Here is a 45,692-nt window from a genome sequence, read left to right as displayed (position 1 = left end):
CGCTGGATTTATGGATATACAGTAACTATAACGACACCTCTCCCGGGACGGCACAGTACGCCAATTTAGAAGTAGTAAAACTTTCTGAAACTGTTGCTGCAGCTAGAGAGACCCCAGTTGATGAAGAGGTAGTGCAAATAGATTATTCCACCCCATTAAATTCTGCTGTAAATAGCTTGGAGTTAATTCCAAACCCCGTATCCTCACAAGTAACGATAAAGATTGGAAATGATTTTAACATAAGGACTTTGGAGATTTTTGATAGTGCGGGAAGACGCTTGGAACTCTTGGAATTGCGGCCTAATGATAGCCAATTGTATGAGATGGACCTTAGCAGTTACACAACTGGCGTATATTATGTAATGATTACGGATGTTAGTGGTAACAGAATACAGCGACAGCTGTTAGTTGCGCGATAGTTTTAGTTTGGCCAAGGTTGTCTTATAAAAAAGCAGCCTTGGTATTTTCTATAAGCGCTATTACGTTCTTTTTGTTTCGTTGCTCCAAGGTTAGTTTGCTGAGCCCAAAAAGGTGTCGTTTTCCATGTGCATCGCTTCCGATAAAATCATAGAAACCATTTTTTAGAAGCGTTTGGGCTGTTTTTTGTACTTCCTTTCCGTAATATCCCCCAAGAGACAACATATTTAATTGAAATTTGATACCCTTGGCTTTTAAAGCGGAGTATTGCCCTTGGTTTTTATTCAAATATTGGTAGCGCTCAGGATGGGCAAAGACCGAGAAAAGCTGTTTTTCATTAATTAAATCCAAGGCACTGTCAAAATTGATGCTAGGTTGTAAATAAGACATTTCAATCAAAATATGATTGCTGTTTAGTGGGAGCGCATTTCCATTTTGCAGGATTTGCTCAAAGTTGTCATCAATCATATGCTCTGCCGCAAAGGAGATTTTGATACCGGTAAACCCCTCTTCTGTAATTACCTTTTTTACCTTTTTAAAAGCTTTTTTAATGGTTTTTGGCGTATTGTCATAGTAATTATGCATGATGTGAGGTGTGCAGATAAAGTCTGTAACCCCAAACTCCCTAAACATTTTTACGAGCTGTAAAGAGTCGTTCGCCGACTTTGCCCCATCATCAATACCAGGTAAAATATGATTGTGAATATCAATAAAACCCTCTAAATGGTCTACTAAAAAGTCTTTCTTGTTAAAAAATGAAAACATCTAAAGAAATTGAACTACAAATATACAGCACTAAGAAGTGGTAATCCTGTTTACTTCCCGATGCAATAGTATAAACATTGGGGTAGGGGTATTTGAGGGGGGAAATAGGTGAAAACTTTTGTTTTCTTTTGGCTGGATAATGGTTTCCGCGATTATTATTTTAAGTCCTCCATGGGATAATGAATACTCTCGTATTCTTCAATAATATCTGAGATTTAGAGAAATTCTTTGGTTAAAGGGTTGTCGGTTCCTGTATTATCATCAACTAGATTAATTAATTCTTCTAAGCGACGGGTTGCAGCTAGGTATTGTTTTCGAGAGATTGTTTTCCTAACAAATACTTTCAACTTGGTTATTTGATAAATTTAGGGATATCCCTTCTACCATGTAATACCCTTGCAATTAAGACATACTCTTCACGTATTTCATAAAAAATAATATGCTCTTGTTCCACAATACTATAAATGCTCTTTCTTATTTCCTTTCGCTCTTTTCCTAGATTAGGATTTTTGACCAATTGCTCAAACAAGTTATCCAAATCTGAAAAGTATTTCACAGCCTGATTAAAATCATGCTCAGCTTCTGTATAGTCAAAGATTTTATCTAAATCCGCATCTGCATCATTGGATAATAGAAAGGATTTAAGTTTGTTGTTTCCCATCAAGCGGTTTTCCTAGATTTGCGTTTGGCTTCGATAATGTCTTTAACTGACCTTTTACTAATGCCGCTATTTACGCCTTTTTCTATCTCAGCCCTTAAGTCTGCAATCACTTTATCGCGATAAATTTGATGTAATCGAAGTGCATCCCTTATGACCTCGCTATTGTTCTGGTACTCCCCAGATTTAACCTGTTTCGAGATATACTCTTCTTGTGTTTTTGTGAAACTAATGTTCATTTTATCTTTTTTTAGAAGATAAAGATATATTATTTATCCATATATAGCAATTATGGACATATAATATTGTTTTCATTTTTTTAGACGTTCGATTAGCACATAGGAATAATACAGGAAGCTCTATAAATCTTGGACTTGTTGCTGCATTGTTTTTTTCTTTGGTGATTTCCTACCACGGAATAGTTGCTTTATTTGAATTCTTTTAGATGACCGAATTAAAGGATGAAATTCTGAATTGAATATTGGGATAGGGGAGTGATACTCTTCGTTTTGGCCTTTGTATCTAAGTATCGTTTGAATCCCCTAACGAAATCTGTATGAATGTCCTTCAATTGCATGTGTGCATGAGAATATTTTCTTAAGTGTTTATAGGCTGCATCCCAATTCCCATAATTTCCTTTGGATTCGTAGCATTCTTCTTAAAGTGTTTTATAGCAATCAAAAAGAAGGATATTCCCTTTTTTATTATCCTTCATCTTATACTTCCCTTGAATATATTCTGCCTTCCGGATGGAAAGGATATTTTCAGCTAGTTCCCAAGTTTCTTTGTCCTTTCTTTTTTCGTCAGAGGTTGTGGGGTTTTCATGAACATAAAGCTTAAGGTACTCGAATTTTCGACGATGCTTTTTCACGCCGTCTTTATCAATGGTATACCCATCATAAAATTCAATAAACAAACTCAACTTTTTTTTAGCCGCTTGCTTTTTAATGTAATATTTATGACGTTCGAATTTTGAGGTATAATTTGTACACCTTTACACCTTTACACCTTTACACCTGTACACCTTTACACCTCATAATTTCATCGATGTGTAAAAGAGTGAAATAAATGTAGGAAAATTGGCTACTAAAAGAAATGACGAAAAGAAATGACGAAAAGAAATAGTTTTCAACAACTTATTGAAAATCAAAGAAATGAAGAAAACAAATGAATCTAAATCACATTTAAAAATCAACTTATTTATTTGCCAATACAAAAATTAGAAAAGATATTCCCCAATAAATCATCCGGTGATACAGCTCCGGTAATCTCCCCGAGGTGGAATAGGGCCTCCCTGATATCAATGGCCATTAAGTCACTTGCCAATTCCTCTTGCATGCCTTCCTTTACCCGTTGTATGGCTTCCAATGCTTTTAAGAGGGAATCATAATGTCTGTTGTTGGTGACAATGGTATCGTTTTTCCCAATATCCCCGGTATTTGAAATAGTGAGCAGTTGTTTTTTGAGGGCATCCAAGCCATCGCCCTGTTTTGCAGATAGTAGGTGGACCCCACGGATTTTGTCCTGTAGTTCTTGCAACCTATCGGCCTTTACCATATCCGTTTTATTGGCTACTGGCAGTATCTTTTTAAGCGGGTATTTGTCCTGTAGTGCGCTGATTTCTTTCTTTTTATTGGTATTGGCATCAAAAAGGTATAGCACCAATGCGGCCTCTTGAATTTTTTGATGGGATTTTTCTATCCCTATTTTTTCGACAGTATCCTCCGTTTGTCTTATACCCGCCGTATCTATAAATCTAAAATTTACACCACCAATACTGATTTGATCTTCAACTGTATCTCTGGTAGTCCCAGGGATATTGCTAACAATGGCCCTGTCTTCATTTAGCAGGGCATTAAGCAGGGTAGATTTTCCAACATTGGGGGCACCAACGATAGCTACTGGAATGCCGTTCTTAATCACATTGCCCAACGCGAATGAATCTATCAGGTTTTTTAAGACCCCAGTGATGGTTTGTAAGAGGGTGTTGAACTGGGTCCGGTCTGCAAACTCAACATCTTCCCCAGAAAAATCCAACTCTAACTCAATAAGAGAGGCAAAATTTAAGAGCTCTTGTCGTAATTCATTGATTTGTAAACTAAAACCGCCGCGCATCTGTTGCATGGCAACTTGATGCGAAGCCTCGCTATCACTTGCAATAAGGTCTGCAACGGCCTCTGCCTGACTTAAGTCCATTTTACCGTTTAAAAAGGCCCGAAGCGTAAATTCCCCCGCTTTTGCCATTTGGCAACCATTCCTAAGAAATAGCTGGATAAGCTGTTGTTGGATATAGACAGACCCGTGGCATGAGATTTCTACCACATGATCACCCGTGTAAGAGTTAGGGGCCTTAAAAAGGGTGACCAGTACCTTATCTAGAATTTTGGGACCGTCATAAATATGCCCTAAGTGCACCGTATGGCTTTTTTGTTCCTTAAGAATTTTCTTTCCAATAGACCTAAACTTGCTAGATACAATGGTGATGGCATCAGGACCGGAAATGCGAATAACGGCAATGGCCCCGGTGCCTGCGGGTGTCGCTAGAGCAATAATATTTTCGTTTACCATCATATAAAATTTTACTGGTATACACCCATTGTGCATTTTGATGAAAATTCGTCAGTTCGAGTGATTTTTTGATACGAAGTATCGTAAAATAGTATCGAGAATCAGAATTTTAGCAATGAAACCTTGTTCTCGATACTTTTTCTTCCAGAAAAAACTCGAGCTGACGGTTTTAAATCTAAAAAGCATTCAAAATGCACAACGGGTTATTATACCTTTTTTGTGACCTATTTCATATTTTCGTTTCCTATCAAAAAAAAACTCAGTAAATGATTCGAAATTTATGTTTTGCCTTGGTATTGGCCAGTTTTGGTCTTGCCAATGCACAGGAAACGGTGGTCAAAGATAGTACAGCTACAACTATTGTGGGCCAAGAAGCCTTTGAGGATGCCAAAAAGAGGGTGAAAGAGGAAGAGAAGGCCGCAAAGAAACAAGCCAAGAGAGAAAAGGAAGCCAAACAAAAAGCCAAAGCGGAGTCCAAATTGGATAAGGCGGCCGCAGCCTTAAAGAAAGACCAAAGCCAATTGGAAAAATTACAAAAGAAGTTGGACAAGGGCCTGGAGAAAAGAAAGCTTTCCCCAGTGGATGAAGAAAAGCTGAGGGCAAAAATTGAAAAGCAAAAACAGCGTATTATTTCTAGCGAAGAAAAACTCAAAAAGCTCAAAAAAAAACGTTGATGTTGTAACAAAGACTAGCAAAAGACTACCCATTAGAAGAACATCAAAATAACAATCAAAAAATGGAAGTAGTTAATCATCATGCCTTACGGAGGGATAACACCTTACTAGCAATAACCCATCTTAGCCAATTCTTGGACTATGTCACTGGCTTTGGGGGGTTGCTTGTGCCGCTTATCATCTGGTTTGCCTCAAAGGATAAAATACAGGGAATGGACCAACATGGCCGCTCCATCATTAATTTTCAATTAAGCTTATTGCTTTATATTGTAATTAGTATCCCCGCTATCTTACTATTAGGTCTTGGTTTGTTGGGGTTTTTAAGTGTGGCCTTAATAGGCTTTATTGTACCTATTGTAAATGCAGTAAAAGCCGTTAATGGGGAGCCACCGTCCTATTTCATGACCATTAGGTTTATTTAGGGCAAAAAAAAACCGGCAACTGCCGGCTTTTTTATGGTTGTTTTTCTTAACTATTGAGCATTACGGGCATGACCAACATGGTGACCAACTCTCCTTCATCAAGTCCGTCCGCTGGGGTTAAAATTCCCGCCCTGTTGGGCAAGCTCATTTCCAGAGAAACTTCATCTGATGAAAGATTGTTCAACATTTCGACCAAAAACCTTGAATTGAAACCAATTTGCATGTCATCTCCCTGATAGGAACAAGAAAGGCGTTCCTCCGCTTTATTGCTATAATCTACGTCCTCCGCGGATATGTTGAGTTCCGCACCTGCAATTTTTAGCCGTATCTGGTGTGTTGTTTTATTACTAAAAATGGAAACCCTCCTTACAGAACTTAAAATCTGACTTCTTGAGATAAGAAGCTGATTTGGATTTTCCTTGGGGATAACGGCTTCATAATTGGGATACTTTCCGTCAATTAAGCGACAAATAAGCTCTGTATTATCAAAAGAGAATTTTGCATTACTCTCGTTATATTCAATTTTCACCTCGGACTCAGAACCGGCAAGAATACCCTTTAATAGATTCAGGGGTTTTTTGGGCATAATGAATTCCGCCACTTCAGAGGCATGTACATCCGTTCTTTGGTATTTTACCAACTTATGGGCGTCCGTAGCCACAAAAGTTAAACTTTCCGGTGAAAACTGAAAAAAGACGCCGCTCATTACCGGTCTTAAATCATCATTGCCGGCGGCAAAAATAGTTTTGGTAATGGCACTGGCGAGAATATCCCCCATGATTGTTGTGGCACTGGGGTTGGCCAATTCCACCGCTTTTGGGAATTCTGCACCATCTGCATATGCTAGTGCGTACTTTCCATGGTTAGAGCTAATTTCAATGGTGTTGTTGTTTTCAACCACAAACGTTAAAGGCTGCTCCGGAAAGGTTTTTACGGTATCCAATAACAACCGTGCCGGGACTGCAATGGCACCCTCAGAGTCTGACTCTACTTCAAGGACACTGCTAATGGTAGTCTCCAAATCTGAAGCAGAAACCGTCAGTTGGTTTTTGTCAAGGTCAAAAAGAAAGTTATCTAGAATGGGGAGCGTATTGTTACTGTTGATGACACCTCCCAAAACCTGTAGTCTTTTAAGTAGATATGTACTGGATACGATAAATTTCATTGATGTTATTTAAAGTGTTCTTGTGCTTGCTTGTTATGCCAACAAAATCGACGTTAAGTAAAGCAAAGATATTTTAAAAGCCCTTGCCCCTGAAACATTTTTATCAACACTTATCTAGCCAGTTTACGTTTTCTTAATTGGTTAAAACCAAATATCAGAAAGAATACCAGAAGTGTAGGAATCACAATGTTTATAAGCTGCCATTTGGTTTTTTGCCCTGCTATTTTCTCTACGTCCAAGATTGGAATGGCTATTTTTTTATTGCGGATGTTTATAAGTCCAGTGTCGTCCAAAAGGTAATTCAGGCTATTTAATAAAAATTCTTTGTTACCATAGGTGTTGTTTGTCCATTTATCATACCCTAGGGGCAAGGGTTGGCCTTGGCGCAATTGGTTTTTGATAATATCCCCATCTGCCACCACCAACATTTTGTTATAACTGCCTTTTTCCTTATGCCCACTTAGTTTAAACGGCTTTACACGGTTGGTATAGGCAGATTTAAACTCCCCCTCTACCAAAACCCCTAACGGAAGGTTGCCTTGATTTGTATAAGCTCCTTTTTCAGGCGGGTTAGTTATAGCTTCGAGCGCTATTTGTTTGGGAACCCCTTCAAATTTTGATAAGGGGGAAGATTGTAGTAGAATGGTCTTGTCATACCCATTTTTAAGGGTATCAATAACATTGGCAAATTGTAATCGCAAGGCCTCTATATTGGTGTTTATGGGATGGTTGTTTTTGGAGAATACCATGGGGTGGTACACCCATGGAAGTGGATTGTATTGGGATTCTGTATGCTCACCACTGGCCAGTACAATGGGGGTATTGTAAAGGTCGTTCACCATTACGGGGTTAATGCGAATGCCATACCGGAACAGCACATCATCTATATTTAAGTCCCGCTGCAGGGCCACTGCGCTTCCGCTTGGATTGAACAAACTATCCAGTTCCATGGCCACTTTATCTAACAACCAAACAGATTTCCCCCCATTTACCAGATACTGGTCCAGCACGTATTTCTCTTTTTCTGAAAAAGCCTCGGTGGGCTTTGCGATTAAAGCAAGATCGTAAGTACTGAGTTGCTGTAGTGTTTTTTGTGGATTGTTTTCCACGGAATCTAAGGTGAACGCTCCAATATTGTAATACGCCTTAATAGTGCCCAGAAAATCCGCCAAATATTCATCTCCCAACTGCCCATTTCCCTTAAGAACAGCCACTTTCTTTTTTTCTTTGGTGGAAAGTTTGGTCAATGCATCTGCAAACCCATATTCCAGTTCTTGTACCGAGTTGTTGATGCGGTCTTCCGTGGTGCTGCCCAATTTATTTTTGAGCAATGGAACCCTAACCGTGTTATTGTTGTAATTTACCATGGCCCAGGGAAAGACGATTTCCTGTGACACCTTCCCATTCTCCTCAATAGTTACGTTGGCAGGGGTAAGTCCTATTTGTTGTAGCTCTGTAATGGTCTGGTTTCTGTTGGACGTTTCCTCAATGGGGTTTACAAAATCAAAATTAATGTTTGGGTTTTCTGCTGTGAGCGCACTAAGGAGTAATTTGGTTTCGTCTTGCAATTTGGCAAATTCAGACGGCATATCCCCGGATAACAATACATCAATAATCACAGGTTCCCGAAATTTGGCGACCAAAGCTTTGGTTGGTTGGCTAAGGGTGTATCGCTGATCTTCGGTTACATCAAATCGTTTAAAAAAAAGGTTTCCAATAATGTTCAGAAGGATAACTACCAACAATCCCTTTAGGAGGGGGAGTACATTGTGTTTTTTCATGCTACCAGATTCTTAATTTTAAGGTGGGCGAGAAAAATGAAAAACCCGGTCAAGGTGGTAAAATAAATCATATCCCGTGTATCCAATATGCCTTTGGCACTGCTGTCAAAATGCGCTTTGGCCCCTAGTTTACCAATGAGCAATTGGGTCTGCCCATTGGAAAAAAGCGTTGCTATAGCCTCAAAACCATAGAAAACAAAAAATGAGATGGCAATTGCGGTTATGAAGGAAACGATTTGGTTGCTGGTAAGTGAAGAGGCAAACGTGCCAATGGCGGTGTATGTGGCCATAAGAAAGAACAAGGCAAAGTAAGAACCAATGGCCACTCCCATATCAAAGTTGCCCTCCACAATCCCCAAATTATGGATTGCAAAAAGGTAGGTAAATGTTGGTATCACCGCTATGACCACCAAAGACAACGCACCAAGAAACTTTCCCAGAACAATTTGCAAGGGGGATATAGGCTTTATCAGCAACAATTCCAAAGTGCCCAATTTTTGTTCTTCTGCTAGGCTTTTCATGGTAATGGCAGGGATAAGTAAGAGAAAGACCCAAGGTGCCAAAAGAAAAAATTTGCTCAAATCGGAAAAACCGTAATCAAAAATATTGAAGGGATTTTTAAACACCCATAGAAAAAGCCCGGTAAGCACCAGAAAGAGGCTTATCATTAAAAAACCTAAGGAAGATGTGAAAAAAGAGGTTACCTCCTTTTTAAAAATAGCGAACATAAACTCAATTTAAAATAGCTTTTTTTTCAACGCTCCATGCTTCTGGTCTGTCCTTGAAAAGCAGTTTTGTTTTGGACCATACTTCTTTAAAAAATTTAGAATGACGGTACGCATTCAATGAGGCCTCATCTTCCCAGTAACTGTAGGTAAAAAAAATAGCGGCATCATTTTTATCTTGATAAAGTTCCAAAAATTGACATCCAGGCTGGTTTCTTATCGCTTCCGATGTTTCCTCAAAAATGCGTTCAAAGCTAGAAATATTTTCGGTCTTAAACTTCAATTTTACAATCCTAACCAGCATTTACAGAAAATTTATGGTAATAATGTCATCGGTTTTTAATCCCAACAATGTGGAAGCGCCACCAACAGTATTGACATTACTGCGGTAAATGGCCAATTCTATGTAACCAGCTGTATTGAATATTGCCAAAAGGTCTCCGGCGCCATTGCGTTGGCCAGCAGGAAGTTCATAGTTAATGATGCCGTTATAGGTATCGTGAATGGAGCTTATTTTTTGTCTTCTGGCAACAATTTCAAACGGCCTATTATTTCTGTAGGCATCAAACAAGACCTTGGTAATATTGGTAACCGCATTGCCATAGCCATCTATATGCACCACGTTCCCTATGATACTGTTGCCCTCGTTGCTTACCCGGGGCACAAGGCGTTTTACTTCCTTTAGGTTGTCAAAAGGCTTACTGATTACCGCCAACTGTCCCCCACGTGCCAAATGGCAGGCCGCCTTAACAAATACTTCCTGTACGGCAAAGGTGTTTTGGTCACAGTTGGGAATGGTAATTTCCGCAACCGCATCAATTTGCAAGCTTTTGGTGATAAGCGTAATAATACCATTGTTTGCGCCAATAAAATAGTGCCCGTCCGCAAAAACAATGATGTGCCGGTTTTCCAAAGAGTATTCGGAATCCACGCCAATAACATGGATACTTCCTTTTGGAAAGTAAGGGTAGGCATTGGAGAGCAAATAAGCGCACTGGGTAATATCAAAAGGTGCAATCTGGTGGGAAACATCAACAATGGTACTTTCTGGAAGTTCCCTAAGGATACTTCCTTTAACAGCAGCTACAAAATGGTCTTTGTATCCAAAATCAGTCGTCAAAGTGATGATTGCCATGGGTTGCTGTTGATATGTTTTTAGCCGCTCAAAGGCTTTTTTTGGTTATGTTTGTGGGGTTAAAATTACGTAAAAAGGCGTAACCAAAATTTAAATTATACTGCAACCACAAATACGGAAATTTCTTTGAACGAACTGGTACTAGAACTTACAGAAATTAGCCCAAGGGACTTTTTTGGGCAACAGAATGAAAACATAGATCTCATAAAAAAATACTTTCCCAAACTTAAGATTGTTGCCAGGGGCAGTAAAATTAAGGTATACGGAGATGATGGGCTACTGGAGGAGTTCGAAAAACGGTTTCACATGCTTACTGCCCATTTTTCCAAATACAATAAATTGGACGAAAACAGTATCGAAAGGGTACTGACCAGTAATGGAAATGAGCAAAGGTCATCCAAGTCCAGTAGTGAGGTTTTGGTACATGGGGTAAGTGGTAGGTTGATCAAGGCGCAGACCGCAAACCAGCGGTTGTTGGTCGATGCTAGCAAAAAGAACGATATGGTCTTTGCCATTGGCCCTGCGGGAACAGGAAAAACATATACAGGTGTTGCCTTGGCCGTTAAGGCATTGAAGGAAAAACAGGTGCGCCGTATAATTTTGACCAGGCCGGCGGTTGAAGCTGGGGAGAATCTTGGCTTTTTGCCGGGAGACCTAAAAGAAAAGTTGGATCCCTATATGCAGCCGTTGTATGATGCCTTGCGGGATATGATAGCGCCAGAAAAGCTGGACAAATATATTGAGGACGGGACCATACAAATTGCCCCAATGGCCTTTATGCGAGGTAGAACCTTGGATAATGCCTTTGTAATCTTGGATGAGGCCCAGAACACTACCCATGCCCAAATGAAAATGTTCCTGACCAGAATGGGAAAAAATGCCAAATTTTTAATCACCGGGGACCCCGGCCAGATAGATTTGCCGAGAAGGGTAATTTCTGGATTAAAGGAAGCATTGTTGATTTTAAAGAACACGGAGGGAATCAGTATTATTTATTTAGACGACAAAGATGTCATTCGCCATAAACTGGTGAAAAAAGTAATAGACGCTTATAAAAACATAGAGCACCAAAACTAAAAACGTATGGCAAACACCATAATGGAAACCAATTTCCGCTTTGCAGGGCAAAAAAAGGTGTACAAGGGCAAAGTGAGGGAAGTTTATACCTTGGAAAACGATATTTTGGTGATGGTGGCCACGGACCGTCTCTCTGCTTTTGATGTAGTGATGCCAAAGGGAATCCCTTTTAAAGGTCAAATTCTTAACCAGATTGCGACCAAAATGATGCGGGCCACGGAAGATATAGTGCCCAATTGGTTAATGGCCACACCAGACCCCAACGTGGCCGTAGGCAAAGCCTGTAAACCTTTTATGGTAGAAATGGTGATTCGTGGTTACCTGTCTGGACATGCAGCCCGGGAATATAAGGCTGGTAAAAGAACGCTCTGCGGCGTGGCAATGCCAGAAGGGATGACAGAGAACGATAAGTTCCCAGAGCCAATCATAACCCCAGCCACCAAAGCCGAAAAGGGAGATCACGATGAGGATATTTCCAAAGCGGATATTTTGAGTAGGGGCATAGTTTCAAAAGCCGATTATGAGATTTTGGAAAAATACACCAGAGCCTTGTTTCAGCGAGGAACGGAGTTGGCAGCAAAACGTGGGTTGATTCTCGTAGATACCAAATACGAGTTTGGGAAGACCAAAGACGGCCAAATTGTTTTGATCGATGAAATCCATACACCGGATTCCTCCCGGTATTTTTATGCCAAGGGCTATGAGGAAAGACAGGCTAGGGGAGAGGCCCAGAAACAACTGTCAAAAGAGTTCGTGCGGCAATGGTTGATTGCCAATGGATTTCAAGGACTCCAAGGCCAGACCGTTCCAGAAATGACTGACGCTTACATTGAAAGTGTATCGGAACGGTACATTGAACTTTATGAAAGTATCATGGGTGAGGCGTTTATAAAGGCTGATGTTTCCCATATTCAAGAACGGATAGGACAGAATGTTTCTAACTATTTAAAAAGCGTTTAGCTCTATGTTTAATGGCCTAATTTGGCCTTAACGCCTTGTATCAGCTAAGTACCACTATTTATTTTACGTTTTTCCCCTCTAGAAGTTTTTCCCAATTAGGATTAAGGGATATTGGTTTTGGCGGCGTATTGCTTGGCTTCCAAAAACGTCTAAACAACTAACTGCTCGGTAATATCGTACTCTCCTCAAACGGCGCAGCGCTCCTAGATTGTTAGAAATGACATTGATTGTTTAATTACTTTGGATGTTAAAAAGGGAGGTAGCTAAAATTTAGGTAAAGATATTTAAAATAATTGCCTTGATTTTTACCATTATTTTATTTCAAACTACCCGTTGTTATCAAATCACTAAAATTTTATTTAGTTCAATGTTTTTTACTTGAAATTAAACAATTATTGCTATTAATGCTAATTTAGTATATTTATGCAAAATAAATATATCTACAATGGATGCTTGTCCAAATTGTCAATCAACAACCTTTACAAAAGCCGGTATTATTAAAGAGCGACAGCGTTATAGGTGCAAAAAATGTAATTATTTTTTTACCGTGGGGAAGTTGGGCAAACAAATTGATCATTATTATGTAAATAAGGCACTTCAATTATATCTAGAGGGTTTAACCTATCGGGAAATTGAACGAATTCTTGGGGTTTCGCATGTTTCGGTCATGAATTGGGTCAAAAAATACGGCATCAAGCGCCCGTATAGCTCACAGTATCACCCAACGTACAAAATATTGAGTCAGCAAGAGCTTAGGGAGTACTTTAATGTTGCCGGGAATATCAAAGGGGCAGGGGTTTTGGTAACGGAGTTGGGGGATAAGTTTATGCTTATAAAATGGGAACGTTTCAAAGAATAAATATAGTAAATTAACGAAAAACTATAGTAGCTTTATTTTGGTACGTTTTTTTTTGGATGTTCGTACGGAGTTCAACCACAACAACCATCCAATACATGAAAAACCACTTCCTAGTTTTAACGCTTTGCCTACTCACGATACATTGTGCCTATTCCCAAGGGAATACGGAATACACGGGGGGGTATAAAGTGAAATTGAATGAAGATGGCACCAAATATATGCGGTTTATTGCATGGGGCCAATTTTGGGCGCAATACAACGAGAACGTACCAGATGATGCCAGTCAACTAAACTTTAGCATCCGTAGGGCACGTTTTTTAACATTTACCCAATTGAATGACAGGTTTTTGATATTGACCCATTTTGGGCTCAATAGTTTAAATGGTGGTAATACAAGCCCTATTGGTACCGGGGAGCGTTCCCAGCTGTTTTTTCACGATTTTTGGGGAGAGTGGAAGGTAGCCAAAAACCATAATGTTGGTGCCGGCCTGCATTACTGGAATGGAATATCCCGCTTAAATAATCAGAGTACCCTAAACATGATGACTTTGGACAATAATCGCCAGTCTTGGGCTACGATAGGACTTTCGGACCAGTTTGCTAGGCATGTAGGCGTTTATGCCAAGGGGAAGTTTGGTAAACTTCAATATCGGTTTGCCATTAATGAGGCAGGTAACAGTACCTTGGACACGAGGGACCCGTTGGCAGATGGTGTAACCGTTTATGCTGGACGCAGAATTTTAGGTTCCCGTGACGCGGGCAAGGTTATTCAGGGTTATTTTGATTACAACCTGTTAGACCAAGAATCTAATTTTTTACCCTACAAAGTGGGCACCTATTTAGGAAGCAAAAAAATACTGAATATTGGTGCTGGTTTTTTTAACCACCGCAATGGTGTGGTACAAACCAACGGGGAGGGCGCAGATGTAAATATTTGGGCCGTTGATGTTTTTTATGATGCACCACTTGCCCAAGATGGGTCTGCAGTAACTGCCTATGCGGTTTTCCAAGGTAATGACTATGGAACGGATTACAGTCTTGGGGCCTACGCAACTGGTAATATGGTTTATGGCCATTTTGGCTATTTGTTGGCCGGGCCTAAAGATAAGACGCGTTTTCAGCCTTACCTTTCTTACCAAACAAGATCTATTGACGCTATTGATGACCGTGCCAATAGGTTGGGAATCGGGGCCAATGTTTTTATGACAGGACACCATTCCAAACTTTCTTTGGAATACACCAACCAAAAAGTTGGCAGTAGTGGAACTACTGGGCTTTTAACTGTACAAGCAATGATTTATTTATAAAAACCAACACATTATGTCAGATAAACAAGTAAAGGCCTCGGCCTATTGGAAAGAGAACTTAAGGTATCTCGTGATTTTATTAAGCATTTGGTTTGCCGTTTCCTACGGGGCAGGCATTCTTTTTAAAGATGCCCTGGACCAAATTAAATTGGGGGGTTTTAAACTAGGGTTCTGGTTTGCACAACAAGGGGCAATTTATGTTTTTGTGATTTTGATATTCGTGTATGTACGATTAATGAACAAACTTGATAAGAAATACGGCTACGACGTAGATTAAACCAACTAAAGCAAACATTATGAATGAAGCACAAATTTGGACCTATGTCTTGGTCGCGTTGACTTTTGGACTATATATCGGTATTGCAATCTGGTCTCGGGCAGGTTCTACCAAAGAATTTTATGTTGCGGGAGGTGGCGTTTCACCTTTGGCAAATGGTATGGCCACAGCGGCAGATTGGATGTCCGCAGCCTCTTTTATTTCTATGGCCGGCATTATCTCTTTTGCCGGGTATGATGGTTCTGTTTACCTAATGGGGTGGACCGGTGGATACGTATTGTTGGCACTGCTATTGGCTCCATATCTCCGTAAATTTGGAAAATTTACGGTACCGGATTTTATTGGCGAGAGGTACTATTCAAAAACCGCCCGTATCGTGGCTGTAATCTGTGCCTTAATCGTTTCTTTCACCTATGTTGCAGGGCAAATGCGGGGTGTGGGCATTGTCTTTTCCCGTTATCTTGAGGTGGATATCGAGACTGGGGTTATTATTGGCATGGTCATCGTATTGTTTTATGCGGTCTTGGGGGGTATGAAAGGCATTACGTATACCCAGGTGGCGCAGTACTGCGTGCTCATTTTTGCCTTTATGGTTCCCGCAATATTCATATCTATTCAAATGACCGGTAATCCCATTCCCCAAATGGGCATGGGAGGTACGGTGACGGATGGCTCTGGAATGTACCTGTTGGACAAGTTGGACGGTCTATCTACCGAGCTTGGCTTTAACGAGTATACCAATGGTTCTAAAAGTTGGATAGATGTCTTCGCCATCACCTTTGCCTTAATGGTAGGTACGGCCGGGCTACCCCATGTCATTGTTAGGTTCTTTACCGTAAAGCGGGTAAAGGATGCCCGTAAATCTGCCGGATTGGCTTTGTTATTGATTGCCATTTTATATACCACTGCCCCTGCTGTAGCCGTTTTTGCGAGAACCAACCTCATTGAAACGGTAAGTAATAAAGAATACGCGAATATGCCAGAATGGTTTAAAAATTGGGAAACCACAGGACTTATAGGACATAATGATAAAAACGGTGATGGCATCATACAATATGTTGCAGATCCAAAAATCAATGAATTAACTGTTGATAGGGATATTATGGTATTGGCCAACCCTGAGATAGCCAACCTGCCTGCCTGGGTCATTGGTTTGATTGCCGCAGGTGGCTTGGCGGCAGCACTTTCAACAGCTGCCGGATTATTGTTGGTAATTTCCTCATCAGTCTCACATGACCTCATCAAAAACGTCATTAAACCGGATATTTCCGAAAAAGGGGAACTTTGGGCTGCAAGGGGAGCCGCTACCGTTGCGGTGGTAATTGCAGGTTTGTTTGGTATTTATCCACCGGGCTTTGTTGCGGCAGTGGTAGCGCTGGCCTTTGGACTAGCGGCAGCTTCATTCTTCCCAGCCATTATTTTGGGCATCTTTTATAAGAAAATGAACAGCAAAGGGGCTATTGCCGGTATGATCGTTGGTATCACGTTTATGCTGTTTTATATGTTGAAATTCAAATTTGGAATTTTTGATGGGGGCAAAGCTGCCGTAGAAGGTTTAAAGGCGTCTTGGTGGTTTGGAATCTCCCCTGAAGGATTTGGCACCATTGCGATGCTCGCCAACTTTATAGTGGCCTTGGCGGTCAACGCCGTGACGGAAGAACCGCCACAGGAAGTACAGGATATTGTAGAGAACATTAGAATCCCAAGTGGGGCTGGTGAAGCGGCATCACATTAAGCGTATGTTAGTTGGTTACCAAGAAAGCGGCGAGGTATGTATTGCTTCGCCGTTTTTTACCTTTCTTATGCAGAACAGGAAAACATGAAAAAACGTCATCAACAAAAATTGGTAATTTTAGCTGTGGTGCTTTTCTTTTTATGGAACGTGCCATTCGTTTCCATTTTTAACGGTTTCGGACATATTTTAGGTTTCCCGTCCGTTTATATTTTTATTTTTTGTAGCTGGTTCATCGCTATTGTCATCTCATATATCGTATTAAAAAGATTTTATGGGTAACATAGCACTCATAATGATCATTATTAGCTATTTGGCCCTATTGTTCCTCGTTGCCTTTTTGGCAGAAAAGAATAGGGAAAGCAAATGGGTAAACAACCCTTATGTATACACGCTATCCTTGGCTGTGTACTGTACCGCATGGACCTACTATGGAAGCGTGGGTATAGCATCTAAATCAGGGATACGTTTTCTGGCCATTTATTTGGGACCGGTTATCGCCATGCCCTTATGGATTATATTAATGCGGAAAATCATTCGTATTTCAAAGCAACAAAAAATCTCCAGTATTGCAGATTTTATTTCTATGCGCTACGGGAACAATAGGCTATTGGGAGCCTTGGTTACCATTACTTGTCTCATAGCCGTTATTCCCTACATCGCGTTGCAATTAAAAGCAGTTTCGGAAACCTTTGAATTATTGATAGGTGACAACGGTTTTTATACCAAGGGTATACTGTTTGATACCACTTTTTATATTGCCTTATTGATTGCCATTTTCGTGGCTTTTTTTGGAACCCGGAGCTCAGACGCCTCAAAACGTAAACAAGGGATTGCCACTGCCGTAGCCGTAGAATCCCTACTGAAACTTGTTTTTTTTCTGATAATTGGTATTTATGTTACGTTTTACCTGTTTGATGGCACATCGGATATCTATGAACATGCCGCAAAAACTGCTAATTTTAAACAACTGGCCTCTTTTGGTGGGTTACAAGAGGGTTTTAATTGGTTGTTTACCATATGTCTTTCATTCTTTGCCATATTTCTTCTGCCAAGACAATTTCATGTGGCGGTAGTTGAAAATCAGCATGAAACACATCTAAAAAAAGCTATTTGGTTATTTCCCTTATACCTACTGCTCTTCAACGTTTTTGTAATTTTTATCGCCTGGGCAGGGAACATTAATTTTAACGGTCCGGTAAATGCGGATTATTACTCGCTTCTATTACCGCTGCAAAAAGGTCATACTACCTTTGCGGTGATGGTTTTTATCGGTGGGTTTTCCGCGGTAATATCCATGATTGTGGTCTCTACCTTGGCACTTTCTACCATGGTGAGTAATAATTTGGTCATACCCTATGGATTCGTTAAGCGTATGGCCACGGCAACTCCGGAATCCAATTCGAGCAGTGTAAAAAATTTAAGGCGCATAGCCATTTTTATGTTGATTATTGTGGCCTACTTCTTTTATGTAAAATTTTCAAAGGAATTATCATTGTATGCCATAGGACTCATTTCTTTTGTGGTGATTTCGCAGTTGGCCCCCTCCTTTTTCTTGGGCTTATTTTGGCGGCGTGGCACAGCAAAGGCGGCAAAAATTGGAATTGCCGTTGGTTTGCTAATTGTGCTTTACACCTTAATCGGTCCCATGCTTGCCAATACTAACGCGCCACCGGGCACAATGCATGCAAGCGGTCTATTTAATTTACCTTACCTGACCCCGGAAAGCAATGCTTTTTTCTGGAGTATAACCGGTAACCTACTCTGTTTTTTGGTTGTTTCGGTACGTAGTAAGGGCAACTATAGGGAGCGTAACTATGCGGAAATGTTTGTTAACAACAGTAATTATGAAAATTTGCAAGAGAACGCCTTTGTATGGAAAGGGGAGGCTTATGTGGCAGATATAAGGCAATTGTTGAATAGGTTTTTGGGCGAATCACGAACCCTTAGGGCACTGGACATTTTCAATAGAAGATATGGTATTTCTGAAAAGGAGGAGAGAGCGGATGCAAGGCTCATCAATTTTTCCGAAAAATTGTTGACCGGCACTTTGGGAAGTGCATCCGCAAAAATGTTGCTCGCTTCCGTATCCAAAGAAAAACCTGTAAGTCTGCTGGAGGTGCTTACCATTTTGGAAGAGACCAAAGAAACTAAGGCCACCAATAAATTACTGCTGGAAAAATCCAAGGAGTTGGAACAACTTACCGCACTTTTGAAATCCGCAAACCAAGCGCTTTTAAGTCAGGATAAGTTAAAAGATGAGTTTTTGGACACAGTAGCACATGAGCTTAAGACACCAATAACATCCATTAAGGCCGCATCAGAGGTATTACAGGATGATGATATGCCCAAGGCCCTAAGAAAACGTTTCTTGACAAATATTGAAAACGACACCAAACGCCTCACCACTTTAATCCATAATATCTTGGATTTAGAAAAATTATCCAATAAACGGGCAGAACTTGAACTTAAACGTGGAAAACTGGACGCTACCATTAAACGTGCGGTTGATGGGGTAAGGCCTATTGCCAATCTAAAAGATATTGGTATTAAGTTGGAGTATACCCGCAGTGTGTATGCTCATTATGATGAAGATAGAATGCTTCAGGTATTAACCAATTTACTTTCCAACGCCTTAAAGTTTACGGATGCTGGCAAAGGTGCTATCAAAATCCAAATGTCCTCCTTTGGGGATGAGGTTAGGGTAGCCGTAGAGGACAATGGCAAAGGAATCCCTAAAGATGAGCATCGATATATTTTTCAAAAGTTCTATCAATCAAAAAATCAGAACATAAAAAAACAGCAGGGTAGCGGTTTTGGTCTGGCCATTTGCCAGAAAATCATTGAAGGTCACGCCGGCAGGATATGGTCCGATGAAACTATTAAAACAGGTGCCAGAATTGTATTTACAATACCATTGGAAAAATGAGCGAAAAAAAAATATTGATAGTTGATGACGAGCCAAATATTTTAATGTCTTTGGAGTACGCTTTTAAGAAAAAGGCTTTTCAGGTCTATGTTGCAAGGGACGGCACGGAAGCATTGGAAATAGCTGATGAATACTTCCCCGATGTGGTGTTATTGGATATAATGATGCCACATTTAGATGGTTACGAAACCTTAAAACGGTTACGAGCCAACAAAAAGCTCTCACATACTAAAGTTGTTTTCCTATCGGCAAAAAGTAAGGAGGCAGACCTTAAAAAAGGGCTGGAACTAGGAGTGGACAGTTACGAGACCAAGCCTTTCTCAATTAAAAGAATCATTGCAAAGGTTGAAGATTTAATAAGTTGATTTTTATGAAATACCGCCTATATCACCACATAAGCCTTGCCGGGACAGAGAATTTTTGGGAGCAAGAGACCTACTCATTTGATAGGCTGTTGTTACCCAAAGCAACCTTTAACCATAACCTTAATGTCAACTATGGTTGGAATGTTCATTACCATTGGGACACTGAATATCCCAATATGGACAAGTTGGTTAAAAACGGCCATGGAAATAAAACTACAATTTACCCAGACGCTACCGATACCTGCCCCAAAGAGCACAAGTGTTTTCTAGGGTTAGGGCGGCAAGCAACAGTACAAAGTAAGCTAAAATTCTTTGTAAATTACGTAGCCATATGGCAGAGGATAAACGGTTTTCCATTGCCTTAGACATTGGCAAAAAAGGAATCAAGAAGAGGAAATCAAAACAAATATCAAGCAACACATAAAAACCAAACAGTATGAGTAATTACCATATCAAGCATTTAGAAGAATACTACCAAGTATACAGAAAATCCGTAAGGCATCCAGAGAATTTTTGGGAAGAAATAGCAGAAGAACATTTTGTTTGGAGAAAGAAGTGGAATTCTGTTTTGGAGTGGGATTTTTCAAAACCTGAGGTGAAATGGTTTAATGGCGCCCAACTTAATATTACCGAAAATTGTATTGACCGCCATTTGCATATAAGGGGCCATAAAACCGCAATTTTGTTTGAGCCTAACAACCCTGGGGAAGAAGCACGGCATATTACGTACAAAGAGTTGCATGAACAGGTTTGCAAAATGGCCAACGTACTCAGTGAAAAGGGTATCAAAAAAGGGGATAGGGTGATCATATACCTCCCCATGATTCCAGAACTGGCCATCTCATTATTGGCATGTGCTAGAATTGGGGCGGTCCATTCCGTTGTGTTTGCGGGCTTTTCTTCCACTGCACTTTCTACCAGGGTCAATGATTGTGGCGCAAAAATGGTAATCACATCGGACGGCTCCTTCAGGGGTGCCAAAACTATAGATTTAAAAGGCATTGTAGATGAGGCCCTCAAAGAGTGCCCAGAAGTTAAAACCGTTTTGGTGGCCAAACGTATCCATTCTGACATCAGCATGAAGGCGGGTCGTGATGAGTGGTTGGCACCTTTGATGGATGCCGCTTACGGTGACTATCCTCCTGAAATTATGGAAGCGGAAGATCCTTTGTTTGTGCTGTACACCTCTGGTTCTACGGGTAAGCCCAAAGGTATGCTGCACACCACTGGCGGGTATATGGTTTATACCGCCTATACCTTTAAAAATGTTTTTCAGTACAGGGAGGATGATGTGTACTGGTGTACCGCCGATATCGGATGGATTACCGGCCATTCTTACATTGTGTATGGCCCTTTGGCCAATGGGGCCACCACGGTTATGTTCGAAGGTGTTCCGTCGTATCCTGATTTTGGAAGGTTCTGGGAAATTGTGGATAAGCACAAGGTTACCCAGTTCTATACCGCCCCAACGGCCATAAGGGCATTGGCAAAAGAAAATCTTGACTTTGTTACTACATACGACCTTTCTAGCCTTAAGGTCCTAGGAACCGTGGGCGAGCCCATCAATGAAGAGGCATGGCACTGGTACAACGATCATGTGGGTGAAAAAAAATGTCCTATTGTGGACACTTGGTGGCAAACAGAGACTGGAGGCATATTAATATCGCCGATTCCTTTTTCAACTCCCACCAAACCAACCTACGCCACCTTGCCACTACCTGGTGTACAGCCTGCACTGATGGATGAAAACGGTCAGGAGATAACGGGTAACCAGGTAGATGGTCGCCTGTGCATCAAATTTCCTTGGCCGTCCATGGCCCGTACCATTTGGGGGGATCACAAGAGGTATAAAGACACCTACTTCACGGCTTTTAAAAACATGTATTTTACTGGAGATGGTGCCTTACGGGACGAAGTGGGGTATTACCGCATCACTGGAAGGGTAGATGATGTTATCATAGTTTCTGGGCATAACTTGGGTACCGCACCTATTGAAGATGCCATTAATGAACATCCGGCAGTGGCGGAATCTGCTGTTGTTGGCTTTCCACATGATATCAAAGGAAATGCGCTTTATGGGTATGTCATGTTAAAAGAGACGGGCGAATCTAGGGACCGCGATAACCTGAAAAAGGAAATCAATCAAATGATTACCGAGCATATAGGGCCAATCGCTAAACTCAATAAGATTCAGTTTGTAAACGGGTTGCCCAAAACAAGGAGCGGTAAGATCATGAGGCGAATACTGAGAAAAATAGCCTCTAAGGACACCAGCAACCTTGGGGATACTTCTACTCTTTTAAATCCAGAGGTAGTAAGTGAAATTATTAAAGAGGTGCTTTAAAAGGATATAGGCCAGCTAAAAAACCTACCTTTTTTAAGCAGCTCTTTTGTTGAGGTAGGTTTTAATTTACCGATAATGTGCCAAAAAGCGATGGCGGTAATATAGGCATCGCCCAAGGCTGTGTGCCTATCGCTAGTAGAAATATTAAAGAATGCTGCCAGTTCGTCCAAGGTGTAATGGCTGTTGGCTTTCTGTTGCGACCGTGGTAGTGAACGGTGGAACAGTACAGAAGTATCCAGCGTTTTATTTTTTAATTTGGGCAAGCCGTGCCTTTTAAGCGAGGTGTTGAGCATACCGGTGTCAAAACCAACGTGGTGCGCCACCAAAATCGCATTTTCCAGTATGGTCAACACCTTTTTCAAACCTTCCAGTTCAGCTATTTTTTGTACCGCACTTGTTTTTCTTATCCCATGTATGGATACCGTTTGGGCGTTGAATTTTTCTTGTTCCAGAAATAGCTCAAACGCTTCCTTGGTTAATATCTGCCCGTTTTCAATACGAAGTGCCCCAATGCTCAGTATGCGATCTTTTTTAAGATTCAGGCCCGTTGTTTCCGTATCTAATACCACAAGACTGACCTTGCTAAGGTCTTGTGACAGCCCATTTTTAAACGAGGCCGCATAAGCCTTCCAAAAAGCTGGGAGTTCTTTTTTTGTCTTTGTCATCATTGCAGTCTTGAAACCATAAAACGGGTATTGATGAGTTCTTGAATCCCTTTGATGGACTTAAAGGTCCGCTTTAATTTAACTTTTTCCTCTTTGGTCAATTTATCTAAAGAAATAAAGCGTCCGGAGTCGTTATGGGCCAAACCTTGTTTTGTCCTAAATTTAAGAAGGGCTTTACTGGCATAGCTGCACGCCAAGAACAACTCGGCATTTTGGGGTTGTATTTCGGCCAATTTTTTAAATCGGTCCCAAGTATTGGATATCCCCGTAATGTGCTCCGATAAGGTGAGTACCCGAGCAGCATCTATTAGTGGCATGAGCGCCCTTTTTTTTAAGTCAAAATAGTCTCTGTGCTCCCCGTCTTGTTCTACTAAAAACTGCCGAAAAAAACCGGTAGGTGAAGGACTCATCAATGCATCTTTTGCCAAATGGGATAAAAAAATGGGAGAAGATCTTATGGTCTTTGTAATATGTTTGGACAGTTGTGAAATAAGTATAGCATCTCCATAGACCAAGGAATAATCAAAGAATATGGAGGAGAGCAGCACCTCATTGGGTCCTGGGTTGGTAATCCATGCAGAAATCGTTCTCCTATAACCATCCAGGCTTTGGCACCATTTGGGATTGGAGGCCATCATTCCGGCAGGGCAATAGTCATAACCAATGGCATGTAGGCCCGCTGTTATTTTTTTTCCCAGTTCTAAAAAGTAGGATTGGGTGGTTGGTAGTTGCCCATCTGGAACGTTGGCAAAAACCAAAGCGTTGTCCTGATCGGTATGTAACAGTTGTTCCTTGCGGCCTTGGCTTCCCAAAGCTAGCCATGCGAATGGCACCGGAGGCCCACTGGTCATTCGCTGTAAGGTTAAGGTTATGATTTGTTTGATGCAAACATCATTCAATTCGGCAATGATATTGGCGGTCAGTGCCATTGGGATATTTTGTTTTAAATAGCCGCGCAAAAGGTTCATTACCCCCATACGAAGCGACTTTATTTCCTCCACCGATTTGGAACGTTTAATAGCTTTGACCAAAACAGCGGGGTTATTGCCCAAGGAGAGCATAATATCGTGTTTTGAGAGTACACCTATGGCTTTGGTGTTGGTGGTGCCGTCTTCTGTAAGAACCAAATGGCTAATGTGGTTTTTCATCATGCCCATTTGTGCTTGTGCCACAGATAATTGTGCAGGATACGTAATTACCGGTGTGGACATTATGCTCGCTGCGTTCTCTGTAATGGAATGTAGGCCTGTAGCAATTTTATTGCGTAAGTCCTTGTCCGTGATTATGCCAAGCGGCAGTTGGTTTTCAGTAATAAGAATGGCCCCTATCCGGTGCATGGTCATTGCTTTTGCCAAGGTAGCGATACGTTCATTGGAAGTTGCAGTAACAAGGTCTTTGGTGTAGGTTACGGGCTGAAAGTCTAAAAAATCGGTACTATGGCGGTTGGCATCAAATTTTACGGTGTCTCCAAGTAATTGTCCTTTGGGCATGCTAGCATAAGGATTTCGGGTGTTGGATGCAAAACTCTCCACCAAAAAAGTGGTCACTGCGCTATTATTTTTGGCTAGGGGCCTAAATACGGCAATAGGTATGGCGTAGAGGATGCTCTCTTCCTCTGCAAGAGCGTCCAATCGGTAGCTATCATTCGCCATTAAAGGTCGAAGACCAAATATATCACCCTCATCACAAATATCAAGGCAAAGTTGCTCATGGGTGCTCCATAGGCTAATTGCGCCTTTGTGCACCACGTAATAATGAGGGTGGGTAGCTTCACCCTGTTTAAAAATTACGCTTCCTTTCTCTTTGTAAACGATGTTTACCTCTGTAGCAATCTCTTGCAACGTGGCCTCCGGTATGTTGGAAAATGGAGGGAACCGCTTTAAAAAGTCCGCAATCCGGTATGAGATAGAATTCTGCATACCTTAAAATAGTCAATAAATGCAAAAATTAGCTTAGTTGTGTAAAAAAACGAAGTATAATGACACAAAATCGGCTGCTGTACAGCTAACATCCAGGTTCTGTCCGGGGAAGTTAAAACCCGCGCCCGGCAAGTAAGCAGTATTTTAGAGATACATTTGGGTTAAAGAGCCTTATGAGTAAGCCAGCAAAAAAAAATCCGTTGCACAAACCTTGCACAGCGGATTTACATTCCTGAATTTTCCAAGGCTTTACAGGCCTATCAAGTAGCGAGAGAGGGACTTGAACCCTCGGCCTCCGGGTTATGAACTTTAACCGCTATTTTTTAGTTTTACAACCTATTGAAAAACAAGTAGTTATTAAATATATTTTTACTGTATTAGTGTAAACCGTATACGCTACCGTATACGGTTTACTTTATAAAAATATTGAACTTCTATAAATTTTCCTAATAATATTTGTAATGTGCACAATATTAAATAAGAGAAGATTAGTAATAGATAGGGGTTCGAATCCTGCTAACTCTATTTTAATATTTCTTAACATTTAAAACCTAATAATTAATTGATTTTAAAAGGTTTTATCTTTTGGTCTTTTCTTAAAAATGCTTTTTTGACCGGATAATTCTTTTAAGAGGTAAACAAATCGGTCAAAACAACATTCTCAAATTTTAATTCCATTGTAAGCGGGGGAATCCAGAAAAAGGTTTATCGCGTAAAAGGGATTAGAGGTAAAAAGAATCTGTAATGATAAATTGAAATTGTTCTTACACTAGGTGACCTTCATAAAAGATAGAATTTGTAGAAAAAGGAAGTTATAAAAAACAATAAGAATAAAATGAAACGGTACTTGGAATTACGTTATGTGAAAACCTTGAATTAATAGCTAAGCTTTTTAACGGATTATAGCAAGCCTTCTTCATCCAGAGATATTTTTAACTCGGCCTGATTTTTCCAAAATCTATCCTTAATTTTCTGCATAATTTCCTCAAAATCTGGATGGCTCTTTAATGGTTTTATCAATGGTTCATCTTCGATTAATAAAAACCAATACAGATAATTCTCTGTTTCGGAAAATATTCTAAGCTGTTCGATAGCCTCATTGATTTTTCCTTCATAAGCGTATTTCCAAACCAGATTCACACTTCTATAAATGGATTGATCTCCTTCGCAATATTCAGAGAAATCATTAAATAGTTTCTCAGCTTCCTTGTCCAATCCCATCTCTTTATAGACCAGTGCAATTTTGACATTTTCCTGTAAATAAATATCCAGACTATTTGCTTCCCTGGTTTCCACAAATTTTTTAAAATAGAAGTAGGCACTGTCATAATTTTCCTCGATGTAGTACAACTTCCCTATGTCCTGTAAAATATCAAGCCGAGTCGTATCTTTCTTCCATTCCTTTATCAACAAATTCCTTGTACGCTCAATATTACCGTCCTTGGCGAACAGTATAAATGCCTTTAAATGTGGAGCATAAAAATTTTCAGCATTATAATCCAACGAACTGTTAATATATTTTAAAGCTTCATCTGCAAATCCTGACGATACAAGCGCATTACTTAGTTGTAAATACGTATAGCTCTGAGTAATGGAATCACTAGCAACGGTTAGCTGAACCCCTTTTAATGCGTACTCTAGGTATTTATCAGTATTGGGCAGCATATGCGAATAAAATTCCGCAAGCATTTGTACTGCCAACGATGAATTAGGATTATACTCCAGTGCCTTATTAAGATGTGGTAAGGCTAATTTGTACTCCTTAGTTTGTATATAGTAGAAGGCCTTTGCGACCAAGCTTTCGGCGGATTTTGAATCGTAAAGCAAGGCCTTATCCGCAAAGCTGTTAATCTTTTCGGTGTACTGTTTCTCTATTTGCGACATTTCTAGAAGATAGTATGAGATAGCGATGTTGGCATAGGCGAGGGCAAATTCTGGATCCTGTTCTATAGCTTTTTCGAATAATGAAATGGCCTTTTCCAAGCCTTCTTCTGAGCGAGAATAATAAGGGTCCAATGCCTGTAGGTAGTAATCATAGGCCAATAGGTTTTCAGTTGGTTTTTTTTCAATTTGCTCCAGTTCTGTCGGTGTTACGACGGCTGCAATGGCATCTGCAATTTTCTTGGCCACGTCGTTTTGCAATTCAAAAATGTCCTCAACTTCCCGACTGTACTGTTCTACCCAAATAGGGGTGTCCGTAGAAGCGTTGATCAATTGTATGTTGAGCAACACCTGATCACCGACACGCTGACCGCTACCTTCTACCAAGTAGTTCACATGCAGCTCCTCGGCAATCTCTGGAATACCCTTGTCCGTTTTTCTATATTTCTCTACCGAGGTTCTACTGATGACCCGCAGGTCTTCAATCTTCTGAATGTTGTTCAAAGCAGATTCCATCAGTCCGTTTACAAAATAAAGATTGGTGGAATCGCTGCTCTCATTCTTAAAGGGCAATACTGCAATGGATTTTTCAATTTTCGGTTCATTTATAGCATCCTTTTTATTGAACAGTATTATGGCTACAAGTATCAGTGCTAAGGATGTTGCAGCAATAATCGGCCATTGGTATAGTTTCAAATAGTTTGGTTTAATCTGTTCGATTTCAACTTCTACATCACTTTTTCCAAGCTCCCCAGGAGAATATCCGTACTGTTCTCGAAAGCATTTAATGAAATAGGAAGTGCTTCCAAAACCTACTTGATATGAAATTTCGGAAACCGTTGAAGAATCTTCCTTTAGCAGTTTCATTGATTCCTTAAGACGGACTTGACGTATAAACTGGCTTGCAGAAAGCTGTGTCTGTTTCTTGATCTTCCGGAGCAGGTTGGATCGGCTCATGTGCAGAGCTTCCGCAAGTTCGGACACCCCAAATTGTTCGTTGGCCAAATTTTCCAGAATTAGGGCTTCCGCTTGTTCTATAAAGTTTGGTTTTTTGGCCGATGGATTTGACATGTTGTTTTTTGCTGGCTCTAAATTAGGGAAAATATAGAGAATTATGCGTTATCGCCAACGGCCATCGATTTAGAGGAAAAAGCATCTTTTGCGTCATAAGTTACATTGCCGCGCCATAATTTTTATGCCCTCCTGAAACTTTACATAGTTCTGCGCATAGCTCCTACAGGTTGCTGCAAGTTCTATAGCACCTTTGTAACATCAAAAATCATAACGAACAATTTAAAACAATAATTATGAAAGCATCAATCACAAGAACAGCAACGGAGTCAAGAACAGGACAGTACTTCTCATCCTTTAGCGCAAGCAAAAGAACCCAATGGGCACAGTACAGAAACTTTAACCGCTAATCACGATCAATATGAAAAAATCAAAAAACAACACAGTCATGAAATCGAAGATTCACGAATACCTATAAAAATTAAATAACAAAGCCATGAGTAAAACGGGCATCAATCAATCGCCAACGGAATCTAGAAGGTTCACTTTCTTTACCCATTTTGAGGACAGCAAGAGAATCCGTTGGTCACATTCCAGACCTTACCTTCATTTAGAAGCCTAGTTTGTTGGTTTGAAAAAAGGGGTAGGCCCTAATCAAAGTCTATCCCTTACCATAACAAAATTATAACAATAATTAAAAATGTAATTATGAAATCAAAGATTCACGAATACCTATTAAAATTAAATAACAAAGACATGAGTAAAACAATCAAAAAACAAGCTAAGTTAAAAGTGGCGTGTGCTGCCTTTACTTTAATATCTGCACTAGCATTTGCACAAAACATTTCTAACACTCAAAACAGCTTTAACCGAGATGGTTTTATCTTCGAATTTGGTCTAGGTGGCGGTATAATCAGTATAGAAGATAGTGCTGGAACCCAAAGTTTTGATGATACCCAAGGCGGTGGCACTTTTCCTGAATTAAAGTTTGGCTATATGCTGAACAACCGTTTAGCCGTTACCGTTTCTGCACCTGGAATGATTTACACGCTTAATGATAACGACAGGCACTTTGGAGGCATTATACCTTCTGTTCAGTACTGGGTAAAAGACCGGTGGTGGATACATGGTGGTGCCGGTTTAGCCATAGATGGCCCTGCATTATATGATATTGAAGATAACATAAATGAAGATTGGAATACGGGTTTAGCTGTTATGGCGAGCACGGGTTACGAAGTGTACAGAAAAAACAAATTTGCCTTAAACGTCCAATCCAAATTACTCCTGGGTGGTGTAAAGCTAGATAATAATAATGACAGAGAGGTGGTGCAATTTAGTTTAGGAATTGGCTTTAGCTGGTTTTAATCATTTGCACCGCCAAAGGGTATAATATCCCAAGGCTTGCCTCGAAATTAAAAGTCCGTTTCCTACGAATGCATTGCGGGCTTGCCCCGAGGTCGTTTACTAAAGAAAAAATAATAGCAATAATCAAAAAAATATAATCATGAAATCAAAGATTCACGAATACCTATTAAAATTAAATAACATAATCATGAATAAACCATTTAGAATTAACACATTAAGAACCTTGGGATACATGTCATTAGGCCTTCTTTTACTTACGACCGCATGTGGTCAAACAAGCAGTAAATCAAAAACCGAAGTAACCACCAGTACCGAAACCAAGTCGGTAGTTGATGCACCAGAAATGGATATTCAAACAGCGATACTATCGGACAATCTTGAAGCCGTTAAACAGCATATTTCGGCAGGAACAGATTTGAACAAAAAAGACCCTATGACCGGGGCCACACCACTAATCACTGCCGCGAGCTTTGGAAAGCATAAAATTGCGCAAGCCCTTATTGATGCCGGTGCGGATTTATCGGCTAAAAATAACGATGGTGCAACAGCTTTGCATACGGCCGCATTCTTTTGTAGAGTCGAAGTCGTACAGTCACTTATTGATGCCAAAGCCGATAAGACCGCTAAAAACAACTTTGGTATGACACCAAGGGAAAGTGTTATGGGGCCATTTGCAGAAATAAAACCCATTTATGAAATGCTACAGCAGCAATTAGGGCCGATAGGTTTACAAATTGAGTTGACCGAAATCGAAAAAACCCGCCCGGTCATAGCAATGATGTTGCAATAATCGATTTTAAAATTAAACATGATGAAAACTGAAAGAAGATATGATATTGATTGGTTAAGGGTTATTGCCATTGGCTTGCTGCTCATTTATCACATCGCCATTGTATTTCAACCTTGGGCCATGTTCATTGGCTTTATCAGAAGCGATGAATTTCTAGAAGGTTTATGGAAACCAATGACCATGTTAAACGTCTGGCGGATTCCACTTTTGTTCTACGTCTCGGGAATGGGGCTCTATTTTGCCATGCGCAAGAGAAACTGGAAACAATTGCTTCTGGAACGGACAAAGCGTATTCTTTTACCCTTCGTCTTTGGCTTTATAGCCATAACCACCTTACACATGTATATTTTTCAGACGTATTATGATATGCCGTTGGGCTATTATCCGCATGTAGGGCATTTATGGTTTCTAGGGAATATTTTTGCATACGTCCTGCTGTTACTGCCCTTATTTTTCTATCTGAAAAAGAACGAGAATGGAAGATTTAAAAACGGCTTGTCCAAATTCATGGGTAATCCTGTTGGGCCTTTGTCGATTTCTATATTTTTTGTGCTTGAAGCATTACTGGTAAAACCCCAGCTATTCGCCCTATATGCGGAGACTTGGCATGGCTTTTTTATTGGATTTTTGGCCTTCTTTTTCGGCTTTCTTTTCGTGTACAGTGGTAAAACATTCTGGCAGACCGTTTTAAAATGGCGCTGGTTATATATTGGTTTGGCCGCCGTGCTGTTCGGCATAAGATATTTTAATTACGCGACGGAAGCACCCGGTTATCTTACGGCTATCGAATCCAATTGTTGGATTTTCGGCGTTTTCGGCCTCGGATATAAGTACTTGAACAAACCAAGTAAAATCCTGAGTTATTTGAGCCAAGCAGCGTATCCTGTTTATATCATACACATGTTTGTTTTGTACGCAGGGGCTATGTTCATATTGCCATTGGAAATACCTATCTTATTGAAATTCGTAGGTATTGTAGCTTTTACAGGTTTAGCCTGCTATCTCATTTATGAATTTATTATTAAAAGGATTGGATTCTTAAAGCCATTGTTTGGACTTAAATGGAAATCCAATAAAGCAAAAAAGCTCATGAAAATGTATCATCTAAAAATTAAGGACTCTTCAAATTAGTTCCAATTTAAAAAACCGAACGATTGGTCACACTTTTTAAGATACTTTAATGTTACTTTTTTGATAGTCTTGAAAGTTGAAATGTAACAAGCCTCGGTTTATTAAGTGTTCTTTAAAAATATTAAAATGTCGGAAAAATTAAGCCATCCCAAAGAAGTCCGGAAAACGATACTGTTGTTTTTGGGTATTTTGACCTTGCTAAGTACTATCTGTTATTACGCAATACTCAAGCTGAACCCTACAAGCATCTATGTCGGGGCTTTAATGATGAGCCCCGCATTATCCGCCTTTATTACATTGAAGCTACTGAAAAGACCGATTTCAAGTCTTCCTTGGGGTCTGAAAAGTTTGAAAAATTTGCGCCTATCCTATGTGATTCCGGTAGCCTATATTATGATTGCCTATGTATTGATTTGGGTTTTCGGTTTTGGAAATGTGCTCAATCAGGAAACTATCACCGAGTGGTCGCAAGAATTAGGCATGGAAGGTTTCAGTAGTACAATTATACTATTGACTATGATTGTTCTCTTATCTATTGTTGGTGTTGTAAAGAACATTGGTTCGACATTGGGCGAGGAAATAGGATGGCGGGGATTCTTCAACTACGAACTTCGGAAACTATTTTCCTTTGGTGGTGTTTCCATGATTAGCGGATTGATTTGGGCGATATGGCATTGGCCAATTATCTTTTTGATATACAAGGGAAGTGGAAACCTGTTGCTACACATTACAGCTTTTACCGTAATGATAGTTGCAATTTCGGTCATTTTGGCCTACTATACTTTTAAATCCAACAGCTTGTGGCCTGCGGCCCTATTTCATTCCGTACACAATATATTCATACAGAAGATTTTCACGCCGTTGACGATAACAAATAACTGCACGACTTTTTGGATAGATGAATACGGACTCATGCTACCGATTATTACGACGCTATTTGCCATCTATTTTTGGCGAAAGGCGAAAGTTGAGAAACTATAGGTTTTAAGACAATAAAATGAAAAAACAAACAACCGTATTATGGCAAAGAAACAATCAAAACGAATACTCAAAATCATATTAATTATGGCAAGCATCAGCTCACTATTCTTTGTACCATGGATTTTGCTAAGATTACTGTTAACACCATTACCTGATACGGTTCAGGAACAGGTCAATGATGCTATTGTATACGGATTGGACGGCATGATTGTTTATGTAGACCAAGCTGGCAAGCCACCTCAATTTTATGCCGCTGGCTGGCAGAATCGAAAAAATAAGATTCCTGCCAACCCAAAAGCTTTATTCCGGATTGCCAGCATTAGCAAGTTGTATGTTGCTGTTGCCGTAGCAAAATTAGTTAATGACAATCAGTTGTCTTTAGACAAAACGCTCGCTGATTATATGCCGGAACTGGTGGGACGAATTGAAAATGCGGATAAAATCACCTTGAGAATGATGGTGCAACATCGGAGTGGTATTCCGAACTATACTGACTTTCCGGGTTTTTGGATAAACGATTATTCGAAAAACACCAAAGAATCGCTCGATTTGGTCCTCGATACCCCAGCCGATTTTAAACCGGATAAAAAATATAGGTACTCAAATACCAATTACCTGTTGATTGGCGAAATCTTGGATAAAACATTGGGATATAGTCATCACCAATTTATCAAAAAAGAAATTTTAATGCCCCTTGGGCTCAACCACACCTACAGTTTGCTAAGTGAAGTGAATTTAGACGATGTAATGAGCGGATATGCCGTGGATTATGAGCCAGACCTAAAGCCAAATGATTTTGTAAGCCCTGCCGGCTCCATGGTGGCTACAGCAGAGGATGTGGGTATATTCTTGAGGGCGTTGAACGACGGCTCCTTGCTCAATGATAAGGAACAAGCTATCTATTCGTCAATCTATGTATATGAACATACAGGATTATTACCAGGTTACAGCAGTATTGCCAAGTATCACAAGGATATTGATGCTGTTGTTGTTCAATTTGTAAATACCAGTGGCGGATACTCTTGGAACGTATCAGAAAAAATTAATAATAGAATTGTAAAAATCCTGAAAAGGAGAAAGTAACCAATACCTTAAAACTAATATACGCAATGAAAAAAACAGATACTCTAGAAACAAATGCATCAAACAAGTCTCAAAGCGCATGAAAACTAAATCTCATCCTTTTTGGCGCTGGTTCTGGCTCACTTTCCTTATTGTTTCTCTTGGGTATGCATGGTATTCATTCTATGTACCTTCTAATGATATGGTTTGGAATGATGACATGGTATCTGCTCAAAAGCTTGCTGACAGTTCTGACAAAAATATTATGTTATTTTTTACCGGGGAATGGTGTTCGCCTTGTCGCATTATGAAGCGTGAAATTTTTGTAGACAAAGAAGCCATGAATGCCATTAATGCGAAAGTTATACCCGTAGAAATTAATATTGATGACCCTAATGTTGAAGAACTCGTAAAGCACTATAACATTGGCGCTACCCCAACCACAGTTTTTATTGATCCTGAGGGAAACGTAATTGAATACGCTGTTGGAAAGGTTGGGAAAACAGAATTCCTTGAAACGCTTGAAAATTTCGATTTGCCTTAATTCTAAGTAAGGTAGAAGCGCCTGATATAAAAAACGACATCATACATCTTTAAATTACAAAAGACTAAAGACATTTCGCTTTCAAAAGCAGCCATAATAAAATTGGGTGATACTTTAGACGAAAGTTATGCCGATATCTTTTGGGTTGATGCTCAGATTATTGAAACGCTTAGACCTAAAACTGACTAGGATTCCTTCACAACGGTTAACCTAATAATAGTTTATTGATATTTGTTTTATACAGTTTACCAATAGGCACAATATGATCTCCAATATGAATTCTATTGCCTTCTACACTACGTATATACTTTTTTGCAACTGCAAAAGACTTATGAACTTGAAGAAAATCATTGTCTGAAAATAATTGTATCGTATCCGATATTTTTTCTCGAATGCTGATGATGCCATCAGTAGTAATAACTTTGGTATAGTTGCCAGAAGCTTCAATAAATAGTATGGAATCTATAGCTACCTGAACATGACTATTATTTTGCTTTAAAAAAATATGCTTTCCTTCAGGCTTTATATTCTGTTGTCTTCCCATACTTATTGTACTAATGGCTGAAGACGTCACTTTATTAATAGCACTCAAAAAACGTTCTAAACTAAAAGGTTTTAACAAGTAATCTACAACGTTTAATTCGTAGCCTTCAATTGCGAATTCACTGTAGGCGGTCGTGACAATAACTTTAGGAGGTGATGATAAGGTTCTTAAAAATTCAAATCCTTTTAATTTGGGCATATTTATATCTAAAAAGATTAAGTCAACTTGATGTGTATTCAAATACTCAAGGGCTTCCAAAGAGCTATAACAGTTTTTCTGCAACTTCATATGCGGAAGCATTTCACAATATTCCATGATAATCTTGTGGGCTATATGTTCATCATCTATGATTAGATACCTCATTATTTTAATTTTAGAGATAGTTTAACTTTATAACTATTGGCGGTAACGTCAAAAGAAAGAGCATGCTTATTGGAGTAAACTAGCTCTAATCTTCTCTTTAAGTTTTTTAAACCAATACCTTCTGTATTGGGTGCTTGTTGTAATTCAAAATTATTTTCAATTATGAAATTTACCTTATTATCCTTTTCAGTTAAGTTAATATGGATATACGCGTCTTTTTCTAAATTTTCCAAGCCATGCTTAAAAGCATTCTCTACTAGAATAATAAATAGTAAAGGCATAATTTTAGCTTGCGGATGCTCAATTTCAGAATTCAATTGAACATCAGACTTTTTATGATAGCGTATTCCTTGAAGTTCAATATAGTTTTTTAAATAATCTAATTCTTGTTTGAGGCTAACCCAATCTTTTTGGCCCTCATAAATACTATATCGCATCATATCAGAAAGTTTAAGTACCATTTCCCTTTCCTTAGAATCTTTTTCCATTAATCCATACAAATTGTTGAGTGTATTGAAGAAGAAATGTGGGTTTACCTGACTTTTTAAATGCAGTAGTTCTGTTTTTTCTTTTTCATTCTTTAATCTAATAATTGATTTGATCTGTTTAAAAACCCAGTGGGCAATGGTGATAAATAAAAGAGTAAAGTACAGGACAATAAACTCTACAAATCCTTCCAACTTGCCAAAAGTGTCATTAAATAATACAATGACCAATCCTATAATTACAAGGGATATTTTATAAACACTGTTTATAATTTTCTTTTTCCCATCTGATATTTTCAACTTCATAGGTCAAGATTAATTAAATAAAATTCCTCCTACAAATTAGTTGACAAACAATAGATACAGAGGAATAAACACCTGCTTAGCAGGGATAAAGTACGTTTGCACCAGTCTTAAGGTCTTGTATCACGCCTAAAATGAGATGTGTCACTTTTTGTTTTTTACAATTAAGGCCCACCATAAGTTTGCCTCAATCAATCAAAAAACGAACAGTATGGAACTTAGAATTGACAATCTATCAAAAACGTATTCAAACGGGATTAAAGCTTTACAAAACATTTCACTAGATATACCAACAGGCATGTTTGGTCTATTAGGCCCAAATGGTGCAGGCAAGTCTACGTTAATGCGAACTATTGCAACACTGCAAGAAGCCGATGCTGGTTCCATTGACCTTGGAGACATCGATGTCTTAAAACAAAAAAATGAATTGCGGCAGGTATTAGGTTATTTGCCACAACAATTTGGTTTGTACCCAAAAATATCTGCCGAGGTATTACTTAATCATTTCGCAGTGCTTAAAGGCATCACTAATAAAAACGAACGTAAAGAATTGGTGAAGGCACTGTTATATAAAACCAATTTATATGAGGTGCGACAACAAAATCTTAAAGGATTTTCTGGTGGGATGAAGCAACGTTTTGGTATTGCACAAGCGTTGCTTAACAATCCGAAGTTACTTATTGTAGATGAACCAACAGCAGGATTGGATCCTGTAGAACGCAATCGATTTTACAATGTTTTAAGCGAGCTTGGGGAACATACTGTGGTTATTTTATCCACACACATTGTTGACGATGTCAAAGAACTCTGCACAAATATGGCCATTATTAACCAAGGTCAAGTATGCTTAAAAGGGCAGCCGTTACAAATACTGGAAGGCCTAAAAGATAAAGTCTATAAAAAAACAATCGAAAAATCAGAATTGAACCTATATAAAGAAAATTATCAGGTCATCAGTGAACGATTATTTCTTGGAAAACCAACCATTCATATCGTAAGTGATACGAATCCAGGAGACGGCTTTTCGCTTATTAATGCCGAATTAGAGGATGTCTATTTTTCGGAAATATTCAATAATACTAAACTTAAATCTAATTAGTTATGTGGTATACTATTTTTAAGTTCGAAATACAATACCGTATTAAACGACCGGACACCTATGTATTCTTCCTTTTTCTATTTCTATTTTCAATTGTTGGTGTTGACTTTATTTTTCAAGGTTCAGAAATGGGTCTTATGAAAAAAAACTCACCCATAGTGATTGCAAAAACAATGGGAGCTATTACAGGTATATTTATGATATTAGCCTCAATGATAATGGGCGTTTCTGTACTAAGAGATTTTGAATACAATATAGAATCATTGCTATTTTCTGCACCAATCAACAAAAGAGATTATTTACTAGGTCGATTTTTAGGATCGTTTGCAGTTTTGCTATTTGCATTTACAGGTATTTTATTTGGCATGATGCTAAGCGAATTTATGCCATGGCATAATCCAGAAGATCTATTAGGGTTTAATGCCTTTGTTTATATAAAGATATTTTTAATGGTATCGTTACCAACGTTGTTTTTTGGAGCTTCGTTGTTTTTTGTAACAGGTGCTTTAAGCAGAAACTTAGTAGTCGTATATACCCAAGGTATTATTTTATTTGTGATTTTTATGCTAACCAAAGCTATCACTAATGAATTTTGGCAAGCCATTCTAGATCCATTTTCGCTAACAACAACCACTTTTGCTACAAAGTCTTGGTCAGCTTTAGAAAAAAGTATCCAAGAGCTACCCTTTATTGGAGCCATACTTTATAACAAACTGTTTTGGGTTTCTCTAGGAATACTTGCTTTGATCTATGGTTATAAAAAATTCAATTTTAATATCATTAAAGAAAAGCGATCAAAGCGAAAGCAAGTTGAAAAATTAGTTGCTAAAAGCACTAGTGTTGTTAGTGATATAGAAATTCCTGAAGCTACAAAGCAATATGGATTACTTTCAAAATGGAATCAATTAAAACAATTTTCTTGGTTTTACTTTATCAGTATTTGCAAGCAAGCATCATTTTGGGGAATTGTTATTTGTGGGATGATTATCATTCTCATTAATTCCGTAAATCTTGGAACTGTGTATGGTGTGGATAGCTATCCAGCAACCTATTTTATTGTTGAAGAACTCAAAGAAACATCTATTTATTTCTTCATAATAATTTTAGTGTTTTATTCAGGTGAATTGGTATGGAAAGAGCGAGGTGCTAAGTTAGATTTAATCTATGACGCAACACCAATGTCTAGTTTTATAAAACTAATGGGTAAATACATTGGATTAAACGTAGTGTATGTAGTATTAATGCTCGCATTAATTGGTTCAGGAATTCTATTTCAAACATTAAGTGGGTATTACAAATATGAATTCCAAGTCTATTTTTATGGTTTCTTCTTAGAGATTTTACCGTTTTTAGCACTGTATACATGCATTGCATTTTTTATTCAATCTGTGGTAAACCATAAGTTTGTAGGCATAATGTTGGTGATTTTATTTTTTATAGCCAATGTTGCTTTAGGTTTATTCGGGTTTGATCACGAATTATATTTTTTCGGAGGCAGTGCTTTAGGAACGTATTCTGATATGAATGGTTATGGTCATTTTTTAAAACCCTATCTGTTCATTAAATCGTATTGGTTTCTCTTCGGAATACTATTACTAATTATTGGGTCTTTGGTAAATGTAAGAGGTACTGAAACCAATTTGATGCAACGCATAAGAGCTAGCAAAAACAGATTGAGCAAGCCGCTTTTTAAAGTTGCTTCTATGGTCTTTTTAGTATTTATACTCATGGGAAGTTTAATCTTTTACAATACGAATATTTTAAACACCTATTGGACCAATACTAAAGCAACTGAATTTAGAGTAGCTTATGAAAAGGAACTCAAACAGTTTGAATATATACCACAGCCCAAAATAGTAGATGTGAATTTAAAAGTGGAATTGTATCCTTCATTAAGAGATTATACTGCGGAAGGGTATTATATATTAAAAAACACCAATGCGCAACCCATTCATGAGATTCATATTCAGAAACTAATTGAAGAGAATATCACATTAGATGCTGTCACTTTTGATGGAGGCGCAACAGAAAATAATACATACGCTACCTACGATTATACCATCCATCAGTTGCATAGCCCTTTGAATCCTGGAGATTCAATTAAAATGAACTTTAAGCAATCATTCACTACGAATGGATTTGAAGCAGGTAATTCAAATGCTAATATTGTTGAAAATGGAACATTCTTTAACAATAAAGACTTTCCAACATTAGGTTACAACAGAAAATATGAGCTAAGTGATAGGGATGAACGTTCAGAATATAATTTGCCTGAAAGAACGAATAGAGCTCATAGAAATGACCCTAAAGAATTAGTTAATGCAAGATCTGGTAGTGATTCTGACGGTATTCATTTTGAAATGGTCATTGGAACAGAAATTGATCAAACAGCATTGGTTCCTGGGAATTTATTGAAGGAATGGACAGAAAATAATCGTAATTATTTTCATTATAAAATGGAAATTCCAATGATTGATTTTTACTCAATTGTTTCAGCAAGGTATGACATAAAAAAAGACAAATGGATTTCAAAATCTGATTCAATTTCAAAACAAGTAGATCTGGAAATTTACTATCATAAAGGTCATGAGTATAACATAGATAGGATGATGAAGTCTATGAAAGCTTCTTTGGATTACTATAGCACAAATTTCAGTCCGTATCAATATGAACAGTTACGTATCATGGAGTTTCCGCGTTATGCGCAATTTGCACAATCATTTCCGGGCACTGTTCCATTCTCAGAGTCTATAGGTTTTGTATTGGATATTGATGATGAAACCGATGTTGATATGGCATTTTATGTGACCGCACACGAAATTGCCCACCAATGGTTTGCTATGCAAGTGGAAGCGGCAAATGTAAAAGGGCAATACTTTATTTTGGAAACACTTTCTCAATATGCAGCCATGATGGTTTTAAAAGCGCACTATCCAAAAGAAAAGGTTCATCAATTTTTAGAGTTGCAATTAGAGAAATACGAAGAAGGCAAACTCAGAGAATCTGGAGCAGAACCAACGCTAGCATTAGTAGATAATCAAGACTATATTTATTATGCTAAAGGTGCCATTAACATGTATCAATTTCAAAAGGCAATAGGCGAGGAGCAGGTCAATAAAGCTTTAAGACGCTTTTTGGAAAATTGGAATACCACTAACGGTAAGCTTAAAATGAAAACCAATCGCTATGCCACCAGTCAAGACTTGTTAGGCTATTTTAGAGCGGTTACACCAGATTCGTTACAGCATATACTAGTTGATCAATTTGAAAGTGTTAAGCCTGTAGAATTGTAATTTCTTGGCTTATGGCACTTTACCAGGTTGCGAAATTAAGTTTGAACATCTTATAAAAATTATAGTTTATTACGAGGGCCATGAATACCAAACTAAATAACTAACAATGAATATGCTGCAGCGGAAAGTCAGATAAGTATTATTTTAAAAAAAGTAATGACCCGAGTAAACACTAATTATAGGCCCTGGCCCAATAGCTATAGGGGGAGGGGAGGGTAATAGGTATGGGAGAAAAATTTATTTCGAATTACGTTTAAACCTTCAATCGTGCGTCTATGTATTTTTCCTTTCCGAATTTAAAATCAATGTGTTTCTTTGTATATGAATGAATATCAGTACAAAAACACTCAAAAGTAATAGAACAAACGCCCTTTATTGGAAGTGCCAATTACTAGGATGGTGTACTGTTTCTGTTTATTGGGCATACACGGTATACACAAGAGATGACTATGGGGTGTTTTACACTTTCTGTAATTATGTTTTAGATGTTGCCATTGGAATTTTCCTGACCCACATGTACAGAACATATGCTTTAAAGGCAAATTGGAGTCAATTACCCATTAAAAAGCTGCTTGTTCGTGTAATTCCCAGTATACTTTTATTGGCTTTTTTATATGTGCTTTTAAACAATTTGAAGTGGTATGGCTATTGGACCTTGATAGCGGAAGAAGATAAGAATATATGGGTATCGCTTCTTTATTGGGATCCCATATTACTTACCGGTTTACGGTTAATGTCTATCTGGATTTTAGCGTATCATCTGTATCATTATTATCAAAAAGAAGTTGTAACGGCAAGAGAATATGCTCAACTTTCCTTAGTGGCGAAACAAGCACAATTAGATAATTTATCGGCTCAACTAAACCCACATTTTTTATTTAATTCCTTGAATTCCATAAAGTCCTTAATTGTTGAGAACCCTAATGTAGCCAGACGTGGGATAGACTTATTGTCCGACTTATTACGTTCCTCTTTATATGAAAAAGATAAAGACTTAATTTCAGTAAAAAACGAATTAGCTTTAGTAAATGATTACATAGAGTTGGAAAAACTTCGTTTTGAAGAACGATTGGAAATAGACATCACTCTTGATAAGACGTTAGCCCATTTTAAAATTCCAACCTTGAGCATCCAATTATTGATAGAAAATGCCATTAAACACGGAATTGACAAAGTTATTGAAGGTGGGTTAATAACTTTGAAAATTGATAAGAACGGAGATCAAGTCTATATACAAGTTCAAAATCCAGGAAAATTAAATGATACTAAATCTGCAAATGGTTTAGGTTTAATGAACTTAAAGAAGCGCTTGGAGCTTCAATATAATAAAGAGGCTTCTTTTACTTTAGAAGAAATAGCTAATAATATAGTACAAGCGACTATACTAGTACCCTACAGAGCAGATGAAAACATATAAAGCGGTTATTATCGATGATGAACGTTTAGCGCGAGAAGAGGTAAAACGTGCTTTAAAAAAATATCCGGAATTTATCGTGGTTGGAGAGGCAAACAATGTGGATGCGGCTATAAAATTAGTAGCGGACGAAGATCCAGACCTATTGTTTTTGGACATACACATGCCTGAAAAGTCAGGATTTGATTTATTAGAAGAATTAACCACCGTTCCAGAAGTTGTTTTTACAACTGCGTATGACCAATACGCTGTAAAAGCTTTCGAATTAAACGCATTGGACTATTTGGTTAAACCTTTACGGGAAGAACGCTTTGCAAAAACCATAGAAAAAGTAAAACAGGAGTTGGCAGAGAAGGCAAAGGTGTCACAAGATGTTTTGCCCATGCATAAAAAGATTTTTATTAAAGACGGCGAAAAATGTTATTTCATTCCAATTTCTGATATCTACTATATTGAATCGATGGATAATTATGCGCGCCTATACTTTGGTGGTAAAAAGGCTATGATCAAACGTTCATTAAATCTACTTGAAAAAAAGTTAGATACCACCGTGTTTTTTAGAGCCAATAGGAGTCAAATTATCAACACACATTTTATTAAAGAAATTCACCCGCATTTTAATAATAAGCTACACATCATCTTGATTTCTGGTGAAAAGATTGAAGTTTCAAGCCGACAGTCTGTTAAGTTTAAAAACTGGAATAGCTTATAATTGATTGGTTTGTAAATTAATTTTACGCTTATTTTCTTTTATTCACGTTCCTGTACTTTCCCTTTACACATGTATATATTCATCATTTCTTTGCTTCAGAAATAAAATTTTAATTAAAAAAATAGAACGATGTGTAACTTCAAAAATAATTATCACCTACCTGTAATTCTAATTGTTTTGATCATTATGGGACTATATTCATGCACCAATGACACCTTAAAAATCGCTGCGCAACCTACTTTATCCGATTATTCCGTTGGAGAAAAATGGATCTGGAAGTATAAAGGTGTTACTACCGAAGGCGAGGTACGTTCAGAGGGAGAAGATACAAGAGAAGTAGTTATTGCAGATGGTGTTTTGGGGATGACAATGGGTAATGATACGATTCCAATAACAGACATTGTAAAACCGGAAGAAAGCGAAACGCCAAGATATGACTGGCCTTTGGAAGTGGGTAAAAAGTGGAAATATGAAAAAAATTGGACAAGTCAAGATGGTACCACAGGAAAGCAAAGTCAAGATGTAGAGGTTTTATCCTTTAAGGAAGAAACAGTAGAAGCAGGAACATTCATGGCCTATACGATTCAATACAAAGGTGTAATTACAAATTCGAGAGGGTATAATGCCAAAACGGATGAAGTGTGGTTGTATGCTCCGGCTATAAAAAATTTCATAAAACTTATCCAAACCCAAGATGATTTTTTATACGAAGAGGAGTTAAAACTGTATTCAAACTAAAATGAAAATTGAGCATTTTTCAATTGCACTTTTAAAAAGGAAACCATGAAAAGAATATTGCTGATATTATTTCTAATTCATCTTACTTCTTTTGGACAAGGATTTGAATTTAAAACGGTACCAAAGTCCAATGCTAAGGCGCTTGCCAATCAAATGCAAGCTTTGGCTGTATCCTATCCGCTAAAAGAATTGGCAGGATTGGACTTAATCAAGGTTCAAATCGTAAGTGAAAAATATGACGATGCCATAGCAACTATCGAGAAAGAAACTAAGGACAAGCCAAAAACGGAACAGATCTATTTAGATTTATATCACCAGTATGCCAAAGCAAAACTCACACCTAACTTTCAAGTGGCCTTTAGAGAATTATATAAATCCTATGTGACAAAGGCCGATGATTTTCAGGCACTGAATTTAGATGACACATTAATTGCGAGAGATGGTACGGACTATTTTATTGCTGATTTTGAACGTACTTATGAAAATTTAACTACTGAAACGATTTCGAATGATACTGCACAAAATTTAATCCACAAATATTTCTTGAAAATGGTTTATGAATCCACAAGAGATCTGTTTTTTGAAGCAATAAAACAAGACCATAAACGCAGATATCGTATAAATGACAGTATAATAGTGCCCATGAAAGATGGGGCAGAGGTTTCCGTAGTAGTGGTTGAAAGAAAAGAATCTGTTAAAGCGAAGAAACCGGCCATCTTAATTGCTTCTATTTATGCAGGTACCAATGAGACTGGGGCAATGTTATCCGCCTCAAAAGGCTATGTTGGAGTAATCGCCAATACAAGGGGGAAACGATTAAGCAAAGGAGCGGTAAAGCCTCTAGAACATGAAAATACAGATGTTTATGAAGTGATTGATTGGATTAGCAAGCAGCCTTGGTCCAATCAAAAAGTAGGAATGTACGGTGGTAGTTATAACGGATTTACCCAATGGGCATCCATGAAATATAAAGTGCATCCAGCTTTAAAAACCATTGTTCCCATGGTAGCCATTGCACCAGGAATTGATTACCCAATGGAAAATAATATACTACATAATTATTCCTATTCTTGGAATTTTTATGTAACCAATACTAAGTTTTTGGATTTTAAAGCCTCCCAAGATTTTACTCGATGGAATACCTTAAAAAATACGTGGTATACCTCTGGAGTTGCCTTTAATAGATTAGATAGCTTGGATGGACACGTAAATAGATTATGGAATACCTATATGCAGCATCCTAGTTATGATGCTTATTGGAAGAAAATGATTCCTTATAAACAAGAATTTTCAAAAATCAACATTCCAATTTTGACCATAACAGGCTATTATGACGATTCTCAAAGAGGAGCCCTATATTATTATGACCAGCATACTAAGTATGTAAAAAATCCAAATCACTATGTATTGGTTGGACCTTACGATCATTGGACGGCACAAACCCAACCTCAGGAGTTCTTAAGGAATTACAAATTAGATAAAACCGCCTTAATTGACATTAGATATGACTTGGTTTATCAATGGTTCGATTACATCTTAAAAGGTAAAGAAAAACCAAGTATTCTAAAGGATAAAGTGAATTTTCAGGTAATGGGAACCAATACATGGATGCACAAACCGAGTTTAAGTGCCATGACCAACGATACCTTGACTTTTCATTTAAGTGATGCTAAATCGGATGAATTTTATGCGCTTAAATCGAAATCGAATGCTTCCAAAATTAACTTAACCGTTGATTTTAAAGATAGAGAAAGCATGAATAACACAGGGTATTATCCTTGGCCTTTAGAAAAAGAAAACATCAATATAAAGGATGGATTGCTTTTTAAATCGGAACCCTTAGAGGAGGATGTGATTATAAATGGATCCTTCCTCGGAAATCTTGAATTTACTATCAATAAAAAAGATGTGGATTATTCCGTTATCCTATATCACTTAACGCCAGAAGGGAACTACTTTCATTTAAGCTATTATATTGGTAGAGCGAGTTATGCTACAGATCGAGAACAAAGAAATTTATTGACACCGAATCAAAAAACGCAAGTGTCTTTCGACAATTCTAAACTAATCAGTAAAAAGCTACAAAAAGGAAGTAGGATGGTAGCTGTGGTCAATGTGAATAAAAACAATAATGCACAACTTAATTATGGAACGGGGAAGGATGTGAATGAAGAAAATATTAAAGATGCAGAAGTCCCGTTAAAAATTATATTTTCAGGTAATAGTAGTATTTCCTTACCGGTTTGGTATTCCCTAAAGGAATAACCAAATTCTTATTAGTATATCATTGGCAAAAAAGGCCTATTCGATTCTCCTTTTGGCTATTTTTTTCCGTGGACAGGGGCTGCAGGGTTGCACCTATTGATCAAAGCAAAAGTAACGATGCGGTGAGTCCCATTGTAAAGATATTTGAGAAAACGAGCCCCATAGGCTAATTTAATGGATTTGGTATCATCTCACAAATAGTTATGGAATAGAGTGAAGTCCATGACCTTTACTTCCTGTTTTTCGGTATCTAGGTTTAAGGCCCTGAAAAAGTTATTTTGAAAAGGGGTATCATTGATATACATAGAAGTAAATATGGAATCCAAATTGGTTACTTGTTTCTATGGCATTTCAAGCTTTAGAAGTATTTGCAAGGTTCTCCCATATATCGTTAAATAAACTATATGGTTTTTGTAAATTTAGCTTTGAATAATGCCTGTAATCGATAAGAAATCAATAGCTGTCTTGCCATTTGTTAATTTGAGTAATGATATTAACAATGAATATTTCTGCGATGGCTTAACCGAAGAAATAATTAACGCCTTAGCATCTATAAAGGTATTATTAGTGACCTCTCGTACTTCTTCCTTCTATTTTAAAAACAAAAAAGCAACCTCTAAAGAAATAAGGGAAAAACTAAAGGTAGCTACATTTATAGAAGGCAGTGTAAGGACATCCAAAAATAAAATGCGCATTACTGTGCAAATGATAGATGCTTTGGATGACTTTCATTTCTGGTCAGAAACTTTTGATAGAAATCCTGAAAATATTTTTGAAATTCAAGATGAAATTAGTCTGTTTATCGCTGAAAAATTACGCGAACACATAGGGCATCTCGAAATCGAAGATAAGCTAGTAGAAGCTATTGATGTACCTGTAGCTATTTATAGAGAATATTTGAAAGGAAGGTACTACATCATGAAACTAGATTATAAAAACTCTATAAAGGGTATCAATATCTTAAAAG

42 protein-coding genes and 2 pseudogenes (1 of these 44 only partly in view) are annotated in these 45,692 nt (G+C 38.4%); 28 read left to right on the top strand and 16 right to left on the bottom strand.

The features are described from left to right. Positions 1-419, top strand: a 419-nt coding sequence (locus I595_RS03500) for a T9SS type A sorting domain-containing protein (protein WP_054557981.1), incomplete at its 5' end; no start/stop codon positions are given. Between the two features lie 22 nt (positions 420-441). Here the strand turns inward: I595_RS03500 and I595_RS03495 are convergent. The 6 genes and pseudogenes from I595_RS03495 to mnmE form a co-directional block, all read right to left on the bottom strand. Then, positions 442-1,182, bottom strand: a complete 741-nt coding sequence (locus I595_RS03495; protein WP_054557980.1) for a tyrosine-protein phosphatase — start codon at positions 1,180-1,182, stop codon at positions 442-444. A 352-nt stretch (positions 1,183-1,534) separates the two neighbouring features. Continuing rightward, on the bottom strand, positions 1,535-1,843 hold the full coding sequence (locus tag I595_RS03490) for a type II toxin-antitoxin system RelE/ParE family toxin (RefSeq protein WP_054557979.1): 309 nt from the start codon (positions 1,841-1,843) through the stop codon (positions 1,535-1,537). Continuing rightward, a complete protein-coding gene (locus I595_RS03485; RefSeq protein WP_054557978.1) occupies positions 1,843-2,079 on the bottom strand; it encodes a type II toxin-antitoxin system ParD family antitoxin in 237 nt (78 codons plus the stop codon). Before I595_RS03485 ends, I595_RS03490 begins: the two co-directional genes overlap by 1 nt. 215 nt (positions 2,080-2,294) lie before the next feature. After that, positions 2,295-2,474 (bottom strand): annotated as a pseudogene (locus tag I595_RS17825) (phage integrase SAM-like domain-containing protein); the annotation flags it as partial. A 24-nt stretch (positions 2,475-2,498) separates the two neighbouring features. Beyond that, complete coding sequence (locus tag I595_RS03480) at positions 2,499-2,789, bottom strand: hypothetical protein (protein ID WP_262485528.1); 291 nt, start codon at positions 2,787-2,789, stop codon at positions 2,499-2,501. Between the two features lie 251 nt (positions 2,790-3,040). After that, positions 3,041-4,411 carry a tRNA uridine-5-carboxymethylaminomethyl(34) synthesis GTPase MnmE gene (gene mnmE, locus I595_RS03475; protein ID WP_054557976.1) on the bottom strand — a complete coding sequence of 457 codons (1,371 nt, stop codon included), beginning with the start codon at positions 4,409-4,411 and terminating at the stop codon, positions 3,041-3,043. A gap of 263 nt (positions 4,412-4,674) precedes the next feature. Here mnmE and I595_RS03470 point away from each other — a divergent pair, with 263 nt between their 5' ends. Then, entirely contained in the window at positions 4,675-5,082 is a 408-nt protein-coding gene (locus tag I595_RS03470) for a hypothetical protein (protein ID WP_054557975.1), read from the top strand. Positions 5,083-5,144: 62 nt separating this feature from the next. Next, entirely contained in the window at positions 5,145-5,504 is a 360-nt protein-coding gene (locus tag I595_RS03465) for a DUF4870 domain-containing protein (RefSeq protein WP_054557974.1), read from the top strand. Between the two features lie 46 nt (positions 5,505-5,550). On the opposite strand, the gene dnaN is transcribed toward I595_RS03465, so the two are convergent. From dnaN to I595_RS03440, 5 genes are all read right to left on the bottom strand, one after another. Then, complete coding sequence (gene dnaN, locus I595_RS03460) at positions 5,551-6,669, bottom strand: DNA polymerase III subunit beta (protein WP_054557973.1); 1,119 nt, start codon at positions 6,667-6,669, stop codon at positions 5,551-5,553. A 110-nt stretch (positions 6,670-6,779) separates the two neighbouring features. Further along, positions 6,780-8,450, bottom strand: a complete 1,671-nt coding sequence (gldG, locus tag I595_RS03455) for a gliding motility-associated ABC transporter substrate-binding protein GldG (protein ID WP_054557972.1) — start codon at positions 8,448-8,450, stop codon at positions 6,780-6,782. Beyond that, a complete protein-coding gene (gene gldF / locus I595_RS03450; protein ID WP_054557971.1) occupies positions 8,447-9,178 on the bottom strand; it encodes a gliding motility-associated ABC transporter permease subunit GldF in 732 nt (243 codons plus the stop codon). Before gldF ends, gldG begins: the two co-directional genes overlap by 4 nt. A gap of 4 nt (positions 9,179-9,182) precedes the next feature. Further along, positions 9,183-9,479: a putative quinol monooxygenase gene (locus I595_RS03445; RefSeq protein ID WP_054557970.1), complete on the bottom strand. Its 297-nt coding sequence runs from the start codon at positions 9,477-9,479 to the stop codon at positions 9,183-9,185. Then, positions 9,480-10,310 (bottom strand): SAM hydrolase/SAM-dependent halogenase family protein, encoded by an 831-nt coding sequence (locus I595_RS03440; protein ID WP_054557969.1) that lies wholly within the window; start codon positions 10,308-10,310, stop codon positions 9,480-9,482. It abuts the gene before it with no gap. 126 nt (positions 10,311-10,436) lie between these two features. On the opposite strand from I595_RS03440, the gene I595_RS03435 reads away from it, so the two are divergent. From I595_RS03435 to acs, 11 genes and pseudogenes are all read left to right on the top strand, one after another. Next, positions 10,437-11,387 (top strand): PhoH family protein, encoded by a 951-nt coding sequence (locus I595_RS03435; RefSeq protein ID WP_054557968.1) that lies wholly within the window; start codon positions 10,437-10,439, stop codon positions 11,385-11,387. A gap of 6 nt (positions 11,388-11,393) precedes the next feature. Beyond that, positions 11,394-12,347, top strand: a complete 954-nt coding sequence (locus I595_RS03430; RefSeq protein WP_054557967.1) for a phosphoribosylaminoimidazolesuccinocarboxamide synthase — start codon at positions 11,394-11,396, stop codon at positions 12,345-12,347. Positions 12,348-12,792: 445 nt separating this feature from the next. After that, positions 12,793-12,882 (top strand): annotated as a pseudogene (locus tag I595_RS17820) (transposase-like zinc-binding domain-containing protein); the annotation flags it as partial. A 21-nt stretch (positions 12,883-12,903) separates the two neighbouring features. Beyond that, entirely contained in the window at positions 12,904-13,206 is a 303-nt protein-coding gene (locus I595_RS03425; protein ID WP_172675902.1) for a helix-turn-helix domain-containing protein, read from the top strand. 95 nt (positions 13,207-13,301) lie between these two features. Next, positions 13,302-14,513, top strand: a complete 1,212-nt coding sequence (locus tag I595_RS03420) for a hypothetical protein (protein ID WP_054558038.1) — start codon at positions 13,302-13,304, stop codon at positions 14,511-14,513. A gap of 13 nt (positions 14,514-14,526) precedes the next feature. Next, positions 14,527-14,790 (top strand): DUF4212 domain-containing protein, encoded by a 264-nt coding sequence (locus I595_RS03415; RefSeq protein WP_054557965.1) that lies wholly within the window; start codon positions 14,527-14,529, stop codon positions 14,788-14,790. Positions 14,791-14,809: 19 nt separating this feature from the next. Further along, positions 14,810-16,525, top strand: a complete 1,716-nt coding sequence (locus tag I595_RS03410; RefSeq protein ID WP_054557964.1) for a sodium:solute symporter family protein — start codon at positions 14,810-14,812, stop codon at positions 16,523-16,525. A 271-nt stretch (positions 16,526-16,796) separates the two neighbouring features. After that, complete coding sequence (locus I595_RS03400; RefSeq protein WP_054557963.1) at positions 16,797-19,451, top strand: sensor histidine kinase; 2,655 nt, start codon at positions 16,797-16,799, stop codon at positions 19,449-19,451. Further along, complete coding sequence (locus I595_RS03395; protein ID WP_054557962.1) at positions 19,448-19,816, top strand: response regulator transcription factor; 369 nt, start codon at positions 19,448-19,450, stop codon at positions 19,814-19,816. The genes I595_RS03400 and I595_RS03395 overlap by 4 nt, the downstream gene beginning before the upstream one ends. 5 nt (positions 19,817-19,821) lie before the next feature. Beyond that, a complete protein-coding gene (locus I595_RS03390; RefSeq protein ID WP_054557961.1) occupies positions 19,822-20,181 on the top strand; it encodes a hypothetical protein in 360 nt (119 codons plus the stop codon). A gap of 71 nt (positions 20,182-20,252) precedes the next feature. Next, positions 20,253-22,160, top strand: coding sequence for an acetate--CoA ligase (acs, locus tag I595_RS03385; RefSeq protein WP_054557960.1), 1,908 nt, complete (start codon positions 20,253-20,255; stop codon positions 22,158-22,160). Here the strand turns inward: acs and I595_RS03380 are convergent. From I595_RS03380 to I595_RS03370, 3 genes are all read right to left on the bottom strand, one after another. Next, positions 22,157-22,825 (bottom strand): 3'-5' exonuclease, encoded by a 669-nt coding sequence (locus tag I595_RS03380; protein WP_245628212.1) that lies wholly within the window; start codon positions 22,823-22,825, stop codon positions 22,157-22,159. The two genes, acs and I595_RS03380, sit on opposite strands and share 4 nt — an antisense overlap. Continuing rightward, positions 22,825-24,744 carry a DUF294 nucleotidyltransferase-like domain-containing protein gene (locus I595_RS03375; protein WP_054557958.1) on the bottom strand — a complete coding sequence of 640 codons (1,920 nt, stop codon included), beginning with the start codon at positions 24,742-24,744 and terminating at the stop codon, positions 22,825-22,827. Before I595_RS03375 ends, I595_RS03380 begins: the two co-directional genes overlap by 1 nt. A 900-nt stretch (positions 24,745-25,644) precedes the next feature. Then, positions 25,645-27,696: a helix-turn-helix domain-containing protein gene (locus I595_RS03370; protein ID WP_054557957.1), complete on the bottom strand. Its 2,052-nt coding sequence runs from the start codon at positions 27,694-27,696 to the stop codon at positions 25,645-25,647. Positions 27,697-28,132: 436 nt separating this feature from the next. Between I595_RS03370 and I595_RS17705 the strand changes: the two genes are divergently transcribed. The 7 genes from I595_RS17705 (at position 28,133) to I595_RS03340 (ending at position 33,509) form a co-directional block, all read left to right on the top strand. Further along, a complete protein-coding gene (locus tag I595_RS17705; RefSeq protein WP_257786209.1) occupies positions 28,133-28,258 on the top strand; it encodes a hypothetical protein in 126 nt (41 codons plus the stop codon). A gap of 86 nt (positions 28,259-28,344) precedes the next feature. Next, positions 28,345-29,001 (top strand): hypothetical protein, encoded by a 657-nt coding sequence (locus I595_RS03365; RefSeq protein ID WP_241240866.1) that lies wholly within the window; start codon positions 28,345-28,347, stop codon positions 28,999-29,001. A gap of 139 nt (positions 29,002-29,140) precedes the next feature. Further along, entirely contained in the window at positions 29,141-29,791 is a 651-nt protein-coding gene (locus I595_RS03360) for an ankyrin repeat domain-containing protein (protein ID WP_241240865.1), read from the top strand. A 21-nt stretch (positions 29,792-29,812) separates the two neighbouring features. Continuing rightward, positions 29,813-30,922, top strand: a complete 1,110-nt coding sequence (locus I595_RS03355) for an acyltransferase family protein (protein ID WP_054557955.1) — start codon at positions 29,813-29,815, stop codon at positions 30,920-30,922. A 126-nt stretch (positions 30,923-31,048) separates the two neighbouring features. Then, positions 31,049-31,903, top strand: coding sequence for a CPBP family intramembrane glutamic endopeptidase (locus I595_RS03350; protein ID WP_054557954.1), 855 nt, complete (start codon positions 31,049-31,051; stop codon positions 31,901-31,903). A 39-nt stretch (positions 31,904-31,942) separates the two neighbouring features. Continuing rightward, positions 31,943-32,986, top strand: a complete 1,044-nt coding sequence (locus I595_RS03345; protein WP_054557953.1) for a serine hydrolase domain-containing protein — start codon at positions 31,943-31,945, stop codon at positions 32,984-32,986. A 79-nt stretch (positions 32,987-33,065) separates the two neighbouring features. Next, a complete protein-coding gene (locus tag I595_RS03340; protein WP_054557952.1) occupies positions 33,066-33,509 on the top strand; it encodes a thioredoxin family protein in 444 nt (147 codons plus the stop codon). A gap of 205 nt (positions 33,510-33,714) precedes the next feature. Here the strand turns inward: I595_RS03340 and I595_RS03335 are convergent, their stop codons facing one another. Together I595_RS03335 and I595_RS03330 are read right to left on the bottom strand one after the other, a co-directional pair. After that, entirely contained in the window at positions 33,715-34,416 is a 702-nt protein-coding gene (locus I595_RS03335; RefSeq protein ID WP_316934155.1) for a LytR/AlgR family response regulator transcription factor, read from the bottom strand. Beyond that, on the bottom strand, positions 34,416-35,207 hold the full coding sequence (locus I595_RS03330) for a sensor histidine kinase (RefSeq protein WP_054557950.1): 792 nt from the start codon (positions 35,205-35,207) through the stop codon (positions 34,416-34,418). Before I595_RS03330 ends, I595_RS03335 begins: the two co-directional genes overlap by 1 nt. A 208-nt stretch (positions 35,208-35,415) precedes the next feature. On the opposite strand from I595_RS03330, the gene I595_RS03325 reads away from it, so the two are divergent. The 7 genes from I595_RS03325 to I595_RS03295 form a co-directional block, all read left to right on the top strand. After that, positions 35,416-36,303: an ABC transporter ATP-binding protein gene (locus tag I595_RS03325; protein ID WP_054558035.1), complete on the top strand. Its 888-nt coding sequence runs from the start codon at positions 35,416-35,418 to the stop codon at positions 36,301-36,303. Between the two features lie 137 nt (positions 36,304-36,440). Next, positions 36,441-39,596: an ABC transporter permease/M1 family aminopeptidase gene (locus I595_RS03320; RefSeq protein ID WP_245628211.1), complete on the top strand. Its 3,156-nt coding sequence runs from the start codon at positions 36,441-36,443 to the stop codon at positions 39,594-39,596. A gap of 325 nt (positions 39,597-39,921) precedes the next feature. Then, entirely contained in the window at positions 39,922-41,013 is a 1,092-nt protein-coding gene (locus I595_RS03315) for a sensor histidine kinase (RefSeq protein ID WP_054557948.1), read from the top strand. Then, positions 41,000-41,722, top strand: a complete 723-nt coding sequence (locus I595_RS03310; RefSeq protein ID WP_054557947.1) for a LytR/AlgR family response regulator transcription factor — start codon at positions 41,000-41,002, stop codon at positions 41,720-41,722. Before I595_RS03315 ends, I595_RS03310 begins: the two co-directional genes overlap by 14 nt. Before the next feature lie 129 nt (positions 41,723-41,851). Continuing rightward, positions 41,852-42,460, top strand: a complete 609-nt coding sequence (locus I595_RS03305; RefSeq protein ID WP_054557946.1) for a hypothetical protein — start codon at positions 41,852-41,854, stop codon at positions 42,458-42,460. A gap of 45 nt (positions 42,461-42,505) precedes the next feature. Further along, positions 42,506-44,725, top strand: coding sequence for a CocE/NonD family hydrolase (locus I595_RS03300; protein ID WP_206507180.1), 2,220 nt, complete (start codon positions 42,506-42,508; stop codon positions 44,723-44,725). A gap of 432 nt (positions 44,726-45,157) precedes the next feature. Continuing rightward, on the top strand, positions 45,158-45,692 hold the 5' end (the start) of the coding sequence (locus I595_RS03295; RefSeq protein WP_054557945.1) for a helix-turn-helix domain-containing protein. It continues 1,262 nt past the right edge of the window; 535 of the gene's 1,797 nt are visible here — the first part of the coding sequence; its start codon is at positions 45,158-45,160; the stop codon falls past the right edge of the window.

It is taken from the genome of Croceitalea dokdonensis DOKDO 023, assembly GCF_001306415.1.
In the GTDB taxonomy this organism is placed as follows: Bacteria; Bacteroidota; Bacteroidia; order Flavobacteriales; family Flavobacteriaceae; genus Croceitalea; species Croceitalea dokdonensis.
This window is presented reverse-complemented; position numbering and strand designations above follow the sequence as displayed.

What these genes read in the sequence shown, in the direction of transcription:
- I595_RS03430 (WP_054557967.1), top strand. Translation starts at nt 11,394, where the DNA reads ATGGCAAACACCATAATGGAAACCAATTTCCGCTTTGCAGGGCAAAAA.
- I595_RS03465 (WP_054557974.1), top strand. Translation starts at nt 5,145, where the DNA reads ATGGAAGTAGTTAATCATCATGCCTTACGGAGGGATAACACCTTACTA.
- I595_RS03360 (WP_241240865.1), top strand. Translation starts at nt 29,141, where the DNA reads ATGAAATCAAAGATTCACGAATACCTATTAAAATTAAATAACATAATC.
- I595_RS03380 (WP_245628212.1), bottom strand. Translation starts at nt 22,825, where the DNA reads ATGACAAAGACAAAAAAAGAACTCCCAGCTTTTTGGAAGGCTTATGCG.
- mnmE (WP_054557976.1), bottom strand. Translation starts at nt 4,411, where the DNA reads ATGATGGTAAACGAAAATATTATTGCTCTAGCGACACCCGCAGGCACC.
- I595_RS03490 (WP_054557979.1), bottom strand. Translation starts at nt 1,843, where the DNA reads ATGGGAAACAACAAACTTAAATCCTTTCTATTATCCAATGATGCAGAT.
- gldF (WP_054557971.1), bottom strand. Translation starts at nt 9,178, where the DNA reads ATGTTCGCTATTTTTAAAAAGGAGGTAACCTCTTTTTTCACATCTTCC.
- I595_RS03470 (WP_054557975.1), top strand. Translation starts at nt 4,675, where the DNA reads ATGATTCGAAATTTATGTTTTGCCTTGGTATTGGCCAGTTTTGGTCTT.
- I595_RS03310 (WP_054557947.1), top strand. Translation starts at nt 41,000, where the DNA reads ATGAAAACATATAAAGCGGTTATTATCGATGATGAACGTTTAGCGCGA.
- I595_RS03350 (WP_054557954.1), top strand. Translation starts at nt 31,049, where the DNA reads ATGTCGGAAAAATTAAGCCATCCCAAAGAAGTCCGGAAAACGATACTG.
- I595_RS03320 (WP_245628211.1), top strand. Translation starts at nt 36,441, where the DNA reads ATGAAAAAAAACTCACCCATAGTGATTGCAAAAACAATGGGAGCTATT.
- I595_RS03410 (WP_054557964.1), top strand. Translation starts at nt 14,810, where the DNA reads ATGAATGAAGCACAAATTTGGACCTATGTCTTGGTCGCGTTGACTTTT.
- I595_RS03300 (WP_206507180.1), top strand. Translation starts at nt 42,506, where the DNA reads ATGAAAAGAATATTGCTGATATTATTTCTAATTCATCTTACTTCTTTT.
- I595_RS03415 (WP_054557965.1), top strand. Translation starts at nt 14,527, where the DNA reads ATGTCAGATAAACAAGTAAAGGCCTCGGCCTATTGGAAAGAGAACTTA.
- acs (WP_054557960.1), top strand. Translation starts at nt 20,253, where the DNA reads ATGAGTAATTACCATATCAAGCATTTAGAAGAATACTACCAAGTATAC.
- I595_RS03355 (WP_054557955.1), top strand. Translation starts at nt 29,813, where the DNA reads ATGAAAACTGAAAGAAGATATGATATTGATTGGTTAAGGGTTATTGCC.
- I595_RS03485 (WP_054557978.1), bottom strand. Translation starts at nt 2,079, where the DNA reads ATGAACATTAGTTTCACAAAAACACAAGAAGAGTATATCTCGAAACAG.
- I595_RS03420 (WP_054558038.1), top strand. Translation starts at nt 13,302, where the DNA reads ATGAAAAACCACTTCCTAGTTTTAACGCTTTGCCTACTCACGATACAT.
- I595_RS03495 (WP_054557980.1), bottom strand. Translation starts at nt 1,182, where the DNA reads ATGTTTTCATTTTTTAACAAGAAAGACTTTTTAGTAGACCATTTAGAG.
- I595_RS03325 (WP_054558035.1), top strand. Translation starts at nt 35,416, where the DNA reads ATGGAACTTAGAATTGACAATCTATCAAAAACGTATTCAAACGGGATT.
- I595_RS03440 (WP_054557969.1), bottom strand. Translation starts at nt 10,310, where the DNA reads ATGGCAATCATCACTTTGACGACTGATTTTGGATACAAAGACCATTTT.
- dnaN (WP_054557973.1), bottom strand. Translation starts at nt 6,669, where the DNA reads ATGAAATTTATCGTATCCAGTACATATCTACTTAAAAGACTACAGGTT.
- I595_RS17705 (WP_257786209.1), top strand. Translation starts at nt 28,133, where the DNA reads ATGAGTAAAACGGGCATCAATCAATCGCCAACGGAATCTAGAAGGTTC.
- I595_RS03340 (WP_054557952.1), top strand. Translation starts at nt 33,066, where the DNA reads ATGAAAACTAAATCTCATCCTTTTTGGCGCTGGTTCTGGCTCACTTTC.
- I595_RS03445 (WP_054557970.1), bottom strand. Translation starts at nt 9,479, where the DNA reads ATGCTGGTTAGGATTGTAAAATTGAAGTTTAAGACCGAAAATATTTCT.
- I595_RS03315 (WP_054557948.1), top strand. Translation starts at nt 39,922, where the DNA reads ATGAATATCAGTACAAAAACACTCAAAAGTAATAGAACAAACGCCCTT.
- I595_RS03365 (WP_241240866.1), top strand. Translation starts at nt 28,345, where the DNA reads ATGAAATCAAAGATTCACGAATACCTATTAAAATTAAATAACAAAGAC.
- I595_RS03345 (WP_054557953.1), top strand. Translation starts at nt 31,943, where the DNA reads ATGGCAAAGAAACAATCAAAACGAATACTCAAAATCATATTAATTATG.
- I595_RS03375 (WP_054557958.1), bottom strand. Translation starts at nt 24,744, where the DNA reads ATGCAGAATTCTATCTCATACCGGATTGCGGACTTTTTAAAGCGGTTC.
- I595_RS03395 (WP_054557962.1), top strand. Translation starts at nt 19,448, where the DNA reads ATGAGCGAAAAAAAAATATTGATAGTTGATGACGAGCCAAATATTTTA.
- I595_RS03335 (WP_316934155.1), bottom strand. Translation starts at nt 34,416, where the DNA reads ATGAGGTATCTAATCATAGATGATGAACATATAGCCCACAAGATTATC.
- I595_RS03370 (WP_054557957.1), bottom strand. Translation starts at nt 27,696, where the DNA reads ATGTCAAATCCATCGGCCAAAAAACCAAACTTTATAGAACAAGCGGAA.
- I595_RS03305 (WP_054557946.1), top strand. Translation starts at nt 41,852, where the DNA reads ATGTGTAACTTCAAAAATAATTATCACCTACCTGTAATTCTAATTGTT.
- I595_RS03330 (WP_054557950.1), bottom strand. Translation starts at nt 35,207, where the DNA reads ATGAAGTTGAAAATATCAGATGGGAAAAAGAAAATTATAAACAGTGTT.
- gldG (WP_054557972.1), bottom strand. Translation starts at nt 8,450, where the DNA reads ATGAAAAAACACAATGTACTCCCCCTCCTAAAGGGATTGTTGGTAGTT.
- I595_RS03400 (WP_054557963.1), top strand. Translation starts at nt 16,797, where the DNA reads ATGGGTAACATAGCACTCATAATGATCATTATTAGCTATTTGGCCCTA.
- I595_RS03390 (WP_054557961.1), top strand. Translation starts at nt 19,822, where the DNA reads ATGAAATACCGCCTATATCACCACATAAGCCTTGCCGGGACAGAGAAT.